A 56872-nucleotide genomic window follows, 5' to 3' on the forward strand; every position below is an offset into this window, starting at 1 on the left:
ACGGCACGATCAGCGTCGAGGTCCGCGACGCCGACACCCACCTGGAGGTCGTCGTCGGCGACGAGGGCACCCCGCAGCTGGGCCCCGAGGTGTTCCGGCGCGGGGTGAGCAGCGGGACCGGCGGCTCCGAGGGGATCGGCCTGGCCGTCGCAGCGGAGCTCGCCGAGGTGTGCGGCGGCCACCTGTCGCTCGACCCGGCCTCGGCCACCACGCGGTTCGTGCTGTGGCTCCCGCCGCGCGACCGGACCGTCACCCGGCCAGCTGTCCCCGCTTCCTGAGCAGGAAGGCGCGCTCGGCCTGGTTGTCGCACACGGCCAGCGCGGCGTCGTACTGCTCCCGCGCGGCGGCGCTGCGACCGAGCCGGCGCAGCAGCTCGGCACGGGTGGCGTGCCAGGCGTGGTAGCCGTCGAGCGGCAGCCGCTCGACGATCGCGAGCGCGACCTCGGGGCCGTCGAGCTCGGCGACGGCGACGGCCCGGTTGAGCGCGACGATCGGCGACGGGTCGATGCGGGCGAGCTGGTCGTAGAGCGCGACCACCTGGGACCAGTCGGTCGCGGCGGCGGTCGGGGCGTCAGTGTGGACGGCGTTCACCGCGGCCAGGATCTGGTAGCGCCCAGGCCGGTTGGCCGCCAGGCAGGCCCGGACCAGGTCGTGGCCCTCCGCGATCAGCGCCCGGTCCCAGCCGCCGCGGTCCTGCTCCTCCAGCGGGACCAGCTCGCCGCCCCGGACCCGGGCCGTACGACGGGCCTCGGTGAGCAGCAGCATCGCCAGCAGGCCGGTGGCCTCGAGGTCGGTGGGCAGCAGCTGGTGGAGGATCCGCGCCAGCCGGATCGCCTCGCCGGTGAGCTCCGCGCGGACCGGGTCGCCGTCGCCGGAGGAGAGGTAGCCCTCGTTGAAGATCAGCAGCAGCACCGCGAGCACGGCACCCACCCGCGAAGGCAGGTCCTCGTCCTCCGGCACCCGGTAGGGGATGTTCGCGCCCTTGATCTTGGCCTTGGCGCGGGTGATCCGCTGCGCCATCGTCGTCTCCTGGACGAGGAAGGCGCTGGCGATCTCGGCGACGGTCAGGCCGCCGAGCAGGCGCAGGGTGAGCGCGATCCGTGCCTCCGGTGCGAGCGCCGGGTGACAGCAGGTGAAGATCAGCCGGAGCCGGTCGTCCTCGATGACGCCGGTCGGCTCGTGGGGTGTGTCGTCCTCGATCATGACGGCTGCCTGGTGCTTGCCATCGCGGAGCTTCTCGCGGCGGATGCGGTCGATCGCCCGGTTGCCGGCGGTGGTGGTGAGCCACGCGCCGGGATTGGGCGGCACGCCGTCCGCCGGCCACTTCTCGAGTGCGGTGACGAGCGCTTCCCCGGCCGCGTCCTCGGCGAGGTCGATGTCGCCGAAGCGGCGGACCAGGGAGGCGATCAGCCGGCCGTACTCGTCGCGGAAGATCCGTTCGACGGCTGCGCGGGGATCTCGTGACGGTCGCTGCGCGACCTCCTCGATCTCCGCGTTCATTCGGCCTGGAAGGGACGGACCTCGACCTTGCCCTGGCAGGCCTTGGACCCGGCGGCGGCGTACCGCATGGCGGTGTCGTGGTCGGGGACGTCGATGATCCAGAAGCCGCCGATGTGCTCCTTGGTCTCGAGGTAGGGGCCGTCGGTGACGACCGGGGCGTCGCCGGTGCCGTCGACGACGGACGCGGAGGTGACGGTCTCGAGCCCACCGCCGAACACCCAGACCCCGTCGGCCTGCAGCCCCTGGTTGAACCGGTCGGTGTCGGCGAACATCTGCTGCATCTGGTCCGGGGTGATCTCCTCGTAGTCGTCCTCGTTGCCGTGCACGGACAGCAGGTACTGCGTCATGGGGATCTCCTGATCTCGGTCGGTGTGGGACGGCCCCGATGGCCGCCACCCACCCCCTCCACGAACGAGGGATGCTCGATACGACAGCCTCGCAACGATTTCTCTCTCAGGCCAGCCGCTCGGTCAGGTGGACCTCGACGGAGTCGCCGGCGCGCTTGCCCGACTCGACCCGCAGCGCGTTGGCGACCGGCAGCTTGTGGGTGCCGTCGCCGAGCGCCATGAAGGAGGTCTCGAAGGGCGTGCCGTCGACGGTGCCGCGGACCTTGACCCGGCCGCGGGTGCCGAACCGGTCGACCGACTCGGGCCAGATCACGTAGGTCCAGCCGCCCTTGGCGTCGCTCTCGCGCAGTGTCTCGGTGAAGGTGATGTCGAGCGGTCCGACGCCGCTCCGCTCTGGTGTGGTCATGGTGGTGTCGACCGTCGCGGTGGGGCCGATTCATCGGCGCGGGCCCACGCTCCGTAGCCTGCTCCCGTGGGAATCCGCGGGATGCTGGCCGACACCCGGCCGCTGCAGAACCCGCACTTCCGGCGGCTGTGGTCGGCCAACATCATCACCGTCGTCGGTGCCCAGCTCACGGTGGTGGCGGTGCCGGCCCAGATCTACGCCGACACAGGCTCGTCGGCGTACGTCGGCCTGACCGGTGTCTTCGGCCTGGTCCCGCTCGTGGTGTTCGGCCTGTGGGGCGGCGCGCTGGCCGACCACTTCGACCGGCGCACGATGCTGCTCGTCACGACCTGCGGGCTGATCGGCACCGCGGCGCTGTTCTGGCTGCAGGCGGCGCTGGGGATGAGCAATGTGTGGCTGCTGCTCGGGCTGTTCTCGGTTCAGCAGGCGTTCTTCGCGGTCAACCAGCCGACCCGATCGGCGGTGCTGCCGCGGCTGCTCGACGCCGAGGTGCTGCCGGCGGCCAACTCGCTCAACATGACCGTGATGCAGGCCGGCGCCATCGGCGGCCCCCTGATCGCGGGCATCCTGATCCCGTTCACCGGCTTCGCGTGGCTGTACGCCGGCGACGCGGTCTCGCTGCTCGCGACCCTGTGGGCGGTGGTCCGGCTGCCCGCCCTGCCGATCGAGGGGATCGCCACCGGGACACCCGGGCTGCGCTCGGTCATCGAGGGCATCGCCTACCTGCGCGGCCAGCCGGTGCTGATGATGTCCTTCGTCGTCGACATCATCGCGATGGTCTTCGGCATGCCCCGGGCGCTGTTCCCGGAGATCGCCCACGAGAGCTTCCTCGGCCCCGACGAGGGCGGTCTCGCCTTCGCGCTGCTGTTCGCCGGCATCCCCGCGGGTGCGGTGCTGGGCGGCGTCTTCTCCGGCTGGGTCTCGCGGATCTCGGCGCAGGGCCGGGCGGTCGTGTGGTGCATCGTCGTGTGGGGCCTGGCGATGGTCGGCTTCGGCCTCGCGGTGCTCGGCGCGGACGCGACCCCCGGGGCCGCCCGCGGGTGGCTCGTGGTCGCCGTCCTCATGCTCGTCGTCGGCGGCGCCGCCGACATGGCCTCGGCCGCCTTCCGCACCTCGATGCTGCAGACCGCGGCCGCCGACGAGGTCCGCGGACGGCTGCAGGGCATCTTCGTCGTGGTCGTCGCCGGCGGCCCGCGGATCGCCGACGTCGCGCACGGCGCCACCGCCGCCATGGTCGGTACGGCGACCGCGGCAGCGGGCGGCGGCGTGCTGGTGGTCGTGCTGGTGGTCGTGGCGGCGCTCGCCGTGCCGACGTTCGTGCGCTACCGGATCACGTCGGCGGGCGGGTCCGCGCCGCGTATCTGACGAATGGGCTGCGAAATCCGCCGGATCTCGACCCATTCGTCAGATGCGCGGGGAACAGCCCGACCACACGCACACCGTCCGCTACCGGATCACCTCGACGACCGCCTGAGGTCCGCCGACCACCCAGGCCCGCCAGGGTGAGCGCGGGGTGACCCGGTGGTCCGGGTCGACGCCGACGATCCGGCCGCCCGGCAGGGTCAGCGTGACGTGCCGGTCCTCCTCGTCGAGACGGGCGTGGGCGGCGAGGTCCGGTGGGAGCCGCCAGGCGCCGGCGTCCCAGTCCCAGGCCGACGAGTGGCCGTGCACCTGGCTGAACGGCAGTGTCCTCCCGGCCCAGGAGATCGCCAGCTCGCTCGCGGCGGCGGCCCACAGCGGACCGGCCAGCGGGTCGGGGTCGCGGCCCTGCATCATGGCGCCGGCGCGGAACAGCGCGGGATCGTCACCGAGCGCGCGGATCGCGGCGACCGCCTCCGCCACGCCGTCGGGCGCACCCAGCACCGACCGCCAGAACGCCGAGGTCGCGCCGGCGTGGGTGACGAGGAGCTGCTCGCCGTCGACGGACAGCCCGACCGACGGGACCATCAGACCCTCGCGCCACCACGCCTGCACGCGGTCCGAGGCTCGCGGGTCCAGCGTGGGCGACCACTGGAAGGCGGCGCGGCGGACGTACTGCGCCTCGTGGTTGCCGATCAGCTGCACCCACTGCCCGGGCTGCTGGCGCAGGTAGCCGTCGACCTGGCGCACCACCTCCTCAGACTCCGGCCCGCGGTGGACCAGGTCACCGACCTGCACGATGCTCAGGCCGGGCGGGAGCGGACCCCGCCCCTCGTCCGGTACGCCGAGCCGGGCCAGCTCGGCGCGCAGCTCGCCGAGGTGCCCGCCGATGTCGCCGATCACGGCCACCCGCGGTGACGGCGCGGTCATCGGCCCCAGCGCTCCGGGTCGTCGTACAGCGCGATGTTGTCCATCCGCCGCTGTACGGCGGCGATCTCGCGGACCGCTCGGGTGATGATGCTGCGGTCGATCGCGGAGACCGCGTGCAGGTCGACCAGGTCGCTGGGGGCCCGGCCCTGCTCGACCTGGCGCAGCTGGTGGCGCAGCCGGACCCGCTGCAGCGTCTCGAACACCTCGACCAGGGCGAGCGCCTGCGGGGCCGGGAGGGCGGTCGTGCCGGAGGCGGCGCGGAGCCGCTCGGTGGTCGGCAGCGCGGACGACCCGACGCTCAGCGCGGCCCACCGGGCGAGGTTGACGATCGGCAGCAGGGCATGGGTCTTGAGGTCGAAGTGGTCGCGGCCACGGCCGGCGACGAGGTCGCGCAGCGAGCGCATCCGGGCCCGCCGCGACAGGGACTCCTGGAGCAGCAGCCGCATCGTGCCGGGGTGCCCGCGCATCCCGGCAACTACCTGCGCCACCGCCGGGAGGCCGGGGTCGCCGTAGATCGGGCGGCCGTCGACGAGCAGCGAGGTCATCATCGCGCCGTTGTTGCGGTCCGGCGCGGCCAGCCACTGCTCCCCCGCCGCGCGCCAGGCCGCGTTGGTGCGGGAGAAGGCGTCGCGGGCCGCCGTGGCACCGTGCTGGTCGCCGGTGAGACCGGCAGCGGCGAGGGCGTCGGCGATCTCGCCGAAGACGTGCCGGTAGCGCACGATGTCGTCGGCCGTCACCGCGTCGTCGAACGCGGCGGCCGAGTCGATGTCGGAGCTGGGGACCGCCTCGCCACGGCCGTTGCTGCCCAGCGAGAGCCAGGTGAACGCGTCCGGGTCGAGGGCGGGATGGCGGGCGAAGGCGAGCTCGATCATCCGGCGCACGGTCGTGTCGAGCATCGCCGTGTGCACCCGGATCACCTTGCCGGACGCGAGCCCACCGTCGAGCAGCGTCGCCAGTACGCCGGGGATCCCCCGCGCCCGCTCCTGCAGCTCCTCGACACTCGCGGCCCGGCGCAGCTGCTCGTGCAGGGACACCCCCGCGGTCGTCGACGACACCACGAAGTCGCGCGGCTCGACCGAGCCGCGCAGCGTGCCGTCACGGTCGACGACCAGCACGTAGTCGGCCTTCCGGTCGAGCAGCAGGATCAGCGCCTCGGCGGCCGAGGACCCGCTGACCACCTGGTGCGGGGTCTCGCCGGAGACCAGCTCGCCGACCGCCGTGCCGGCGGCGACGTCACCGGCCAGCACCCGCTCGCGCAGCACCCGGTCGGTCACCATCCCCCAGCCGTGCGGCAGCCGGACGGCGGCGTACCCGTGCCGGGCGGCGGTCATCGCCCGCGCGACGTCGACCACCGGCTCGGTGGGGTCGACGACGACCGGCTCGCTGACGACGAGCTCGTCCACGACGACGTACGCCGGGGACTCCGAGGCGGGCGGCCCCGCCAACCGGTCCGGTACGACGACCGGCCGGTCCCCCGCCAGCAGCTCCGAGACCCGGGCGGCCGGGAGCCGGATCACGGTCACGGCGCCGGCGGCGACCGCCAGCGGCCCGATCGCCCGCCCGGTCAGGGTCGCGTCGAGGCCGAACACGTCGTGCGGCCCGAGCACGAAGTCGGGTTCCTCGGGCTCGCCCTCCGGGTCGACCCACAGCGCGACCTCGCCCGCCACGACGACGAAGACGTGCCGCGGGGTGGCCGTGAACGCGTCGAGCAGCACCTCCTGGTCGGCGTGCTCCTCGACCTTGGCGGCGCTGCCGAGTGCGGCCACCTCGGCGTCGGCGAGCTGGTCGAACGGCGGGGTGGCCCGCAGTGCGGCGAGCACCTCGGGCGAAGGAACCGGCACGGGTGCGGGATCAGGCCGTGCCGGGCTTCGGCGGGTCGGGGATCTCGTAGCCCGAGTCGCCGACCGACTGCTTCAGCGCGGCCTCCCAGGAGCCGTCGTCGACGTACTGCTCCAACGCCGCGTCGACCTGGTCGACCAACTCCTGGTCGCCCTTCTTGACCCCGATGCCGTAGCGCTCGTCGGTGAAGCCGTCGCCGACCACCTTGAGCTTGCCCTTGTACTTCTCCTCGCTCGCATAGCCGGCCAGGATCAGGTCGTCGGTCGTGACCGCGTCGACGCTGCCGTCCAGCAGCGCGGCGACGCACTCGGAGTAGCGCGGGTACTCCTTGAGCGTGATGTCGCCCTTGTAGTTCTCGCGCACGTAGTCCGACGACGTGGTGCCCGTGACCGAGCACAGGGTGCGCCCGTCGAGGGTCTCGGGGCCGGTGATCTCCGTGTCGTTGCGGCGGATCAGCAGGTCCTGGTGGGCGACGAAGTAAGGCCCGGCGAAGTCGACGTCCTGCTTGCGCTCGTCGGTGATCGAGTATGTCGCGACGACCAGGTCGGCCTTCCCGCTCTCGAGCAGCTGCTCGCGCTCGCCGGGGTCGGCCCGCACCCAGGTGATGTCCTTCGCGTCGACCCCGAGCGCCTTCGCGACGTAGGTCGCCGTGTCGACGTCGAACCCGCTGTAGGTCTCGCCCGACCTGAACCCCACGCCGGGCTCGTCGAACGAGATGCCGATGGTGAGCCTGCCGCCCTCCTGGGCGCCCTTCACCAGGTCGGGGGTCTTGATCTCGCCGTCGCCGCCGCAGCCGGCGAGGGTGGTGGCGAGGACCGCCAGGACGATCGCGATGCCGCTGCGCACGGGTGTCCTCCTCATCCCTCGACCCCCTCGACTCCGTCGACACTGCCGCCCATCGGGAGTGGCTCCTCGTCGGCGTACCGCGGACCGTCGTTGGTCCACACCGACTGCATCCGCCCGCCGGTGTCGGCGGCGACCTTCGGCCTGACGGCTATCCACCCGATCCACAGCACCAGCGCGATGACGGGGATGCCGATCACGACGACGAGGAAGGTCGTCTTGTGCCAGAAGTACGGCGAGCTCTGCCACCCGGAGACGGCGAGCCCGACGATCACCAGGGCCAGGAAGACCAGCCCGATGATCGACGTCCACGGCGACCATGGCGCCTGGAAGGGACTCGGTGGGACCACCCCTCTGTCGGAGAGCTGCCGCAGCCGGATCTGGCACAGGAAGATCGAGGCCCAGGTGAAGACCACGCCGATCGCGGCGGCCTCGAGCGCGATCTCGAAGGCGTCGGGGGCCAGCGCGTTGAGCAGGGCGCCGAAGACGTAGACGATCGAGGTCATCGCGATGCCCGCCCACGGCACGCCGGACTCGCTCATCTTGAGCGTGAACGCCGGCGCCTGCTTGGACATGCCGAGGCTGCGCAGCACCCGGCCGGTCGAGTAGAGGCCGGAGTTGAGGCTCGACATGGCGGCGACGATGAGGATCACCTGGATCGCCGCGCCCATCCAGTTCAGGCCGAGGCGGTCGAAGACGGTGACGAACGGGCTGATGCCGGGCTTGAACTCGGAGGTCGGCAGCATGCAGACGAGCAGCAGGATCGAGCCGCAGTAGAAGACCGCGATCCGCATGATGACCGCGTTGACGGCCTTGGGCACCTCGCGATGCGCGTCCTCCATCTCGCCCGCCGCGACGCCGACCATCTCGATCGCGGCGTACGCGAACACGACGCCGGACATCACGAGGATCGGGCCGTACCAGTAGAAGCCGTCGGAGGCCGGCCAGAACCCGCCGGGGTTGCTCCACAGGTTGGAGACGCCGGCCTCGTGGCCGCCGATGTCGAAGGTGCCGATCACCACGACCAGGCCCACGACGAGGAACACGACGATCGCGGCGACCTTGAGGATCGCGGCCCAGAACTCGAACTCGCCGAACGCGCGGGCGGAGAGCAGGTTGATCGTCAGCACGACCGCGAGCGCGACCAGCACCGTCGCCCAGGCGGGCAGGTTCGGGAACCAGTACTGCATGTAGAGCCCGACCGCCGAGAGCTCGGCGATACCGGTCAGCGCCCAGTTGAGCCAGTACATCCAACCGGTGACGTACGCCGCCGCCTCGCCGTAGAACTCGCGCATGTACGACACGAACGCGCCCGATGTCGCGCGGTGCAGCACCAGCTCGCCGAGGGCCCGCATCAGGAAGTAGGCGATGACGCCCACGAACGCGTAGCTGAACAGCAGTGCCGGACCGGTGCTGTGCAGCCGGCTGGCCGAGCCCAGGAACAGGCCGGTGCCGATGGCGCCGCCGATCGCGATCATCTGGACGTGCCGGCGGCCGAGCGTCTGCTTGTAGCCGACCTGCTCCGCGTCGAGCGCCGACTGCGCGCCACTCACCTGGGTCATCCGCGCCCCTCCTTGGTCCGGGCCTGCCCCCGAGTGGGCCGGCTCACGATCCGCGTCTGGGCATCGTGCACCCGCCGGGGGTGCCCTGACCAGTACTACTGAGGGTCGGGCGTGTTGCCGGCAAGGACCGCCAGGGCGGCGCCGGCGACGCCGAGGGCAGCGAGGACGACGAAGAGCCCCGTCACGCTGCCCGTCGCGGCGATGACGGCGGCGCCGAAGGCGGGCGAGAGCGCGGCGGCGACGCCGACGGGTGCGTTGTAGACGCCGTTGAGCGCGGCGTACCGCTCCGGTCCCCAGTGGTCGCTGACCACCGTGGCGCCGACGAGGGTGAACAGGCCGCGGGCGGCACCCGCCAGCACCGCGACCACGATCAGCAGCGGCACCGGCCCGGGCACCAGCGCCAGGGCGAGGACGAGCACCGCCAGCAGCTCCATCACCAGCGCCGCGCGCGGGTTGGTGGGGAGGCGGCGCTGGAGGGGGGCGTACAGCAGGCGGCCGACCACCTGGCCCGCGCCGCTGAGCCCGAGCGCCCACGCGGCCAGCTGGACGCTCATCCCGCGGTCGAGGAGCAGCGGCACCAGGTGGACCAGCGAGGCGAACATGACCAGCGTGGTCAGCGCGCCGGACGCGCACACCAGCACGAAGGTGCGGCTGGCCAGGACCTCGCGGTCGGTGCGGGAGCGCTCGTGGGTGCCGTGCTCGAGGGCGGCGGGCCGCCAGGGCAGGCGCAGCACCAGCGCGTGCGCGGGCCCGGTGAGGACGAGCATGATCGCGCCGAGGACGACGTACGTCGCCCGCCAGCCCCATTCGGCGTCGAGGAAGGCGACCAGCGGCGCGAAGATGGTCGAGGAGAACGCCGCGGCCAGGGTCAGTGTCGTGATCGCGCGGACGCGCTGGTCGCCGTACCACTGGGTGAGGGCGGCGAATGCCGGCGGGTAGAACGTGCCGGCACCGGCCGCGCCCGCGATCAGCCAGCCGAGCGTGAACACCGGCAGATTCGGCGCGGCGGCGATGACGACGACGCCGAGCGCGCCGAGGACGCTGCCGGCGGTCATCACGACCCGCGGGCCGCGGCGCTGGATGACCCGGCCGGCCAGGACGCCGGCCAGCGCACCGGCCAGGCTGCCCACCGAGAAGACCGTGGTGACCGCGGCCGTGGACCAGCCGGTGTCGGCGCTGATTCCTGGGGCGAGGACCGTGAAGGAGTAGTAGAGGACGCCGTACGCGACGGTGACCGTGACGCAGAGCGTGACCAGGACGCCGCGAGCGCGCGGGTCCACGGTGCTCTCGGTCATGTCCCGGCCATTCTCGGGCACGCGTGAGCGGCCGGTTCGGCAGGGTGCTGCACGATGGGAGGCGTGACGGTGACGTCCCTGCTCGAGTCCGACCTGCCCCTCGCGGCCGCGCCCATGGCCGGCGGCCCCTCCACCCCCGCCCTCGAGGCGGCCGTGACCGCGGCCGGCGGGTTCGCGTTCCTGCCGGCCGGCTACCTGTCGGCGGATGCCTTCGCCGACCGGCTGACGGCCGCGCACGCGACCGGGTCACCCTTCGGGGTCAACCTGTTCGTGCCCCAGCCGGGGGCGATCGCGCCCGACGCCTACCGCGCCTATGCCGAGGCGATCCGGGACGAGGCGGAGGCGCTGGGCGTCGACCTCCCCGCCGAGCCGCGCCACGACGACGACGCGTGGCGCGAGAAGGTCGCGCTGCTGGTGGCGCACCCGGTGCCGGTGGTGTCGCTGACCTTCGGCCTCCCATCCGCTGCCGACATCACCGCGCTGCGGGCCGCGGGCTCGCGGGTGCTGGCGACGGTGACCACCCCGGAGGAGGCACGCGCCGCCGAGGACCTCGGCGTCGACGGGCTGGTCGTGCAGGGACCGGCCGCCGGTGGGCACAGCGGCACCTTCGACCCGCGCCGCACCATCACCGACGCCGCGACCGCCGACGTGGTGCGGGCGGTGGCCGGCGTGACCCGGCTCCCGCTCGTCGCGGCCGGCGGGGTGACCGGGCCGGTCGACGTACGGGACCTGGTGGGGGCGGGCGCCGAGGCGGTCGCGGTCGGCACGCTGCTGCTCCGCGCCACCGAGGCCGGTACGACGGCCACCCACCGCGGCGCGCTCGCCGACCCCGCCTTCACCACCACGGTCCTGACCCACTCCTTCACGGGGCGACCGGCGCGGGCGCTGCGCAACGGCTTCGTGGAACGCCACCACGCGCACGCGCCGTACGGGTATCCGGAGCTGCACCACCTCACCCGCGAGCTGCGCCGGACCGCCGCCACGACCGGCGATCCGCACCGGCTGCACTTGTGGGCGGGCACGGGCTGGCGCAGTGCGGAGGAGCGGCCGGCAGGGGAGATCGTGCGGGACCTGGCCGCTGGGCTCTGAGTCCGGCCGGCCGCCCGGCATGTAACACGCTGTCCACCCGACTACCCGGTGGTTCTCAGCAGCGGGGCCGGCGTGTCGTCGGCGTGTCGCGCTGAGAACCGGCGACCAGTCGGGTGGACAGCGTGTTACTTGAGCGCAGGGGCCGAGGCGCGGATCAGCCCGCCAGCAGCCCCTTCACGTACGCCGCCTGCCCGGCGTGCTGCGCACAGTCGTCGACCACGCTGACCAGCCGGACGCCGAGCGTGACCGGCGGGTCCCAGCGGGTGTCGACGACCCGGTCGAGGTCGTCGGCGCCGACCGCGCCGACGAAGCCCAGGGTGCGCGCATGGGTGGCACGGTAGTAGTCGAGCAGCAGCCCGGCAGGCGCGAGGACCGTACCGACCTGGGCGCTGGTGTGGCCGTAGCCGATGTCGCGCGGGTCGAGCGGCAGGGCGAACCTGTCGGCGAAGCCGTCGTCGGTCCAGACCTGGCCCGTCCCGGCGACGTGGGCGACATGGTCGTCCTGCACCCGGGTCAGGTGCCAGACCAGCCACGCGATGCTGTTGGCATCGGGGCCGGGGCGCTGGGCGAGGAGCGCGTCGTCGGCGCCGTCGAGAACGGTCTCGACGACGCCGAGGACACGGGAGAAGGCATCGGTCAGCAGGTCGGCTGGGGTCATGCCACCGACGCTACGCCGAGGCCGCCGGCGGCTGAGGGACGAAGCCGCGGTCAGGGGCCGAAGGTCGAGGAGCGCCGACGAGCTCGCGCCGCGAAGCAAGCGAGGTCGTGGCACGTCACGAGACCAGGCGAGGCGCTGTCGGGACTGACGGCAGACAGTCCCGGCAGCGCGGTCAGACGTCTCGTGACGGTTGTTGCGCAACTCCTCGACGTCCGAGGTCTCGTGACCCCCTCGACATCGGTGCGTAGCACTCAGCGGATGAGCTCGTCGAGCCGGTTGTAGACGTCGGCCGAGCCCTGGAGCACGCGGCTCTCGCGGCCGTCGATCGACACCGGGACGGGTCCCTGCACGGTGATCCGGCGTACCTCGCGCAGCTGGGTGTCGAAGTCGGCGGTCGCGTAGTGCTGCGTGGCGCGGTTGTCCCAGATCGCGACGTCGCCCTCCTCCCACGTCCAGCGGATCGTGTTCTCGAGCTTGGTCACCCGGTCCTGGAGCAGGTTGAAGAGGGTCGAGGACTCCTTGGAGTTGAAGCCGACGAAGTTCTTCACGAAGTGGCCCAGCAGCAGCGCGCGCTCGCCGGTCTCCGGGTGGATCCGCACCACCGGGTGCTCGGTCTGGTAGACCGTCGAGGCGAACTCCGCGCGGCTGAACTGGGTGTTGGCCTCGCCCTCCTCGGTGTAGTGGTTGGCGTAGTCGTAGTCGTTGGTGTGCACGGCCCACAGGTCGTCGACGAGCGCCTTGAGCTGCGGCGGGAGGGTCTCGTACGCCGTCACGGTGTTCGCCCAGACCGTGCTGCCGCCGTACGCCGGGATGGTCACGCCGCGCAGGATCGAGAACGCCGGCACCCGGTCGACGAAGGTGACGTCGGTGTGCCACGAGTTCGCGGCCATGCCCTGGGTGGCCTTGAGGGCGAGCACGCGGGCGCTGCCGGTGTTGACCGTCGGGTGGGCGGTGGTGAGCGGCCCGAGCAGCTCGCCGAACGCGATCTGCCCGTCGTCGTCGAGGTGGTCCTGGCCGCGGAAGAAGACGACCTTGTGCTCGCCCAGGGCCGCGCGGATCTCGGCGACGGTCTCCGGCGCGAGGTCGCCGCCGAGGCGCACGCCGTCGATGCGGGCGCCGATCCGGCTGCCCAGCTTGCTCACCGTGATGGTCGTGGGAGCGGCGGTCTCGCGGTCGAGGCTGATGGTCATGAGGCGTCCTTCGGGTCGCTGGGGAATCACTCGGAAGTCGAACGAGGCCCAACGGTGGGGACGAATCCCGCGCCGGACAAGGCTTTCGCTCACCGTGAGCCGAACCCGCCCGGATCGCGGGACGCGGTTGCACGGCCCCCGCCGTCATGATCTACAGTTTGTCGAGTAGATTGATAGACATTGCAGATCGGCGACCCGGAGGAGGTACGGCATGACGCGCTCACCGATCATCACCGTGTCCCGGGGCCGGTTCAGCTCCACGGCGACCCAGGTGCTCGAGCAGGTCCGGGCCGCGGGCCGCGCCTCCCGCGACGAGATCGCCGCCGCCACCGGCCTGAGCATCGCCACCGTCGGCCGCACCGCCGCCGTGCTCGTCGAGCGCGGCCTGCTCCGCGAGCGTCCCGACCTCGCCCGGCCCGGCGCGACCGGCCGGCCCGGCGTGCCGGTCGAGATCGACCCCGACCACTACGTCACCATCGGCGTCCATGTCGGGCGCCGGATCGCCACCGTCGCGCTCGGCGACCTGACCGGCCGGGTGCTGACCTCGACGACGGTACGACGCCCGCTCGGCAGCGAGCCCGACCTCGAGCAGCTCAGCCGGGAGGCCGCGACCCTGCTCGGCTCCCACCCCGGCCGGGTCCCGCTCGCGGCCGGGCTGGTCGCCCCCTGGCGGGAGATCGGCCTGCTCCCCACCGGGCGCGAGGCCGAGCTGCACGAACTCACCGGCCTCCCGGTCCGCACCGGAGACCACATCTCCGCGGTGGCGGCGGCGGAGTTCCTGCACCGCCGGCAGGGGCAGCAGGGCCGCGACAACGGCGGCCTGACCCTCTACCTCTACGCCCGCGACACCTTCGGCTGGTCGGTCGCCGTCGACCGCGGCGTGCAGACCGACGTCACCCGGGCCGCGAGCCTGACCCACTTCCCCACCGGCGCGGACGTCCCCTGCGCGTGCGGTCGCAGCGGCTGCCTCGCCGCGGCGCTCGACGTACTGCCGGACGTCGGGCGGGCCCGCGTCCTCGGCGCCGCGGCCGGCTCGGTGCGCGACATGCTCTCCCCCGACCGGGTGGTCCTGGTCGGCCAGGCCTTCACCGGCGACCCCGGCCTGCTCGACGTCATCGTCACGGCCTACGAGGAGCACACCGGCCTCGACCACCGGGTCCCCGTGTCGTTCACCCGCTTCGGCAGCGACATCCAGGCGATCAGCGCCTGCACCGTCGCCCTCGGTCCCGTCCTCGACGACCCGCTCGCCTGTGTCGAACTCACCGGTGTCGAGGCGGACGGCGCGTGTCGACCCGGCGCCTGACCACCCCTGCCCGCGACCGGGTCTCGTGACGGTCGCTGCGCGACCTCCTCGACCACCGACTGAAAGGAACACCTGTGTCCAGCTCTGCCCCCGCGCACCCGCGCCGGCGACCCCGACGCCTCCGCCGCCTCGCGGCCGCACTCCTCGCCGCGACCACCCTGCTGGCGGCGACGGCGTGCTCGTCGGCAGTCGACGAGCTGAAGGCCGGCTCCGGCGAACGGCAGGAGGGCGGCACCCTGCGCGTCGGTGCCCTCAACGACATCATCCCGGCGCGGATCTTCACGAACTCCAGCGACTCCATCAACCTGCTGATCGGCAGCGTCTACGACTCGCTCATCGACTACCCGCTCGACGAGCTCGAGCCGCAGCCGTCGCTGGCGACGTCGTGGGAGCTCTCGCAGGACGGCACCCAGCTCACCCTGCAGCTGCGCGACGACGTGAAGTTCCACTCCGGTCGGCCGTTCACCAGCAAGGACGTGGAGTTCAGCATCAAGACCTGGGCGGACCCGGTCTGGACGGTGCAGCTGCAGCGCACCGCCGCAGCCATCACCGGCTTCGACACCAGCGACGAGCACGCGATCACGCTGACCTTCGCGCACCCGCTCAGCAACATCTTCGACCTGCTCGACATGCTGCCGATCATCGACAAGGACACGATCGACCAGCTCCGTGAGGGCAAGGCCTTCGTCGGCACCGGCCCGTTCGAGTTCGCGTCGTGGAGCCCCGGCGCCAAGATCAGCTTCACCCGCAACGACGACTACTGGCGCGGCAAGCCCGCACTGGACGGCATCGACGTCAGCGTCATCCCCGACCCGCAGGCCCAGGTCGCCCAGCTCCGGTCCCACCAGCTCGACCTGATCCTCGGTGCGTCGTACCGCGACTTCGAGAGCCTGGGCAAGGACGACCAGTTCCACGTCAACCAGTGGGACGGCGCCGAGAGCCAGGTGTACGTCGGCACGAACGTCACCAACCCGGCGCTGTCCGACGTGCGGGTGCGCCAGGCGATCGCCTACGCGCTCGACCGCAAGCGCGTGGTCGAGGAGGTCTTCCGCGGTGCTGGTGTCCCGATCAGCCTGCCGTGGCCGAGCTACTCGCCGGCGTACGACGAGAAGGCCAACGCCACCTACGACTACGACCTCGACAAGGCCAAGACCCTCGTCGACGAGGCGAAGGCCGACGGCGTCGCGATCCCGAAGCTGCCGCTGACCTACCCCTCGGAGAACCCGATCTACGGCGCCATCGCGCAGATCGTGCAGGCGGACCTCGCGAAGGTCGGCATCGAGGTCGAGCTCGACCCGCAGGAGCAGGCCCAGGTGATCCAGCAGCTGATCGGCGCGAAGTTCCCGGCGCTGTGGATCCTCAGCCACGCCTACGCGCACTACACGCCATCGACGCTCGCGGTCTCGGCGTACCCCTTCAACGCCGACCACAACGCCTCGCTGTACGTCGACGCCGACTACAAGGCGGCCGCCGAGAAGGTCTGGAAGCAGAAGGCCGGCGCGGTCGACCCCGCCGACTACGCCGCGCTCGACGAGCAGCTGCTCAAGGGCTCGTTCCTGCTGGAGATCGCGATCACGCTTCCGCAGGACGCGAGCAGCACCCAGGTCCACGACATCGGCGAGACCAAGCGTGGCGAGCCGCTGTTCTACGACACCTACCTGACGAAGTGACCGGAGAGTGAGCCCACGATGATCCGCTATCTCCTCAGCAGACTGGGCTCGGCCCTGTTGGTGACGGTGCTGGCCTCGATCGGCATCTTCGCCCTGATCCGGCTGGTGCCCGGCGACCCGGTCTCGGTGCTCGCCGGGCCGGACGCCACGCCCGAGTCCCGCGCGGCCATCCGCGCGGAGCTCGGGCTTGACCAGCCGTTCTGGAGCCAGTACGTCCACTGGCTCGGTGACCTGGCGCGCTTCGACCTCGGGCCGTCGTACAAGCTCGGCGGCGACGTGGGCGACCTGATCGCCGACGGCGCGCTCAACACCGTGGTGCTGACCCTGTTCGCGCTCGTGCTGGCCTCGGCAGGCGCGCTGGTGACCAGCACCGCAGCGCTCGTGTGGGACAAGCGGTGGCTCAACTCGCTGCTGTCCGCGCTCAACACGGCCGCGGTGGCGGTGCCGACCTTCGCGACGGCGCTGGTGCTGGTGCTGGTGTTCGCGGTGCGCTTCCCGGTGCTGCCGGCCGGAGGTACGCCGCCGGGCGGGTTCTTCTCCCACCCGGACATCGCCTTCCAGTACCTCCTGCTGCCCGGCCTGGCGCTCGCCCTCCCGGCGTGGGCGGCCCTGACCCGGTTCCTGACCGAGGGGCTGCGCACCCAGCTGCAGCAGCCGTACGTCACCACGGCCCGCGCGCTCGGCATCCCGCGCCGCCGCATCGTGCTCACCCAGGCGCTGCGCAACGCACTGCCGTCGTCGATCACGGTGCTGGGCATCCAGTTCGGCACCCTGCTCGGCGGCGCGATCCTGGTCGAGGCGGTCTTCGCCTGGCCCGGCCTGGGCCGGCTGATCGAGCAGGGGATCTCCTCGCGCGACTACCCCGTCGTCCAGGTCCTGCTGCTGCTCTCGGTCGTCGTGTTCGTGCTCACCCAGCTCGCCAGTGACCTGATCCACGCGTGGCTCGACCCGCGCGTGCGGCTGAACGGAGTCTCCTGATGACCGACATCGCCGTCGCCGAGCCGGTCGTCCCGGTCCCGGTCGGACCGGTCCCCGGCGACCCCGCGCCCGCCCGGCGCCCGGGACTGCTGCACGCCCTGCGCCACGGCCGTGGCCTGGTCGGGGTCGTGCTCGTCGGCGCGGTCGTGCTGCTCGGCGTGCTCGGGCCGCTGCTGGCGCCGTACGGGCCCACCGAGCAGGTGAAGGGCGCCAACCTGCTCGGCCCGACGGCCGGGCACTGGCTCGGCACCGACGAGCTGAACCGGGACATCCTGTCCCGCACGCTCCACGGCATCCGCGCCGACCTGGTCGTCGTCTTCGCGGCCGTCCCGGTCGGTGCGGTGCTCGGTGTCCTGCTCGGGCTGGTCACCAGCTGGTGGTCGGTCACCGACGTCATCGCGCAGCGGGCCTTCGACCTGCTGCTCGCCTTCCCGGCACTGATCCTCGGCATCCTGCTGACCGCCTTCCTCGGCCCCGGCCTGCTGACGGTCGGCATCGTGATCGTCGCGCTCGAGATCCCGGTGTTCGGGCGGCTGGTGCGCACCGCGGTGCGCACCGTCCGCGAGATGCCGTTCGTGGAGGCGTCGCAGGTCGTCGGCGCCGGACCCGCGTGGGTGCTGCGCAAGCACGTGCTGCCCAACTCGCTGGAGCCGCTCACCGTCCAGCTCGCCGTCTCCATGTCGGTGGCGGTGTTCGTCGAGGGCGCGATGAGCTTCCTCGGCCTGGGCGTGCGGCCGCCGCACCCCTCGCTGGGCTCGCTCATCAAGGACGGCGTCCGTCTCCTGCACGACGCCCCGTTCTTCGCCGTGGGCCCGCTGGCCGTCGTGGTCGCGCTGGTCCTCGGGCTCCTGCTCATCTCCCAGTCGCTGTCGGAGGCCCGCCGTGCTTGATCTCCACTCCACCGAGGAGGTGCTCTCGATCGAGCACCTCGCCATCTCCTTCGCCCACCCGCGGCCCGCCGTCGAGGACGTGTCGGTGGCGCTCCACCGCGGCGAGATCCTCGCCCTGGTGGGCGAGTCCGGTTCCGGCAAGTCGATGACCGCCCGCGCCGTCCTCGGACTGCTGCCGCCGGGAGCGAGGGCCACCGGCTCCATCCGGTACGACGGCGAGGAGATCCTCGGCCTGCCCGAGGCCGACCTCAACCAGATCCGCGGCGCCCGGATCGCGATGGTGTTCCAGGAGCCCCAGACGGCGCTCAACCCGGTCCGCACCATCGGCTGGCAGCTGCGCGAGGCGCTGAGGGCGCACGGCACGAGGTCGCGGAAGGCCGCTACGGAGCGGGCGATCGAGCTGCTGCGCGCGGTGGAGATCCCCGAGCCGGAGCGCCGGCTGTCGTCGTACCCGCACCAGCTCTCGGGCGGCCAGAAGCAACGCGTCGTGCTCGCGCTGGCGCTGGCCAACGAGCCGGACGTGCTGCTCGCCGACGAGCCCACGACCGCCCTCGACGTCACCGTGCAGGCCGAGATCCTGCGGTTGCTCGACCGCATCCGCGAGCGGACCGGCACCGCGATCGTGCTGATCACCCACAACATGGGCGTGGTCGCGGAGATCGCGGACCGGGTCGTCGTGCTGCAGGCCGGCCACGTCGTCGAGGAGGGTGAGACCCGGGCGCTGTTCGCCCAGCCGCGCGAGCCGTACACGAAGACGCTGCTCGCCTCCGTGCTGCGGCTGCCCGAGCGCTCGGACGTCGAGGAGGTCGCGGAGCGACCGTCACGAGACGCCCCGGCTGGGGTCGTGCCGGCCGTGGAGTTCCGCGGCGTCCACGTGCACTACGGATCCAGCCGCCGGGGGCGCGCCTTCCCCGCGATCTCGGACGTCTCGCTGTCGGTGGCACCCGGCGAGGTGGTCGGCCTGGTCGGCGAGTCCGGCTCGGGCAAGACCACCCTCGGCCGGCTGGCCGCGGGCCTGGTGCCGCTGGCCGACGGGCAGGTGCTGCTGCGCGGCGAGGACGTGCTCGCCGCCCCGCGCGCCGAGCGGCGCCACCTGCGCCGCGGGCTGGCGTTCGTGCACCAGGACCCCGAGGCCTCGCTCGACCCGCGCTACGCCGTGGGCGCGAGCATCCGCGAACCGCTGGACATCCATCGCGTCGGCACCCCGGCCGAGCGGGATGCGCGGGTGGCCGAGCTCCTCGAGGCGGTCCAGCTGCCGGTGTCGTACGCCGAGCGCCGCCCCCGCGAGCTCTCCGGCGGCCAGCGGCAGCGGATCGCCCTGGCCCGCGCCCTGGCCCTGGAGCCCGCCCTGCTGGTGGCCGACGAGCCCACCAGCGCCCTGGACGTGTCGGTGCAGGCGCGGGTGCTCGCCCTGTTCCGCGACCTGCAGGAGCAGCTCGGGTTCGCCTGCCTGTTCATCAGTCACGACCTCGCGGTCGTGCACCAGGTGGCCGACCGGGTGGCCGTGCTCCGCGCGGGGCAGCTGGTCGAGATCGGCCCGGTGGGCCGGGTGTTCGCGCAGCCGGAGGCGGACTACACGCGCCGGCTGCTCGACGCCGTCCCCGTGCCGGATCCGGCCCGTCGCGGCGGCCGCCGGGTGCGCGAGCTCGCGTCGTGAGCGGAGCCTGCTGCCACCCGGTGGTCGAGGAGGCCGCCCGCGGCCGTCTCGAGACCTCCGGGCCCGAGGCCGGGGCGCTCCCACGGGGAACCGCCCAGCACCTCGGCCAGAGGTCTCGAGACGGCCGCAGCCCGACCTCCTCGACCACCGGGGGGAAGCAGAAGCCGGTCCCCGGCGGGGCTTTCGCGATGGGCGACGCCTTCGGCGACGGCGCGTCCGGCGACGGCGAGGGCCCGGTGCACGAGGTGGCGCTGGCGCCGTACCTCGTCGACGAGACGGCAGTGACCAACGTGGCGTTCGCCCGCTTCGTGAAGGCGACCGGCTACGTGACCGAGGCCGAGCAGCTCGGTGTCTCGGCGGTCTTCCACCTCGCCGTCGAGGCGAGCCGCGGCGACGTGCTCCACCGGCTCGACACGACGCCGTGGTGGGTCGCGGTGAAGGGCGCGGACTGGCGGCATCCCGCGGGTCCGCTCTCCTCGATCGGCGACCTGCCGCACCACCCGGTCGTGCACGTGACCTGGCACGACGCGCACGCCTACTGCCGCTGGGCCGGCAAGCGGCTGCTGACCGAGGCCGAGTGGGAGTTCGCCGCACGCGGCGGGCTCGAGGGCCGGCGGTTCCCGTGGGGCGACGAGCTGCACGACGGGCGCGCCTGGCGGCTCAACGTCTGGCAGGGCGACTTCCCCGTCGCCAACGACCTCGACGACGGCTACCTCACCACCGCCCCGGTGAAGTCCTACCGGCCCAACGGGTACGGCCTCTTCCAGACCGTCGGGAACGTCTGGGAGTGGTGCGCGGACTGGTTCGATCCGACCTACTACGGCCGCTCCCCCGGTTTCGACCCGCACGGGCCGGACCACGGCACCCACCGCGTGATGCGTGGCGGCTCGTACCTGTGCCACGACTCCTACTGCAACCGCTACCGGGTCGCCGCCCGCACCGGCAACACCCCCGACTCGGCCTCCGCCAACATCGGCTTCCGGTGCGGCAACTCCCTTCCCCGTCCCTCCTGATCACCGAACGGACCCCCCCCCCGATGACCGACCGCACCCACCTGCCCTTCCACCGCGACCGCGCCCCCTTCGAGGCCCAGCTCGACGCCCGCGACCAGGTCGCGCCGCTGCCGCTGCGCGAGCGCCTCGACGCCCCCGAGGGCGCGCCGAACGTGCTGGTCGTCCTGCTCGACGACATGGGCTTCGGCGCCCCGTCCGTGTTCGGCGGGCCGTGCCGCACGCCGGTCGCCGAGGAGCTGGCCGAGGACGGCCTGCGCTACACGCGCTTCCACACCACGGCCCTGTGCTCCCCCACCCGCGCCGCCCTGATGACCGGCCGCAACCACCACGCCGTCGGCGTCGGCACGGTCATGGAGATCTCCACCGGTGCGCCCGGGTACGACGGCCAACGGCCGCGCAGCGCCGGAACCCTCGCGCAGATCCTGCGCGGCAACGGGTACTCGACGGGTGCGTTCGGCAAGTGGCACCAGACCCCGCCGTGGGAGCAGACCGCTGCCGGGCCGTTCGACCGGTGGCCGACCGGCGAGGGATTCGACCGGTTCTACGGCTTCCTCGGCGGCGAGGCCAGCCAGTTCGAGCCGACCCTCGTCGACGGCACCACCTTCGTCGACCCGCCGCGCACCGCCGCCGAGGGCTACCACTTCTCGGAGGACCTGGCCGACCGTGCGATCGCCTGGACCGGCGACGTGCGCCGGCACGCGCCGGACAAGCCGTGGTTCTGCTACCTGGCCTTCGGCGCCACCCACGCGCCCTTCCAGGTGCCGGCGCAGTGGCGCGACCGCTACCGCGGGGAGTTCGCGCACGGCTGGGACCGCCAGCGCGAGATCACCCTCGAGAAGCAGCGCGCGCTGGGCGTCGTACCGCCGGACGCGGAGCTGGCTCCCTGGACGCCCGGCGTACCGCACTGGGACGAGGTCTCCGACCTCGAGCGGGAGACGGGGCAGCACCTGATGGAGCTGTACGCCGCGTTCGCGGAGCACACCGACGCCCAGGTGGGGCGGGTGGTCGAGGCGCTCCGCGAGCGTGGCGAGCTGGACAACACGATCGTGCTCTACATCCTGGGCGACAACGGAGCCTCCGCCGAGGGCGGCGAGGCGGGCACGCTCAACGAGGGGCTGCACTTCAACGGGATCGAGGAGTCGCCCGAGCGGATCGCCCGGTTCATCGCCGAGCGGCCCGGGGAGCTCGGCGGCCCGGACACCTACGCGCACTACCCCGCGGGCTGGGCGGTGGCCATGGACACGCCGTACCAGTGGACCAAGCAGGTCGCCTCCCACTACGGCGGCACCCGCAACGGGCTGGTCGTGCACTGGCCTCGGGGGATCAAGGCACGGGGCGAGGTGCGCCACCAGTGGCACCACGTCAACGACGTGCTGCCCACGCTGCTCGAGGTGGCCGGCGTACCCGTGCCCTCGACGATCGACGGCGTCGAGCAGGCGCCCCTCGACGGCGTCTCGTTCGCCTACTCCTTCGACGCTCCCCAGGCCGCCGAACGCCACACCACCCAGTACTTCGAGATGTTCGGCAACCGCGGGATCTACCACGAGGGCTGGACCGCGGTCGCCGCGCACAAGGCGCCCTGGCACCCGCGGTTCGAGGAGACGCCGCGCTTCGAGGACGACCGCTGGGAGCTGTACGACACCACCACGGACTGGACCCAGGCGCGTGACCTCGCGGCGGTCGAGCCCGAGCGGCTCGCTGCCCTGCAGGCGCTCTTCCTCGACGAGGCCCGGCGCAACCACGTGCTCCCGATGGACGACAAGCTCGTCTTCGCCCGCTCCGCGGGCAGCCGGCCCGCACCCCCGGAGTCGATCGTGCTCGGCCCGACCTCGGGACGCCTGCGCGACGACGCCGTACCGATCGTCCGCAACGCCTCCCACCTGGTCCGCGCGGTGTTCTCGGGCGGACCCTCGACCCGGGGCGTGCTGGTCGCGCAGGGAGGGTACTTCGGCGGCTGGTCGCTCTACGTGCGCGACGGCGTGCTGACCTGGGCCTACAGCTACGCCGCGATCGACTGGACGCACGTACGCTCGTCGGTCCTGCTGGCCGAGGGGGAGCACGTGGCCGCGCTCCGGTTCGCGTACGACGGCGGCGGGCTCGGCAGGGGCGCATCGGTCACGCTGGTCCTCGACGGGTCGGTCGTCGCCGAGGGCCGGCTGGAGCGCTCGCTGCCCGGCATGTTCTCGATGGACCAGACCCTCGACGTCGGCATCGACCGCGGCACGCCGGTCACCGACGACTACGGCACCCGCGACGGGTACCGGTTCACCGGGACGATCCGCACGGTGGAGATCGTCACCGGCGACGACGCGCTCACGCCGCCGCTGGAGGACCAGGTGCAGGCGGTGCTGGTCACGCAGTAGGGGGCGGGTCGGCCACCGCTGCTGTAACACGCTGTCCACCCGACTGGTCGCCGGTTCTCCGCACGACACGACGACGACACGCCGGGTGTCCTGCTGAGAATCGTCAGGTTGTCCGCTGGACAGCGTGTTACAGCCGACCGGGCACCAGACGCGTCACTCCCGGCGCTGGAACAGCCGCACGACCACCCGCAGCGCCAGCGTCACCCCGCAGAACCCGAGCGCGAGCCCCAACAGGCCGAAGAGCGAGAGCTCCTCGGTCAGCCGGGGCCCGCCGCCGTTCAGGCCGAGGACGACGGCGAGGATGCAGGCGGTGATGCCGAAGGCGGCGGCCAGGCCGTTGTTGACCTGGTCGCGCAGCCAGGCGCGGTCGTCGGCGTCGCCGAAGGCGCGGGTCCGGACGGTGAAGGTCCCCTCGCCGAGGGCGCTGGTGAGGTGCTCGACGCGCTCGGGCAGGCGGCGGGCGATGGCGGCGACGACGCCGGCCTGGCTGACGGCCTGGGCGGCGACCCGCTTCGGCCCGGCCAGGCGACGCATCAGCGCGGGCAGCTGGGAGCGGGCCGACCGGAGCAGGCTGCTGCCGGGGTCGAGCAGGGTGATCGCGGCCTCGACCGAGGTGAGGGTACGGAAGGCCGCGGCCACGTCGCCGGGTACGCCGATGCCGTGGCGGCGCAGCACCGCGAAGATCCGGGTGAAGGTGTCCCCGCCGATCGTGGACTGCAGCTGGAGGGCGGCGATCTCGCGGCCCAGCTCGCGACGCAGGAGCGGGACGTCCAGGTGGTCGGGTACGTCGAACGCCAGGGTCAGCGCGTCGACCGCGGACACCGCGTCGTCGCTGAGGATCGCGAACAGCAGCAGGGCGAGCAGCTGCCGGGTCTCGCTGTCGAGGATGCCGACGGCGCCGAAGTCGAGCAGCCCGATCCGCCCGTCGTCGAGGACCAGGATGTTGCCCGGGTGCAGGTCGGCGTGGAAGACGCCGGCGACGAAGACGGTGTCGAGCAGCGCGCCGATCAGGGTGTCGGCGAGCTCGACCCGGCGCTCGGCGGACAGGGCGGCGACAGCCGGCTCCCCCGCCGAGAGCGGGGTGCCGTGCAGCCGGTCCATCACCAGGACGCGGCGGGTGCTGAGCGCGGTGTCGACGGCCGGGACCACGATGTCGGGGCGATCGCGCAGCGTGGCCGCGCCGGCGTCGGTGTTGCCCGCCTCGATCCGGTAGTCGAGCTCCTCGCGCAGCGACTGCGCGAGGCCGGCGGCGAGCCGCGACACCGCCATGTCGCGCGCCCACGGCCAGCGCTGCTCGGCGGTCCGGGCCAGGCGCACCAGGATGTCGGTGTCGACCTCGACCTGCCGGCGGGCCTTGCTGCGCTGCACCTTGACCACGACCTCCCGGCCGTCGTGCAGGGTCGCGGTGTGCACCTGGGCCACCGACGCCGCAGCGAGCGGCGAGGTGTCGAAGGCGGCGAACAGGATGTCCGGCCGGTCACCGAGGTCGGCCTCGATGGTGGCGGCCACGGCGGCGTACGGCTCCGGATCCGCATCGGACTGCAGGGTCGCGAGCGCGCGCGTGGTCTCGGCGGGCAGCAGGTCGTCGCGGGTGGCGAGGATCTGGCCGAGCTTGACGAAGGTGACGCCCGACTCGTTGAACACCGACGCGAGGGCGGGCCCGAAGGAGGCCGACCCGGGACCGCGGCGCAGCACCGTGCCGAGCCCGGAACCGGTGGCGGCACGGCCGATCTGGACGTAGCGACGCGTCCGCCGCAGCCACGCGCGGAACCGGCCGACAGCCTCGCGCGGCCCGGGCACCGTGCCCGACGGGACCAGCACCTCGAGCAGCATCACGACGGCGAGCGCGGCCGCGAAGACCCACAGGCAGGCGACCAGCAGGAACGCGACCGCGGTGCCCTGGGACGTGGTCAGCCTCCCGGCCTCGGTGCCGACGCCGGCCTCCACAGCGAGCTTGCCGGTGATCGGAACGCCCACCAGCAGCGCGATCCAGGCCACCAGCAAGGTGCGCAGCCAACCCACCCGGGCGCCGAGGATGCGGCGGATCACCGCCCCGAGGCCGGCAGCCAGGACGAGGGTCATCGCGGCGGTGTACGCCCAGACGAGTGCTCCCACGCGCCCCACCGTAGGCGGCGACCGACGCCGCGAAGGGGAGGCTCAGGGCCCGACCGGGGACGGGTCAGGGGGAGGTCAGGGCGATCACCGGTGCGACGAACCGCTCGACCAGCCGCCGTTCCTCGGCCACGTCGCCGCCGGGGACGGTGAGGAGCGAGACGATCACCCGCACGAGCCAGCGGGCGGCCTCCGGGTCCGGCGCCATGGTGAGCCCGAGCGCCTGGACGACCTCCGAGCCCTGGGCGAGGTCCGCTGTCCGGGCGGCGTCAGGCTCGCGGAACCAGGCCGCCAGCGCCGGTGCCGCCCGGACGTGGCGCAGCGTCGCGAGGACGCCGTCGGTCACGGTGGCGGGCGCCTCGGCGGCGACCGAGGCCCCGACCCGGACCGCCTCGCGCTGCACGAACGCCAGCTGGAGGGCGGGCCGGTCGGGGAAGTAGCGGTAGAGAGTCGCCCGCGAGCAGCCTGCGGCGACGGCGATCTCGCCCATCGCGACCGCGTCGACGCCGCGCTCGGCGAAGAGCCCGCCGGCCGCGTCGAGGATCCGCTCCACCGCCGGCGTACGACGGTCGACCCAGCTCACGAGACCACCAGCGGAACCGAGAGCGGACGGCGGACGTACGGCCCGGGCGCCCACGTGACCGCGTCCTCGTCGATCGTGAAGTCGGGGATCCGGGCGAGCAGCTCCTCCAGGGCGACGGTGATCTGCAGCCGCGCGGCGGCCGCGCCCAGGCAGTGGTGGTGGCCCTGGCCGAAGCTGAGCACCTGGCTCGGGCGGCGGCGTACGTCGAGGAGCTCGGCGTCCGGTCCGTACCTGCGCGGGTCGCGGTTGCCGGCGCCGTACAGCAGCAGCACCTTGCGTCCCGCCGGGATGTGCACCCCGCGCAGCTCGACGTCGCGGGTGGTCGTGCGGGCCAGGCCCTGGACCGGGGAGGTGAGCCGCAGGAACTCCTCGACGGCGTCCGGGACCAGCCCGGGGTCGCGGGCGAGGAGGGCGCGCTGGTCGGGGTGTGCGGCGAGCAGCTGGGCCGCGCCGCCGAGAGCGCCGGTGGAGGTGTCGTTGCCACCCGCGACCATGGTGAACACGAACGCGAGGATCTCGAGCAGGTCCGTCCGCGCCATGACCAGCTGGGAGACGGTGTCCTCGCCGGGCGCGCTGCGGCGGCGCTCGACGAGGTCGGCGAAGTACGTCATCAGCTCCGTCGTCGCGCTCGCCGCCTCGGCCGCCGCCAGCACGCCCTCGCCCGCGACGTTGGCCGCGACGATCGCGCTGCTCCAGTCGTCAAACCGTGGCTGGTCCTCGACCGGCACGCCGAGGTAGTGCCCGACGACCAGGCTCGGCAGCGGCTTGAACAGCTCGGCCACGACGTCGCCGCCGCCGGCCGCGCGCAGCGCGTCCAGCCGGTCGGCGGCGAACGCCCGCACCACGGGCTCGAGGTCGCGCACCTGGCGCGGCGTGAACCCGCGCGCCACCAGCCGGCGGAAGGTCGTGTGGACGGGCGGGTCGGTCATCACGAACGGCGGGTTGTCGACCAGCCCGATCCGCTCGAGCTCGTCGTACTCCACGGTCAGGCCGCCGGTGCTGGAGTACGTCGCCACGTCCACCGCCGCCGCCAGCACGTCGGCGTGCCGCGACAGGACGTAGTGGTCGTGCTCGGGGTGTCGCCGCGGCACCACGTGGTGGACCGGGTCGTGGTCGCGCAGCCAGGCGTAGGACGCCCAGGGGTCGCGCCACGCCGCGCCGCCGCCCGGCCGGTAGCCCTGGGACAGTTCAGCCGACATGCCACAAGCGTGAGACAAGTTGGCCGATCTGTCCAGTGCCGCCAAACCGTTCGATCGAACGGCTTGGGGGACTTCTTGCTACAACAACCCGCTCGAACCGTTCGATCGAACGATCTGGTCGCGCGGGGAGGCTCAGGCGATGATCGCCTCCGGCACCGACCCCTCGGGCGCGCGACGCTCGGCGTCGGTCAGCCAGGCCAGCTGCTCGAGCCGGTCGAGGATCGTGTGCAGCAGGTCGGCCGTGGTCGGGTCCGCGGCGTCGACGGCGTCGTGGACCTCACGGACGGTGCCGGTGACGGCGTAGATCGAGGCGACGATCGCGTCGATGGCCTCACCGGTCGCGACCTCGCCACCCGGGAAGGCGGGGAGGCTGGACTGGGCGGCGGTGCGGGCCGAGGTGCCGTCGGGGACGACGTACAGCGCACGCATCCGCTCGGCGACGGCGTCGGTGAACTCCCGGGCGGCGTCGACGATCTCGTCGAGCTGCAGGTGCAGGTCGCGGAAGTTCGGGCCGACCGCGTTCCAGTGCGCCTGCTTGCCCTGGAGGGCGAGGTCGTTGAGGTCGACGAGGACCCGCTGGAGGTGTCCGGCGAGGGCCGCGTCGGCGCGGAACGCGGGGTGGGAGACGTGCTGGGTCGAGCGGTGACGGGTCACGGTGGTGGCCACGGGTGGTGCTCCCTTCGAGTGGATGTCGGTGGACCCAGCCTGACATCTTTTCTGGAACGATTCCAGAAAAGGAAGCCTTGCCTAGGATCGCCCAGCCTTGCCTCACCGACGATGAGTTCGGCTGTCGGTGGCGGTCCCTACGGTCGAAGCACACCGACACGGGTACGACGACACGCAGGGACGGCGATGAGCGAACCGATGATCAGCGCGACCGGACTGGTCAAGCGCTACCAGGACGTCGAGGCCCTGGCCGGCCTCGACCTGGCCGTGCCGGAGGGGAAGGTGCTGGCGCTGCTCGGGCCCAACGGCGCCGGCAAGACCACCGCGGTGCGCTGCCTGACGACGCTGCTGCGACCCGACGCCGGCGAGATCCGGGTCGCCGGCGTCGACGTGCTGGCGGACCCCTCCGCGGCCAAGGCGAGGATCGGGCTGTCGGGGCAGTACGCCGCCGTCGACGAGCACCTCACCGCCGCCGAGAACCTCGTGATGATCGGCCGGCTCTACCACCTCGGCCGCGGACCGGCCCGGGCCCGGGCGGGCGAGCTGCTCGAGCGCTTCGACCTCACCGAGTTCGCGAGCCGCCCGACCAAGACCTACTCCGGCGGCCAGCGCCGGCGCCTGGACCTCGCTTGCGCCCTGGTCGCGGCGCCGCCGGTGATCGTGCTCGACGAGCCGACCACCGGGCTCGACCCGCGCAGCCGGCAGCTGATGTGGGACGTGATCCGCGAGCTCGTGGCCGACGGCGCGACGCTGCTGCTGACGACGCAGTACCTCGAGGAGGCCGACGTGCTGGCCGACGACATCGTGGTGATCGACCACGGCCGCCAGATCGCCCACGGCACGGCCGACGAGCTCAAGGCGCAGACCGGCGGCCAACGGATCGAGGTCGTTCTCACCAGCGCCGCCGACACCGAGGCCGCCGCCCGGGTGCTCGACCAGGTCGCGGTCGGCGAGGTGCAGGTCACCGGCGGCGGGCGCGAGCTCGCCGCGGCCGTCGGCGACGAGGCCGCGGGCGACCTGCTGCGTGTGCTGCAGGGCTTCGAGCGCGACGCGGTCAAGGTCCTCGACGTCGGGCTGCGCCGCCCCACCCTCGACGACGTCTTCCTCACCCTGACCGGGCATGACAGCCATGACGGCACCGAGACCACGGAGGTCGAGCAGTGAGCACCCTGACCCAGGCCGCGAGCGACGGCTGGGTGGTCGCCCAGCGCAACCTGATCAAGATCGTGCGGGTGCCCGAGATCCTGGTCTTCGTGCTGATCAGCCCGATCATGTTCGTGCTGCTCTTCGCCTACGTGTTCGGCGGCGCGATCGAGACCCCCGGCGTCAACTACCGCGAGTGGCTGATCGCCGGGATCTTCGGCCAGACCATCGTGTTCGGCGCGACCTTCACCGGTGCGGGCCTCGCCGAGGACATGCAGAAGGGCATCATCGACCGGTTCCGGTCGCTGCCGATGTCCAGCTCCGCGGTGCTGGTCGGGCGCACGTCCTCCGACGTCGTCTACAACGTGCTCTCGCTGGTGATCATGGCGCTGACCGGGCTGCTCGTCGGCTGGCGGATCCGGGAGGGCTTCGTCGACGCGATCGCCGGCTTCGCGCTGCTCCTCGTCTTCGGCTACGCGATCAGCTGGGTGATGGCGTGGGTCGGCCTGATGGTGCCCAGCGTCGAGGTCATCAACAACGCCTCGTTCATCGTGATCATGCCGCTGACCTTCGTCTCCAACGCGTTCGTGCCGACCGCGTCGTTCAACAAGGTGCTCAAGCCGGTCGTCGAGTGGAACCCGGTCTCCGCGGTCACCCAGGCCAGCCGCGACCTGTTCGGCAACACCGGCGTCGGCCCCGGCTCGGACGCCTGGTCACTGCAGCACCCGGTCGCCTACACGCTGATCTGGGTGGTGGCGATCATCGCGGTCTTCGCCCCGCTGTCCGTACGGCGCTACCGGCTCACCACGAGCCGCTAGCCCCGATGTTTCGTGTCTAGGCGCGCCCACTGGCCACACGGTCGCCGCCGGTGAGCACCGGCAGCGCCTCGACGCCGTAGACCGCCGACAGCTTGCGGAAGTCGAGCTCGGAGATGTCCGCGGCCATGGTGAGGTCCGGGAACCGCTCGGCGAGCATCCGCAGCGCGGTCCGCAGCTCCATCCGGGCCAGCTCGGCGCCGACGCACCGGTGCATGCCCCACCCGAAGGCCAGGTGCCGGGTCGGCTCGCGGGACGGGTCGAACTCGTCGAGGCCGGGGGCCAGCCGCGGGTCGCGGTTGGCGGCGAGCAGGGAGACGCCGACCGCGTCGCCCTCCTTGATCTGCACGCCACCGACGACCACGTCCTGCTTGGCGAAGCGCAGGAAGGCGAGCTGGACCACGCACAGGTGACGCAGCAGCTCCTCGACGACCTGGTTGACCTGCTCGGCGTTCTCCGAGCGCAGCATCTCGCCGGCCTTCGGGGTGGTCGCGATCAGGTAGGCGCCCAGCGCCAGCATCGATGCGGAGGTCTCGTAGCCGCCGAGGAACACGCCGTCGGCGATGCCGCCGAGGGTGACGTCGTCGAGCTCGTCGCCATGCTCCTGCAGCAGCGCGCCGATCAGGCCGTCGCCCGGGTTCGCCCGCTGCTCGCGCACGGCGTTGATCAGGAACTCGCGGGTGTGCGCGGCCGCCCCGAACGCGCCGGCGCCGCCCTCGGTGAGGTCGAAGCGGGCCACGCCGAGCTCCAGGAACCGAGCCCGGTCGTCGACCGGGAGGCCGAGCAGGTCGCAGATGACGTCGAACGGTACGGCGAACGCGAACTCCTCGACCATGTCGACCGGACGCCCGTCGCGGCCGGCCTCGGCCATCGCGTCCAGCCGCTGCTCGACGATCGCCTCGATGCCGGGCTGCAGCCGGGCGAGGCGGCGCATCGTGAACTCGGGGGTCAGGTAGCGCCGCAGCGCGGTGTGCAGCGGGGGGTCGGTCATGCCGAGGCCGCCGATCTGCTCCTCGTCGGAGCGGCCCTCCTGGGACACGAACTGCCCGAGGTCGTTGGACCACACCTCGGCGCCGCCGGCGAGCACCTCGCGCGCCTCGTCGTACCCGCTGACCATCCACACGCCCTTGCCGAACAGGTCGGCGAGCTTCTTGACCGGCTCGTCGGCCTGCGCCTTCACGAGCTCGGGCACGGGGTCGAGCCCGTCACGGCGCAGCGGGAGCGTGAACGCGTCCGGAAGGAAGCGAAGCTTGCGCAGGTCGATGCCGTTGCGCATGGTCCGGTTGAGCAGCCAGATGCCGATCCGCTGCTTGGCGGGACCCAGCACGGGGTCCAGGACAGGCCGGAGCAGCGAGTCGAAGAGGGGGATGCGCATGAGCCGTATTCCATCAGACGAGACGGCTCGACATATCCGGTGTGACCCGGATCGCGTCCCTGACCCGACCCTGAGGTCCGCCCCGTTAGCCTGTTCGGGTGCCTCGGACACCTGTGGACTGGGATGCGTGGGATGCCGTGCTGTTCGACCTCGACGGGGTGGTGACACCGACGGCCGAGGTCCACATGCACGCGTGGGCGGCGATGTTCACCTCGTTCCTCACCGCGCGGTCCGCGGCTGACCACGTCGCGTACCCGCCGTACACCGAGCAGGACTACTTCACCTACGTCGACGGGAAGCCCCGCTACGACGGGGTCCGCTCCTTCGTCGCCTCCCGCGGGATCACCCTGCCGGAGGGCACGCCGGACGACCCGCCGACGGCGGAGACCGTGTGCGGGCTGGGCAACCGGAAGAACGAGTCGTTCAACCAGATCCTCGGCTCGGAGGGCGTCGCGGCCTACCCCGGCTCGGTGGCGCTGATCGTGGAGCTGCACGAGGCCGGCAAGCCGATGGCGGTGGTGTCGTCGTCGCGCAACGCGCCCGCAGTGGTCGCCGCGGCCGGGCTGACCGACTACTTCGCGTTGATCATGCACGGCGGTCTGGCCGCCGAGCTCGGCCTGCGCGGCAAGCCCGCGCCGGACACCTTCACCCACGCCGCCACCGCGCTGGGCGCGACGAACGCCCGGTCGGTCGTGCTGGAGGACGCGATCAACGGCGTCGCCGCCGGGCACGCGGGTGAGTTCGGCCTCGTCATCGGGGTCGACCGCGGCGCGGGGGTCGACGCGCTGACGGCGGCGGGCGCCCACCTCGTCGTACCCGACCTCGCCGACCTGGTCCAGGCCGACACCGCGGAGGAGCAGTCATGAACGCACCGGAGGGCCCGTCCCACAAGGCACCGCCCGCCGGCGACCCGCTCGACCGCAGCCGGTTCCCCGTCGACGAGTGGCGGCTGGTCGAGACCCGGTTCGACGGCAGTGACCTCGGCACCACCGAGTCGCTGTTCACCGTCGGCAACGGCTACCTCGGCCTGCGCGGCAACTACTCCGAGAGCCGCGACGCGCACCTCGACGGCACCTTCATCAACGGCTTCCACGAGACCTGGCCGATCTCCCACGCCGAGGAGGCCTACGGCTTCGCGCGGATCGGGCAGACCATCGTCAACGTGCCGGACCCCAAGGTGATCCGGCTCTACGTCGACGACGAGCCGCTGCAGATCTCGGTCGCCGACCTGATCGAGTACGAGCGGGCGCTGGACTTCCGCACCGGCGTGCTCACCCGCGACCTGCTCTGGCGCACGCCCGGTGGCAAGCGGGTGCGGGTGCGCAGCACCCGGATGGTGCCGCTCGAGCAGCGTCACCTCGCGGTGCTCACCTTCGAGGTCACCCTGCTCGACCAGCGCGCGTCCCTGGCGATCTCCTCCCAGCTGGTCAACCGGCAGGACGAGCAGCGCGAGGCCGGTCCGCTCGACCAGAGCGGCGGTGGTACGGCGGACCCGCGCCGCGCCGAGGCGTTCGACCGCCGGGTGCTGGAGCCGCGGATCAAGGCGGCGAGCCAGGTCACCGGCCGGCTCTCGCTCGGCTACCGGGCGGCGCAGAGCGGGATGACGCTCGGCGTGGTCGCTGACCACCTGCTGGAGACGGCGTCGCCGTACTCCCTGGAGGTGCACGCCGAGGACGACCTCGCCAAGGCGATCTACCGGGTCGCGGCCGAGCCCGACGTACCCGTGAAGCTGACCAAGCTGGTGTCCTTCCACACCGCGGAGACGGTGCCGCCGCGCGAGCTGATCGACCGCTGCGAGCGCACCCTGGCCCGCACCCGCGAGGAGGGCGTGGCCCACCAGTACGCCGCGCAGGAGGCCTGGCTCAAGGCCTTCTGGGCGCGCGCGGACGTCGAGGTCCCCGGCCAGCCGGCCCTGCAGCAGGCGATCCGGTGGAACCTCTTCTCGATCCTGCAGGCCTCGGCGCGCGCGGAGGGCCAGGGCATCGCCGCCAAGGGGGTGAGCGGCTCCGGGTACGGCGGCCACTACTTCTGGGACACCGAGATCTACGTGATGCCGTTCCTCACCTACACGATGCCGTGGGCGGCGCGGAACGCGCTGCGCTTCCGCTACAACCTGCTCGACAGCGCCCGCGCGCGGGCCCGCGAGCTGTCCCAGAAGGGCGCACTCTTCCCGTGGCGCACGATCAGCGGCCAGGAGGCGTCCGCCTACTACGCGGCCGGCACCGCGCAGTACCACATCGACGCGGATATCGCCTACGCCCTGAGCCAGTACGTCGGCGCCACCGGTGACGAGGAGTTCCTCGCCCGGGAGGCGGTCGACATCTTCATCGAGACCGCCCGGATGTGGGCCGACCTCGGGTTCTGGCGCGACGAGTCGCGGCGCACCTTCCACATCCACGGCGTCACCGGGCCCGACGAGTACACGACCGTCGTCAACGACAACCTGTACACGAACGTGCTCGCGCGATTCAACCTGCGCCGTGCCGCGCGCGCGGTGTGGGAGCTGCAGCGCGACGCCCCGGAGGCGTACGACGACCTGGTGCGTCGTACCGGACTGACCGCGGACGAGCCGGACGAGTGGGCCGAGTGCGCCGACGGGATGTCGATCCCGTTCGACTCCTTCCTCGGCATCCACCCGCAGGACGCCCACTTCCTCGAGCGCGAGATGTGGGACCTGGAGAACACCCCGCTCGACAAGCGGCCCCTGCTGCTGCACTACCACCCACTGGTGATCTACCGGTTCCAGGTGCTCAAGCAGGCCGACGTCGTGCTCGCGCTCTACCTGCAGGGCGAGGAGTTCACCGCAGACCAGAAGCAGGCCGACTTCGAGTACTACGACCCGATCACCACCGGTGACTCCACCCTGTCCGCGGTGGTGCAGTCGATCGTCGCCGCCGAGGTCGGCTACTCGGACCTCGCGGTGCGCTACTTCCACGCCGCGCTCTTCGTCGACCTCGCCGACCGCCACAACAACACCGCGGACGGCGTCCACGTCGCCTCGACCGGTGGCGTCTGGAGCGCCCTGGTCAGTGGCTTCGGCGGCTTCCGCGACCGCGGCTCCGGGGCCGGCGACCAGCAGTGGCAGCTCGACCCGCGGCTGCCTGCGTCGTGGTCGTCGCTGGTCTTCCGGGTCACCCTGCACGGCACCCGGGTCCGGGTCACGGTCCGGCCGGCCGAGCTGGAGCTGTGCGTCGAGCACGGGACCGGGCCGGTCACCTTCGCGGTGCGGGGACAGCTGGTGAAGGTCGGGCCGGGTGATCCCGTGGTCGTCCCGCTCGAGGACCAGGGTCCGCGCCTGGACGGCGAGCCGCCGTACCCCGCCGGGATCCAGCGCGCCGACGGGACGGTGATCTCGGCGATCGTGCCGAGCGGGGACTGAGAGGCTGCATGAGTCCCCGGTCGGCCGGGGACTCATGCAGCCGGTGGCCTCCACCCGACCCGGTTGGCGAGCCCGACGGCGGCGAGCTGGGAGGACACCTCCAGCTTGGCGAGGATCCGCTTCACCTGCGTCCGTACGGTGCTCTCGGACACGACGAACGCGGCCGCGATGTCGTGGACGGTCTCGCCGCGCATCAGGTGCCCGAGCACCACGGCCTCGCGCGGGGTGAGCCGCTCGAACCGCACCCGGATCTCCCGGTGCTCCTTGCCGTTCTCGCGGGCGAGGGCGATCAGCTCGGCGCGCTCGGTCTCGTCCATCACCGGCCCGCCGCGCGCCAGGGAGGTGATCACGGCGAGCACGGCGTCGAGGGAGCCCGCCTTCGACAGCACCCGACGCGCGCCCGCGGCGAGGCACTCGCCCCACCGCACCCGGTCGGTGGTCGCCGTGAGGACGAGGACCGGGACCCCGGCGCGGGCGAGCGGGGCGATGAGCAGGCGGCCGTCGCCGAGGGGCCCGAGGTCGAGGTCGAGCAGCACGATCCGCGGCCGGAGCTCGCGGACCCGGGCGAGGAGTGCGGCCGGCGAGGCGAAGTCGTCGGGCGTGAGGACCCGCACGTCGTGGTCCTCGCGGGTCAGCGCGAAGTCGAGGGACTGCGCGAACAGCGCGTGGTCCTCGACGATCACGACCCGTAGCCGGCTGGGCACGTGATCAGCCGGCCTGCGGTACGGCGCCCGCCCGGGGCAGCTCGACGGTGAAGGTGGCGCCCTCGCCGGGCTCGGAGTCGACCCGGACCACGCCGCCGTGCAGGGTCACGACGCGGTGCACGATCGCCAGGCCGAGGCCGGCACCGGGGCGGCGGCGTACGGCGTGCCGGCGGGATCGGAAGAACTCCTCGAAGACCCGCTCACGGTCGGCGGCGTCGATCCCGATGCCGACGTCGCTGACCGTCAGCACCACGCCCGCCGGCCCGGCGACGACGCGGACCAGGACCCGGCCGCCCGGCTCGGAGTACTTGACCGCGTTGGACACCAGGTTGGCCACCATCCGGTCGAGGTCCTCGGGATCGCCCTGCAGCGTGGGCTCGTCGACCACCTCGACGACCACCGTCACGTCCCGCCGGCGGGCCTCGGCGGCGTGCAGCGCGACCGCCTCGCGGGCCACTCGGCCGAGGTCGGTGGTGAGCGAGCGCAGCGGTACGTCGGTCCGCCCGAGCTTGGCGAGCGCGGCCATGTCGTCGACGACCGACCGCAGCCGCTCCACGCCTCCGTGCACGACGTCCAGCCCGGCGGTCACGGAGTCGCCGAGGCCCGACTCGCCGCGCAGCGAGTCGATGGTGTGCGCGATCGCGGCCGCCGTACCGCGCAGCTCGTGGGAGAGCACGTCGATGATGCTGCGGCGGTACTCGGCGACCGCGTGCTCGTGCTCGACGCGCAGCTCGAGGTCGTCGCGCTCCAGCGCGGTGACGAGCGCCCGCTCGGCGAGGCGGACGTACATCTGCAGCGTCGCCCGCTGCTCTGCGCCGGGCCGGCGACCGTCATCGGGCAGGTCGACCCACAGCACGCCCCGCAGCTGTCCGGCGTGGTCGTGGAGCAGCCCGCAGAGCAGGTCGCGGGAGTCCCACGCGTCCGGGTCGTCGAGAGGTGCGACGTCGGGCACCCACAGGTGCTCGTCGAGGTGGCCGCCGGAGCGGTCGGCCGGGACGAAGTGCAGCGCGCCCCACACGTCGGCGTTGGCGAGCTCGCGCTCGAGGAGCTCGACGGGGGTGCGCTGGTCGAGCAGCTGGGCGGCGGCGGTGTCGTCGCCGACCACGGCCACCGTGTGCAGCAGGCCGTCGAGGGCCAGGCTGACGGCAGCCACGCGGAACCCCGCGAACTCGATCACGCCCTCGGCGAGGAGCTGCAGGGTGCGGGTCAGCGATGCGTCGACCTCCACACCGACAACGATGCCCGAAGTCGGGCGCGTTCAGACCCCGGTCGGCGCAGGCCGGCCGGTCAGGCGCTGAACAGCGTCGGCGCGATCCAGTCCGCGACCCACGAGACCGGGGCCCGGCCCGGGCCCACCTCGGCAAGCTCGCGGGCGGCGAGCTCGAGCAGGAGCAGCCGGGCGACGCACCGGGCCTCGCCGACCACCCGGCCGTGCCATCGGGCCAGGATCCGCGGCGCCTCCTCGACCAGAGCGGTGCCGGCGCCGTACCAGCGCAGCTCGCCGCGCAGCTCGTCGAGGCGGAAGTGCAGCGCGTCGAAGCCGATGGGCCGGTTCAGGCCATAGCGGTCCCACTCCCGCACCAGCACCGTTCCGTGCGGGCCGGCCGCGACGGTGCGGCGCGACCAGCTGCCGTGCCAGGCGCCGCGGGGCAGCGCGTCGAGGTCGTGGCGGTTGCCGAGCTGGTCGAGCGCCGCGAGCAGCTGGTCCCCGAACGCCGAGGCCGGCAGGTCCTGGAGCCGGGTCCGCAGGCCACCGGCGTAGGAGTGGTCGAGGTCCGCGATCGTGGCGAGCTCGACCACCACCCGCTCCGCGTCGTAGCGCGCCGGACGGGTCGGCACCCGGCCGGGGTACGGCGACGCGCACCACTCCTGGACCAGCAGCGGGCGCCCGGACCAGGTGGTCAGGGCGAGCAGGCGGGGCGCGACCAGGCGGCTGTTGCGGTGGTGCGCCTCCAGCGTCGCCAGCGCGCCGGCACCGTCGAGCAGCCGCCGGGACCCGGTGTCGTCGTCGGCCCACCGCACGACGGCGACCCGGCGCGCCTGCTCGTCGTACACGTGGCACTGGGTCTCCCCCGGCGGGCCCGGCTGCGGCAGCAACCGGACGGGGCTCTCGAGCGCGGCACCGACGAGGTCGGTGAGGTCGTCGAGGGCTTGCGGGCTCAGCTGGTTCATGCGCGGTCCCTCCTGTGGTCCGGCGCGCCCCCCAGACGCGCCGGATGTCCAGCGTCGGGGACGACGCGACGCAGGTGGAGGGTTGTCGGACGACGTCCCCAGAATTCGGTAGAGCCCGACTCGCCCGGTCCCCATCACGTCTCATATCACGAGATCCCTGTCTCATTCCATGGACACTGGTGCTTGACTGGTCCGGTGACCTCCACCGCCGCCCCGTCCCCGACGCAGGCGCGGACGGTCTCCGCCGCCCGGCGCTGGGCGATGCTGGCCGCCGGCACCGGGGCCCAGGCCGCGACGGCCGCGATGGTGACCGCACCGAGCTTCCTCATCCCCGAGCTGCACCGCCCCGTCGCGGAGGGCGGCTACGGGATGAGCCTGGCCGAGGCCGGGCTGGTCGCGTCGGCGTCGATGACCGGGATGATGTTCACCCTCGTGCTCTGGGGCCTCGTGGTCGACCGCCGCGGCGAGCGGTTCGCGCTGCTGGCCGGCCTGCTGGTCACGGCGGCCGGCGGCGGCGCCGCGGCCGCGCTGGCCTCACCGTGGCCGATGGCCGCCGCGCTCGGCTTCGCCGGCATCGGTGCGGCGGCGACCAACTCCGCCTCGGGCCGCGTCGTCGTCGGCTGGTTCCCGCCCGAGCGGCGGGGGATCGCGATGGGGATCCGGCAGACCGGGCAGCCGCTCGGCGTCGGGATCGCCGCCGGCACGGTCGCCGTCATCGCCCACCACCACGGCATCGGCCCCGCCCTGTGGGTACCGACCGCGGCCGCCGTCCTCGTCGCGGTCCTCGTCGCGCTCGTCGTCCTCGACCCGCCCCGGCCTGCCGCGGCCGCGGGCGTCGCCGTCGCGAACCCCTACCGGGAGGACCGCTACCTCGCCCGGATCCACGCCGCCTCGGTGCTGCTCGTCGTCCCGCAGTTCCTGGTCTGGACCTTCGGCCTGACCTGGCTGGTCGACGACCTCGGCTGGTCGCCCGGCATCGCCGGCCTGGTCGTCGCCGGCACCCAGGTCGCCGGCGCCGCTGCCCGGATCGGCGCAGGCTGGGCCTCCGACCTGGTCGGCAGCCGGATGCGGCCGATGCGCGCGGTCGCCTTCCTCGCCGCCGCCACCATGGCGCTGCTCGGCCTTGCCGCCGCGGGAGCCGACGGGTCCGGGCCGGTGACGGCGCTGGCGGTCGGGCTGCTCGTCGTCGCGTCCGCCGTCACCGTGGCCGACAACGGGCTCGCCTTCACCGCCGTCGCCGAGCGGGCCGGGCCGTTCTGGTCCGGCCGCGCCCTCGGCCTGCAGAACACCGCCCAGCACCTCGCCGCCGTCGCCGTGCCGCCCGTCGCGGGGCTGACCATCACCGCCTGGGGCTACGGCGCGTCGTACGCCCTCGCGGCGGCGCTCCCCCTGCTCGCGGTGGCCGTCGTACCGATCGCCGGCGAGCGCCGGGTCAGCTGAGAGCGCCAGGTCAGCTGAGGTCGTAGTCGACGACCACCGGGGCGTGGTCGCTCATCCGGACTCCGAGGTGGTCCCGGTCGACGACCGCGGACACGGCCGCGCGGGCGAGCCGCGGGGTCGCGAGGTGGTAGTCGATGCGCCACCCCCGGTCCTCGTCGTAGGCCCGGCCGAGCCAGCTCCACCAGGAGTACGGCCCGGCCGTGTCCGGGTGCAGGTGCCGCACCACGTCCACGAGCGTGCGCGGTGAGAGCTGCGCGGCCAGCCAGGCCCGCTCCTCGGGCAGGAAGCCCTCCGTCTGGTTGCTGCGCTTGTAGGCGGCGACGTCGAGCTTCTGGTGCGCCACGTTGAGGTCCCCGGTGAGCAGGAACTCCCGGCCCTGCGCCGCCGCGGCCTTGCGGGCAGTCGCGAGGTGGCGGGCGAAGCCGGCCATGAACGCCATCTTGCGGTCGTACTTCGCCCCGCCGTCGGGCGCCTCCCGCATCCGCTTGGGGTCTTGCAGGTGCGCGGGCAGGCCGCCCTTGGGGAGGTAGAGGCTCGCCACGGTGAGGGGTACGTCGGCCAGGTCGACCTCGACGTAGCGCCCCTCCGTCGCGTGCTTGCGCAGCGCGCGGTGCAGCGGCCGCTCGGGGTCCGGCACCGACCAGCTGCGGACCGCGGCGGCCGGCTCCCGGGTCAGTACGGCGACGCCGTTGCGCCCGGCGACCTCCCCCGCGTCATACGCCACCTGGTAGTCGCCGAACGCGCCCTCGGGCAGCGCGGCGACCGGGCAGCGCACCTCCTGCAGCGTGACGACATCGCACCCGCGGGTGGCCAGCCAGTCGCCGAAGCCGCGTCGGTGGGCAGCACGGATGCCGTTGATGTTGGCGGTGGCGATGCGAAGCACCGGGCGATGCTAGTGGTCCGTCGCGGGCGAATCGTCGGGCGGCCCCACACCGAAGACGTCCATCACCAGCGCGAGCGTGGAGTAGTAGCCGACCAGCACGACGAGCTCGAGGAGGTCGGCCTCGCCCAGGGCCGCCGCAGCCGCCGCGAACTCGGCATCGGACAGTGCCCGCTCGCGCACCAGCCGGCCGGGGACCTCGCCGCACCAGCGCTCCCGCTCCCCGACGCCGGCGAAGGTGCCGCCGGCGATCGCCGCGAGCTCGTCCGGCTCCATCCCGATCGTCGCGGCCACCCGCTCGTGCGCCCAGGCCTCGAACGCCGAGCCGGTGGCGGCGGCCACGGCGAGGATCGCGATCTCGCGCTCGCGGTCGCTGAGGTGGCCCCGGTAGCGGATCGCGGCCCCGAGGTCCTGCAACGCCGAGCCGACACCGGGCTGCAGCAGCATCGGACCGAACGGGCCGTGCAGCGAGCCGTCCGGTGCCGCCAGCGGGAACGGCTGGTCGCCCGAGGCCCGTGGCCCGGAGGTGATGGTGTCGTAGAGGTGCCGGGCCGCTGCGTCGAGGTCCTCGGGACGGGGGGAGCGGAACCGGTCGCCGGTCACCGTCGAGCCCGCCACCGGGCCAGGAGGTCGGCCTCCCGCTCGGTGGTGATCCCCGTGATCCGCGCCGCGGGATCGGCGTCCAGCCAGGCCCGGGTGTCGCGGGTCGTGGCGCCGACCGCCCGCGGCTGCAGGCCCGCCGCCAGGGCGGCAGCGGCGTCGTGGGCCAGCATGCCGTCGTACGCCGGGCGCGGGAGCCAGAGCGGGATGCTGTCGGGCCCGGACCAGGCCTCGACGCCCTCGGCCTCGAGGAAGTCCTGGGCGACCCAGACCAGGTCGGCGTCGGGCAGGGCGGCGGCGAGGAGGTCCGCGATCGGCTGCGCGGGGCCGACGGCGTCGTACGTCCCGCCGGTGCGGTCCTCGGCCAGGGTGACGACCCAGGCGGCGAGGTCACGGACGTCGATCACCTGCACGAGGTCCTGCGGGTCGCCGGGCGCGAGCACCTCGCCGGTCGCGGTGGAGCGGCGCGCCCAGTACGCGAACCGGCCGCTCGGGTCGCCTGGCCCGACGATCAGGCCCGGGCGCACGACGGCCGCACCGGGTGACGCGTCGAGGACGAGGCGCTCGCAGGCGACCTTCATCCCGCCGTAGTTCTCGACGCTGGCCATCGGGTCCAGGTCGTCGGCGATCGCGTCCCGGAGCCTCCCCTGGCCGGGGCCCGCGGGGTCGGCGTCGTCGGCGTAGACCGAGATGGTGGAGACGAACACCCAGTGCGCGTCCTCAGGTGCGGCGGCCAGGGCACGCCGCACGTGGGAGGGGGTGCGCGCCACGTCGACCACGGCGTCGTACGGATCACCGTCGGTGAGCTCGGCCGGCGCCTGCTCGTCGCGGTCCCAGCGCACCGTCGTCACACCCGGTGGCACCGTGCCGGACCGCCCCCGGTTGGCGCACACCACGTCGTGCCCGCGGCGCACCGCCTCGGACGCGACCGCGCGGGACAGGAACTGGGTGCCGCCGAGAACCAGGAGCCTCATCCGCACAGCATGCCCTGCCGGTGGCTGGCCCTCAGATGAACTGGGTCGGGTCGAACTCGTCGATCGGGATGATCCGGACCCGCGGCAGGCGCTCGTTGAAGGCGTTGACGTCGTACTCGAGGTCGAAGAAGTCCAGGCCCCGTGTGGTGAGCTGGGCGAACGCGCTGTTGCGGAACTCGGTGAACCCGACCAGCCCGACCCGCCGCCCGTCGAGGACGTCCTCGATCTGCTCCACGAAGTCGCCGTCGTTGCTGACCAGGACGACATCGGCCTCGCGGCTCTTCAGCTCCGCCAGCGTGCGCTGGATGGCGATGTCGACGACCTTCTGGTTGGCGCCGCCCGACAGCGGGATCGGCCGGTAGCCGATCGCCAGCAGCGCCTGCACGAACGACATCGGCAGCTCGCTGTTGGCCGCCAGGAAGAACAGCCCGTTCGTCGGCTGCCCCCACTGCCGCTCGACGAACTGCAGGAGCCGCTCCCACCGCGGCCGCTCCTCGGGCCGGGGCCGGCGGCCCAGGATCGACGTACCGAGGGTGGCGTCGATGTTCTCCCCGTCCACCAGGACGTGGGTGGTCCGCGCGGTCTCCATGACAGGAGGCTAGCCGGGCGGCCGGGAGGCGGCGGGTCAGCCTCGCTTGACGGTGCGGAAGGCGGTCCAGTCGCCCTTGCGCTTGTAGAACCCGGCGACCGCCTTGAACCGGTAGCGGTCGGCGGGGCTGGCCAGGCACGCCTGCGGTACGACGATGCGGACCCGGTCGACGTCGAAGCGCCACTTCGCGCGGATCCCGGAGCACTCGACCGGGGTGCCGCCGAACTCCTGGTCGGTCGGCTGCCACAGCTGGGTGACCGGAGCGGTGCCGGGGCGGTGGCCGGTGTAGGCGATGAAGCCGTCGTCGGTGGCCGGGTCGGTCCCGATGAAGACCTTCGTCTGCGCCTTGCGGGTCTCGGTCAGGTCGCGGAAGGTCAGCCTGAGCACCACCCGGTCCGCGCGGTTGTCGATCCTGACCCGCACGATGTCCATCTGCGCGGGCAGCGCGGGCTCGGCGCCGTCCTCGATCACCTTCACGGCCGCACGGGCCGGGGCGGGCACCGCGAGGACGGCGGCGAGGGTCGCGACGACGAGGGTCAGCAGCAGCTTGCGCATGGGTCGACCCTACGTCGGCGGCACGCGTGGAAGGCTGCGTGGAAGGCTGGCCGCGTGAGGAGACTGGCCGCGATGGCGGCGGTGCTGGCGCTGGCCGGCTGCGGCGGTACGCCGGACGCCCGTCCGGCACCGACGACCTCGGCGCCGTCCACGACCACGGCACCACCGGCGACCACCCCCACGCCGACCCCCGTCCCCACGCCCGAGCCCACCTCCACCCCCGAGCTCGCCGAGGGCATCGACGCCTCCCACCACCAGGGCCCGATCGACTGGGAGCAGGTGGCCGGGGCGGGCATCCGGTTCGCCTACCTCAAGGCCAGCGAGGGCACCGGGTTCACGGACCCGCGGTTCGCGGCGCACCGGGCGGCCGCCGAACGCGCTGGCGTCTCGGTCGCGGGCTACCACTACTTCCAGCTGTGCAGCAACGGCACAGCCCAGGCCGAGCACTTCCTGCGCGTCCTCGGCCCCCACCCCGCACCCGGCCAGCCGCCGGCGCTCGACCTCGAGCTCGCCGGCAGCTGCACCGACCCACCGTCGCGCGCGGCCCTCCTCGCCGAGGTCCGGGAGTTCCTCCAGCGAGTCGACGAGACCCTCGCCACGACCACGCTGGTCTATCTCTACCCCGACTTCGAGGACCGTTTCGGGTTCGCGAAGGACCTGGCCGACCACCCCCAGTGGGTACGTCGCCTCGGCGAGCGCCCACCGGCCCGCGACTGGGCCGTGTGGCAGTACGACGACCGCGGCTCCGTGCCTGGCATCAGGGGCGGCGTGGACCGCAACCGGGGAACATTTCCGATCGAGGGACGTTGAGGAATGACATGTCCACCATCGACCTGACCGCCGGCAACTTCGAGCAGACGGTCCTCGACAACGAGATCGTCTTCGTCGACTTCTGGGCGTCGTGGTGCGGCCCGTGCCGCAACTTCGCCCCGATCTACGAGGCGGCCGCCGAGGAGCACGGCGACCTGGTCTTCGGCTCGGTGAACACCGAGGAGGAGCAGCAGCTCGCCAGTGCCGCCCGGGTCACCTCCATCCCGACCCTGATGGCGTTCAAGAAGGGTGCGCTGGTCTTCTCCCAGGCCGGTGCGCTGCCCGCACCCGCCCTGGCCCAGGTCATCGCCGCCGTCCGCGACTTCGACGTCGACGCCGCGAAGGCCGAGCAGTGAGCGAGCTCGTCTTCGGGCTCGACACCTTCGGCGACGTCACCGTCGACGCGGCGACAGGAGAACGCCTGGGCCACCCCCAGGTGATCCGCAACATCGTGGAGCAGGCCGTGCTGGCCGACCGGGTCGGCGTCGACGTGTTCGGCATCGGGGAGCACCACCGCGCGGACTTCGCGGTGACCAGCCCGGAGATGGTGCTGGCGACGATCGCGGCCCGCACCGAGAGGATCGGGCTCGGTACAGCGGTCACGGTGCTCAGCTCCGACGACCCGGTCCGCCTCTACGAGCGCTTCGCGACCCTCGACGCCCTGTCCGGCGGCCGCGCCGAGATCACCATGGGCCGCGGCTCGTTCACCGAGTCGTTTCCGCTCTTCGGGTTCGACATGGCGCACTACGACCAGCTCTTCAGCGAGAAGATCGACCTGTGGGCCGCGCTCCAGGGCGAGCAGGCGGTCACCTGGGACCGCGGCGAGCTGCGGCCGCCGCTGCGCGACGCGCGGGTCTTCCCGACCACCGAGCGCGGCTCGATCCCGACCTGGATCGGCGTCGGCGGCTCGCCGGAGTCCGTCGTACGCGCCGCCAACTACGGCTTCCCGCTCGCGATCGCGATCATCGGCGGCGAGCCCGCGCGGTTCGCACCGTTCACCGACCTCTACCGCCGCGCGCTCCAGGAGTTCGACCGACCGGCGCTGCCGATCGCGGTCCACTCCCCCGGCTTCGTCGCGGACACCGACGACGAGGCGCGCGAGGCGCTCTACCCGCACTTCACGGAGAGCCGCAACCGGATCGGCGCCGAGCGCGGCTGGGGCCCCGCCACCCGCGCCCAGTACGACGCCGAGGTCGACCACGGCGCGCTCTTCGTCGGCTCACCGGAGACGGTCGCGCGCAAGATCGCGGCGGCCGTTCGCGACCTCGGGATCCAGCGCTTCGACCTGAAGTACAGCAACGGCGCGATGCCGCACGAGCAGCTGATGCGCAGCATCGAGCTCTACGGCACCGGGGTCGTCCCGCGGGTCCGCGAGCTGCTCGCCGAGGCCCCGGTCACGGCCTGAGCTGAGCCTGAACCCACCGGTGGGTTCAGGCTGACGAACAGCTCGACGAGCACGTCGACCAGGCGGTCCCGCTCGACCTCGATGTCGCCCTGCAGGGCGGCGCTGAGGGTGTGCGCGACGCCGCCGATGAGGAACTGGGCCCGCAGCCGCACCTCGACCGGCAGCCCGTCAGCGGGCCCGGCCGGGTCGCCGGAGGACGCGGTCGCGGCGAGCATGCCGGCGAAGCGGCGCGACTCCTCGAGGACGCGCGGGCCGAGCACGGGTGAGGTGATCGACTCCAGCAGCGCGATCCGGCCCTTGCGCGGGTCCTCGAGGAACAGGTCGACCATCTCGGCCAGCACCGCCCGGGTGCGGGCGGCGGGGTCGTCGGGCGCGCCGGCCAGGGCGCCGAGCGAGCGGGCGGCGGCCTCGCCGGCGATCTGCTCGAAGACGGCGAGCTGGAGCGCCTCGATGCTCGAGAAGCTCTCGTAGAAGTACCGCGCGGCCAGCCCGGACTCCTCGGCCACGCCGCGCACGGTCGCGCCGACGACCCCCCGGGTGCCCATCAGCTCCAGGCCGGCGGCCAGCAACCGCGTGCGGCGCTCGGCGACCCGCTCCTCGGCCGCGCGGCCGCCGTACCGTCGCGCGCTCTCCGTCACCGGCACATCGTGACACGGGCGTAGATCGATACCGCCGGCGGCGGACTGTGACGCGGGCACAAATCCGGCGCGCCGGTCTGTCCCTGGGCACGAGCGGGGGCGCCGGCGCCCGCCGCAGACTCGGTGAGGTCGAGAAACCCACCCGAGGAGCCCGCGATGCGCGACCTGTTGACCCTGGTGCCGATCTTCGCCTTCATGCTGATCCCGCTGTGGATCCCGCTCGCCGCGATGGCGTTCGGTGCGCTGCACGACGTCGTGGCCGCCCCGGGCCGGCTCGCCCGGCGTACCGTCGCCCAGCCGGCGCACCGGGCTGCGATCAGCCCTGTCGGTCCTCGGGTCCCCGCGGCAGGAACTGCTCGGTGAAGGCCGGCCAGGCCTCGTCGATCAGCTCCTCCATGTCGAGGTGGGTCGCCTTCCGCACGTAGTCCTTGGCCAGCTCGGTGTCCAGCACCTTGAGCAGGAACCGCCGCAGCTCGGCGTCCAGGCCCGCGACCTTGCGCAGCATCGCCCCGCGCCGGGTGTCGGTCTTGAGCTCGAGCCCGATCTGGTCCTCGGTCGGGGTCTTCAGCTCGAGCCGCAGCCTCAGCGGTGCCTCGGTGTGGACCACCAGGACCAGCGGTACGACGACCTCGGCGTTGAACGTCAGCCGGTCCATCGGCAGGCCCAGCTCGAACACCACGCTGATCGGCAGGTCGATCGCATAGGTCAGCAGCTCGCCCGGCACCAGCTCGCCCGTCGTGGGCCGGTAGGTCCCGACGAAGCTCACGCTCGCGAACGCTCGGCCCGGCCCGGCGCCGATCGGGCCGAGCGCGATCTGGTCGCCCAACACCTCGTCGATGGTGCGCAGGATCCGCTCCTTGTGGAGCACCCGGCGGATCCACGCGACGCCGAACTCCTCGTAGCTCGTCTGCGTGGCGGCCTCGTCGACCACGGCTCCCTCCAGCACGGTTCCCCCCAAGTTTCGTCCCGGATCCCCCACCAGGACTGACGATTCTCGTACACCTCAACGACCGTCCCCGCGACGGGTCCCGGGTGTCGGCACGATCGGTCATGATGGGCCCATGCCGAAGCCTGCCGGGTCGCATCCCGCCGACAGCCACGACGTCATCCGGGTGCAGGGCGCCCACGTCAACAACCTCCGGGGCGTCGACGTCGACATCCCCAAGCGCCGCCTGAGCGTGTTCACCGGCGTGTCCGGATCGGGCAAGAGCTCGCTGGTCTTCGGCACCATCGCCGCCGAGTCCCGACGGCTGATCGACGAGACCTACTCGACCTTCGTGCAAGGGTTCATGCCCAACCTGCCCCGTCCCGAGGTCGACGTGCTCGAGGGCCTCACGACGGCGATCATCGTCGACCAGGAGCGGATGGGGGCCAACCCCCGCTCGACGCTGGGCACGGTGACCGACGCCCACGCGATGCTGCGCTCGCTGTTCTCCCGGATCGGCGAGCCGTCCATCGGCGGCCCGACCGCGTTCTCCTTCAACATCCCGACGACGACCGTCGGCGGCGCCTCCGTGACGGAGTCGGGCAAGAAGAACGTCATCAAGCAGCAGGTCTACCTCGGCGGCATGTGCCCGCAGTGCGAGGGGCGCGGCACCGTCTCCGATCTCGACCTCACCCAGATCGTCGACGAGAGCAAGTCGCTCGTCGAGGGCGCGATCCTGGTTCCGGGCTACACGGCCGACGGCTGGATGGTGGCGCCCTACAAGGTGGTCGTGCCGCCGGACGTGCCGATCGGCAAGCTGACCAAGGCGCAACGCGAGGACCTGCTGTACGCCGAGCCGCGCAAGGTGAAGGTCGAGAAGATCAACATCACCTACGAGGGGCTGATCCCGAAGATCCGCAAGTCGATGTTCGCCAAGGACGTCGACTCGCTGCAGCCCCACATCCGGGCGTTCGTCGAACGGGCCGCGGCCTTCGGCACCTGTCCGTCCTGTGAGGGCACCCGGCTCAACACGTCCGCGCGGTCGGTCACGATCAAGGGTCGCAACATCGCCGAGGTGACCGCGCTGCAGGTCACCGACCTCGCCGAATGGCTGCGCACCATCGACGACCCGGGCGTGGCCCCCCTCATCGGCACGCTGCTCCACCTGCTCGACGCCTTCATCGAGATCGGGCTCGGCTACCTCTCGCTGGACCGGCCGTCCGGCACGCTCTCGGGCGGCGAGGCCCAACGCACCAAGATGGTGCGCCACCTCGGCTCGGCGCTGACCGACGTCACCTACGTCTTCGACGAGCCGACCATCGGTCTCCACCCGCACGACGTCGAGCGGATGAACAAGCTCCTGCTGGAGCTGCGCGACAAGGGCAACACCGTGCTCGTCGTCGAGCACAAGCCGGAGACGATCGCGATCGCCGACCACGTGGTCGACCTCGGTCCCGGCGCCGGCACGGCCGGCGGCACCATCTGCTTCGAGGGCGACGTCGCCGGGCTGCAGGCCTCCGACACGCTCACGGGGCGCCATCTGGCCTATCGCGCGGAGCTCAAGGACACCGTCCGCGAGGCCACCGGCGCGATCGAGGTCCGCGGCGCCTCCAGCCACAACCTGCGCGACGTCGACGTCGACGTACCCCTCGGCGTGCTGTGCGTCGTCACCGGTGTCGCCGGGTCCGGCAAGAGCTCGCTCATCCACGGCTCGATCGCCGGGCGCGAGGGGGTCGTGGTCATCGACCAGGGCGCGATCAAGGGCTCGCGGCGCAGCAACCCGGCGACCTACACCGGTCTGCTCGAGCCGATCCGCAAGGCCTTCGCCAAGGCCAACGGCGTGAAGCCGGCCCTCTTCAGCGCCAACTCGGAGGGTGCCTGCCCGACCTGCAAGGGCTCCGGCGTCATCGTCACCGAGCTCGGCTTCATGGACACGGTCTCCACGCCGTGCGAGGACTGCGGCGGCAAGCGGTTCCAGGCCGCGGTGCTCGACTACCGGCTGGGCGGGCTCAACATCGCCGAGGTGCTCGCCCTCCCGGTCGAGAAGGCGCTGGAGCTCTTCTCCGCGCCGGAGACGAAGGTGCCCGCGGCTGCCGACATCCTGGGCCGCCTCGAGGACGTCGGACTCGGCTACCTCACCCTCGGCCAGCCGCTCAACACGCTCTCCGGTGGCGAGCGGCAGCGGGTCAAGCTCGCGCTGCACCTGAAGGAGAAGGGCGGCGTCTACGTCCTCGACGAGCCGACCACGGGTCTCCACCTCGCCGACGTCGCCAACCTGCTCGGCCTGCTCGACCGCCTGGTCGACGCGGGCAAGTCGGTCATCGTGATCGAGCACCACCAGGCCGTGATGGCGCACGCCGACTGGATCATCGACCTCGGCCCCGGCGCCGGCCACGACGGCGGCACGGTCGTCTTCGAGGGCACGCCCGCCGAGCTCGTCGCCAAGAGGTCGACGCTGACCGGCGAGCACCTGGCGGCGTACGTCGGGGAGTGAGTTTCACCGGCCGGCCGGTGAAACTGGTGCTTGGACGAGGAAGCATCGTCGTCCAAGCGCCAGTTTCGTCGTCCAGGCTCGTACGACGTCTGCGGGCTCGATCACTCCCAGGCGGTCACCGCGTCCGGGTCCCCGGCCACCCCGAGGTTGCGGGCAGCCGCCGAGATCCGCTGCGCGAGGTCGAGGTCGGCCGTGGTGAGGGTGCCCGTGTCGTGGGTGGTCAGGTGCACCGCGAGTGACGGGTAGCCCAGCTTGAGGTCCGGATGGTGGTTGGCCGCCTCCGCCAGCTCACCGATCGCGTTCACCAGCTCCAGGCCGGTGGCGAAGCCGCCCGTGCGGAACACGGCGTACGCGTCGACGCCGAGGACCCGCCAGTCCGCGACGCCCTCGGCCTGGCTGAACTCATCCGCGCTGATCTGTTCGTAGCCCATCCTCCGACCGTACGCCGGACGCGGCCGGCTCGCCTCGGCCCGCCCCGTTGCCGCCCGCCCGCATTGAAGTAACACGCCGTCCACCCGACTGGTCGCCGGTTCTCAGCACGACACGCCTGCGATACGCCGACGCGCGTGCGGACAACTGCCGGGTAGTCGAGTGGACGGCGTGTTACTGCGACGACTCGCCGGTGCCGAAGAGAAGGACCCGCGCCATCTGCGGGATCAGGCTGCCCTCGCGAGCACGAACAGCTTGCCTCGCCAGCCGGCCCGGAGCCCCTCCAGCATGGCGATCGACGCTGCCCGTGCGGGCTCTCGGCCGCGACCCCGCGGTAGACCGACGGCGCGCCGAACAGGGTCAGCAGCAGGACCACGGTGGCGAGGGGTTGAGCAGCCCGGCGGCGAGGAAGGCGATGCCCGGCTGGTAGCCGAGGGAGGAGAGTCGTCGACGCCGGTCAGGCACGTGACCCGCCACCACGGACGCGGACGCCCGCTCGCTCGCTGAGGCATTCACGCCCAAGCCGATCCGCGCCGCCGCCACTCAGCGAGACCCCTAACACGTTCCTGACAGCCGTTAGGCCCTGTCAGGCTGCCGTTAGGAACGCGTCAGGACCCGCGCCACCCGGCCCGGCCGAGCGAAGACTCCGAGTCATGACACCCGTCCACCTCCTCCACCGAGCCGGGCAGACGGCCGAGCCGCGGCTCCTCGAGGAGCCTGCCGTCCGGTTCGGCCTCGGCGGCTTCGCGCTGTTCGTCACCGCCGGCGTGATCACGGCCCTCGACCTGCCCGCACCCCTCGGCACCGCCGTCGTCCTCCTCGTCACCGCCGCTGCGGCGCTGCCGCTGACCCGCGCCCTCGCCTGCGGGACGGGCATCGCCGGCTGGGCGTTCGCCGAGGGCTTCGCCCTTCACGCGTACGGCGAGCTCGGGCTCGCGCCCGCCGACCTCGCTCTGCTCGCGGGGTTCGTGCTGCTCGCCCTCGCGGCGGCCCGGAGGACCTCATGAGCGCTGAGAACGTCGCCGCGCTGGTCATCAGCGCCCTCCTCCTCGGCTACCTCGTGCTGGCCCTGATCCTCCCGGAGCGCTTCTAGATGAACGACACCCTGGCCGGCCTGCTCCAGGTCGGCGCGCTGATCGCTGCCCTCGCCCTGTGCTACCGCCCGCTGGGCACCTACATCGCCCACGTCTTCACCACCGATCGGGACCTGCGCGTCGAGCGTGGGATCTACCGCCTCGTCGGGATCGACCCGCGGGGCGACCAGGCCTGGCGCACCTACGCCGTCTCCCTGCTCGCGTTCTCCGTCGCGGGCCTGGTGCTGCTCTACGCGCTCCAGCGGCTGCAGGACCACCTGCCCTGGTCGCTCGGCTTCCCCGACGTCGCGCCGGACCTGGCGTTCAACACCGCCGCGTCGTTCGTGACGAACACCAACTGGCAGGCCTACTCCGGTGAGACCACGATGGGCCACCTGGTCCAGATGGGCGGCCTGGCCGTCCAGAACTTCCTCTCCGCCGCCGTCGGCCTCGCGGTCGCGGTGGCGCTGGTCCGCGGCTTCACCCGCTCCCGCACCGGCCGGCTCGGCAGCTTCTGGGTCGACCTGACCCGCGCCACGGTCCGGGTGCTGCTGCCGCTGGCCGTCGTGGCGGCGGTCGCGCTGATCCTGCTCGGCGTCGTGCAGAACCTGTCCGGCGGCGTCGAAGCCACCACGCTCACGGGCGGGCACCAAACGATCCCGGGCGGCCCGGTCGCGTCCCAGGAGGCGATCAAGGAGCTCGGCACCAACGGCGGCGGGTTCTTCAACGCCAACGCCGCGCACCCGTTCGAGAACCCCAACCCGGTCAGCAACCTGTTCGAGGTGTTCCTGCTGCTCCTCATCCCCGTCTGCCTGACCCGCACCTTCGGCGTGATGGTCGGCGACGTCCGCCAGGGGTACGCCGTGCTCGCGGCGATGGCCGTGATCTGGGTGGTCATGCTCGCCGCCGTCTGGGCCATCGAGGCGGCCCACCCGACCGCGGCGTACGACGTCGCGGGGTCGGCGATGGAAGGCAAGGAGACACGGATCGGCGTACCGGGCTCGGCGCTGTTCGCGGTCTCCACCACCGGCACCAGCACCGGCGCGGTGAACTCCTTCCACTCCTCGTTCTCGCCGGTCGGCGGCGGCCTGCTGATGCTGAACATGGGCCTCGGCGAGGTGGCACCCGGCGGCGTGGGGACCGGTCTGTACGGGATGCTCGTGCTGGCGATCCTCACCGTGTTCATCGCCGGCCTGATGGTCGGTCGCACCCCCGAGCTGCTCGGCAAGAAGCTGACCGCCCGCGAGATCAAGCTGGTGGCGCTCAACATCCTCACCATGCCGCTGCTCGTCCTCGGCCTGACCGCCCTGGCCCTGTCGCTGCCGGGACCCCGCGAGTCGATCCTCAACACCGGACCGCACGGGCTCAGCGAGGTCCTCTACGCCTACCTGTCCGGCGCCAACAACAACGGCTCCGCGTTCGCCGGCCTGTCCGCGAACACGCCGTTCTACAACATCACCATCGGTCTGGCGATGCTGCTCGGCCGGTTCGTGCCGATCGTGCTGGTCCTCGCGCTGGCCGGTTCGCTGGCCCGGCAGGTCCCGGTCCCGCGGACCGCGGGGACGCTGCTGACCCGCGGCCCGCTGTTCGTCGCAATGCTCGCGGTCGTCACGGTCATCGTGGCCGGGCTGACCTTCTTCCCCGCCCTCGCCCTCGGCCCGCTCGCGGAGGGCCTGTGAGCATCCCACACACCTCCAACGCACCGGAGACCTCCATGCTGCACACCCTCCTGAAGTCCCTGCCCGACGCCCTGCGCAAGCTCGACCCGCGGGTCATGGTCCGTACGCCGGTCATGTTCGTCGTCGAGGTCGGCGCGGTCCTCTGCACCGTGCTCACGATCCGCGACGGCTCCGGCTTCGGCTGGGCGATCACCGCCTGGCTGTGGCTGACCGTCGTGTTCGCCAACCTCGCCGAGGCGGTCGCGGAGGGTCGAGGCCGCGCCCAGGCGGCCACCCTGCGCCGGGCGAAGACCGAGACCCTGGCCCGTCGCCTGGAGGCGGACGGCGACCTGCTGCCGGTCCCCGCGACCGAGCTGCGGATCGGCGACCGGGTGGTCGTCGAGGCCGGCGAGGTCATCCCCGGCGACGGTGATGTCGTCGAGGGCATCGCCAGCGTCGACGAGTCGGCGATCACCGGCGAGTCCGCGCCGGTGATCCGCGAGTCGGGCGGCGACCGCTGCTCGGTGACGGGCGGCACGAAGGTGCTGTCCGACCGGATCGTCGTACGGATCACGACCAACCCGGGCGAGTCCTTCATCGACCGGATGATCGCGCTCGTCGAGGGTGCGAGCAGGCAGAAGACGCCCAACGAGATCGCGCTCAACATCCTGCTGTCCAGCCTGACGATCATCTTCCTCGCGGCCACGGTGAGCCTGAAGCCGCTGGCGGTCTACTCCGGCGCCGACCAGTCGATCCTGGTGCTCGTCGCGCTGCTCGTCTGCCTGATCCCGACCACGATCGGCGCGCTCCTGAGCGCGATCGGCATCGCCGGCATGGACCGGCTCGTGCAGCACAACGTGCTCGCCATGTCCGGGCGCGCGGTCGAGGCCGCCGGCGACGTCAACACGCTGCTGCTCGACAAGACCGGCACCATCACGCTCGGCAACCGCGAGGCCGCGGAGCTGATCCCCGCCGACGGCGCGGGGGTCGCAATGCTCGCCGACGCCGCCCAGCTGGCCTCGCTGGCCGACGAGACGCCGGAGGGCCGCTCGGTCGTCGTGCTCGCCAAGCGCGAGTACGGCCTGCGCGAGCGCTCGGCCGGCGAGCTCACCGACGCCCACTTCGTGCCCTTCACCGCACAGACCCGGATGTCCGGCGTCGACCTGCCCAGCCGGGAGATACGCAAGGGCGCGGCGTCCGCGGTCGCCGCCTGGGTGCGGGAGCTCGGCGGCAGCCCCTCCCCCGAGGTCGGTACGACGGTCGACGCGATCTCGTCCGCCGGCGGCACGCCCCTCGTCGTGGCCGAGCGCGTGGCCGACGACCCGCCGCGGGTCCTCGGCGTCATCCACCTCAAGGACGTGGTCAAGGAGGGGATGCGCGAGCGCTTCGAGGAGATGCGCCGGATGGGCATCCGCACCGTGATGATCACCGGCGACAACCCGCTCACCGCCAAGGCGATCGCCGAGGAGGCCGGGGTCGACGACTTCCTCGCCGAGGCGACGCCCGAGGACAAGATGGCGCTGATCAAGCGGGAGCAGGAGGGCGGCCGGTTGGTCGCGATGACCGGCGACGGCACCAACGATGCGCCCGCCCTGGCCCAGGCCGACGTCGGCGTCGCGATGAACACCGGCACCTCCAGCGCCAAGGAGGCCGGCAACATGGTCGACCTCGACTCCAACCCCACGAAGCTCATCGAGATCGTGGAGATCGGCAAGCAGCTGCTGATCACCCGCGGCGCGTTGACGACCTTCTCGATCGCCAACGACGTGGCGAAGTACTTCGCGATCATCCCCGCCATGTTCGCCGGCGTGTACGGCGGCCTCGACGCGCTCAACGTCATGCGGCTGTCCTCGCCGGAGTCCGCGATCCTCTCCGCGGTCGTGTTCAACGCGCTGGTCATCGTCGCGCTGATCCCGCTGGCCCTGCGCGGGGTGAGGTACACGCCCTCCAGCGCGTCCGCGATGTTGCGCCGCAACCTGACCGTCTACGGCCTCGGCGGGCTGATCACCCCCTTCCTCGGCATCAAGCTCATCGACCTGCTGGTATCCGGCCTCCCCGGCATCGGCTGAACAAGGAAGCGACGCATGTCTGTCACCTCCACCCTGCGCGGCGGCCTCACGCAGCTCGCCGCCGCTGCCCGCGTCCTCGGCGTGCTCACCGTCCTCCTCGGCCTCGCCTACCCGCTCGCGCTGACCGGGTTCGCCAGGGCCGTCGTACCCCAGCGGTCCGACGGATCACTGGTCGAGCGGGACGGCGAGGTGGTCGGCTCGGCCCTGATCGGCCAGTCGTTCGCCGGGGAAGCGGCGTACTTCCAGTCCCGTCCCTCCGCCGCGGGCGAGGGCTACGACCCGCTCTCCAGCGGGGCGTCCAACCTGTCGCCGCAGAACCCCGAGCTGCTCGCCGCGGTGCGGCAGCGGATCGCCGACGTCGCTGCCTTCGACGGTGTCGACCCCGCCGACGTGGCGCCGGACGCCGTGCTGGCCAGCGGTTCCGGGCTTGACCCGCACATCTCGCCGGAGTACGCCGCCCAGCAGGTCGCCCGCGTCGCCCGCACCCGCGACCTCCCGGCCGCCACGGTCCGGCGGCTGGTGGAGGACAGCACCACCGGCCGCACCCTCGGCTTCCTCGGCGAGCCGCGGGTCAACGTGCTCGAGCTCAACCTCGCGCTCGACGGGCTGGAAGACTGAGGACATGAAGCGAGGTCGGCTGCGGGTCTACCTCGGCGCCGCTCCCGGCGTCGGGAAGACCTACGCCATGCTCGGCGAGGGCCGGCGCCGGCTGGACCGCGGCACCGACGTGGTCGTCGGATACGTCGAGACGCACGGCCGCAGCCACACCGCGACCATGCTCGACGGGCTCGAGGTGGTGCCGCGCAGGACCGCGCGCTACCGCGGCACCGACCTGGAGGAGATGGACCTCGACGCCGTGCTGCGGCGCCGGCCGAAGGTCGTGCTCGTCGACGAGCTGGCGCACACCAACGTGCCCGGCTCGCGCAACGCGAAGCGCTGGCAGGACGTGCAGGAGGTCCTCGACGCCGGCATCGACGTCATCTCCACCGTCAACGTGCAGCACCTCGAGTCGGTCAACGACGTGGTCGAGAAGATCACCGGGGTCCGGCAGCAGGAGACGGTGCCGGACGCGGTGGTCCGCGCCGCGGACCAGGTCGAGCTGGTCGACATGTCCGCCGAGGCACTGCGCCGCCGGCTCGCGCACGGCAACGTCTACGCGCCCGACAAGATCGACGCCGCGCTCTCCAACTACTTCCGCGAGGGCAACCTCACCGCGCTGCGCGAGCTGGCGCTGCTCTGGGTCGCCGACAAGGTCGACGACGCGCTGCTGGGCTACCGCCGCCGGCACGACATCACCGGCACCTGGGAGGCCCGCGAGCGGGTCGTGGTCGGACTGACCGGCGGTCCCGAGGGCGAGCAGCTCGTACGACGGGCCGCGCGGATCGCCGCCCGCTCGGGCACCGGCGACCTGCTGGCCCTCCACGTCAGCCGCTCCGACGGGCTCACCGGCGCCGACCCCACGCACCTCACCCACCAGCACCAGCTGGTCGAGTCGCTCGGCGGCACCTATCACCAGCTGCTCGGCGACGACGTCCCCGAGACCCTGCTCGCCTTCGCCCGCGCGGAGAACGCGACCCAGCTGGTCCTCGGGGACAGCAGGCGCTCGCGGTGGGCGGCGTACGTCCTGCCGCCGGGGATCGGCGCCCGCACCATCCGCGCGTCCGGCGACATCGACGTGCACATCGTGTCCCACACGCATGCCGGGCAGGGCCGCCGGCTCCCGGTGGGCCGGGGCGCGCTGAGCCTGCGCCGGCGGATGCGCGGCTACGCGCTCGCGGTGCTGCTGCCCGCGCTGCTCACCCTCGCCCTGCTGCCGGTCGACCACGCGCTCAACCTGGTCAGCGACGTGCTGCTGTTCCTGCTGCTCGTGGTCTCCGTCGCGCTCGTCGGCGGCGTCGGTCCGGCCGTGGTGGCGGCGCTGTTCGGGTCCTTCCTGCTCAACTACTTCTTCACCGAACCCGTGCACACGCTGACGATCGCGAGCACCAACAACGCGCTGGCGCTGGGCGTCTACCTGCTGGTGGCGGTGATGGTGAGCTCCGTGGTCGACCTGGCCGCCCGGCGCACCCGACAGGCGGCGCGCGCCGTCGCCGAGTCCCACGTCCTCGCCAGCCTGGCCGCCACCCCGCTCACCGGCAGCCACGACCTGGCCGTACTGCTCGAAAGGTTCCGGGAGAGCCTGTCGCTGGAGTCGGTCGCCTTCCTCGAGAAGGAGGACCGGGCCTGGCGTCTGCTGAGTGCGGCGGGGCCGGACCCGGCGACGAACCCGGAGGCGGCGGACACCGTCGTACCCGCGGGCCCGGACACCTCGCTCGCTTTGCGCGGTCGCGGCCTGGCGCCCGAGGACGCCCGTGTCGCCGCGGCGTTCGCGGCGCGGACCAGCCAGGCTGTGCACCAGATCCGGCTGGCCGAGGAGGCCGCCCGGGCGGGAACGCTGGCCGAGGCCAACAACGTGCGTACGGCGCTGCTGGCCGCCGTCGGCCACGACCTGCGCACCCCGTTGGCGGCCGCGAAGGCCGTCGTGTCGGGGCTGCGCGCCGAGGACGTCACGCTGACCGCCGAGGACCGCCGCGAGCTGCTCCGCACCGCCGACGACGCGCTCGACACCCTCGCCGGGCTGGTCGACAGCCTGCTCGACCTGAGTCGGCTGCAGGCCGGTGCGCTGCCGGTGCACCTGTCGCCCACCCTGGTCGAGGACGTGATCGCCGGCGCCCTCGACGACGTCAGCATCACCGGCCCGGTACGCCTCGACGTCGCCGAGGTCCTGCCGCCCGCGCTGGTCGATGCCGCCCTGCTGGAGCGGGTGGTGGTCAACCTGCTGACCAACGCCCACCGCTACGCCCCCGAAGGCGCCCCGCCACTGCTGACCGGCAGCGCCGTGCTCGACCGCGTCGAGATCCGGGTCGTCGACACCGGACCGGGCATCCCGGCGGCCGAGTACGAGCGGGTGTTCCTGCCGTTCCAGCGGCTCGGCGACCACGACAACAGCACCGGCGTCGGCCTCGGCCTGGCCCTGTCCCGCGGCCTGGTCGAGGCCATGGGCGGCACACTGGAGCCCGAGGAGACGCCCGGTGGCGGGCTGACCATGGTGATCTCGCTGCCCGTCGCGGCCGGCGAGCCCGCCGGAGGAGACCTCGGCATCAGGGAGCGGGTGGGATGACGCGGATCATGGTCGTCGACGACGAGCCGCAGATCGTGCGGGCACTGTCGATCAACCTCCGGGCGCGCGGCTACGAGGTCACCACCGCCGGCGACGGCACCGAGGCCGTCGCGGTCGCCGACCTCGCCCCGCC

Annotated in this window: 53 protein-coding genes (2 of these 53 only partly in view); 27 read left to right on the top strand and 26 right to left on the bottom strand. The window is 72.8% G+C overall.

All coding sequences use genetic code 11. The annotated features are described in order from the left end of the window. Window positions 1–278 carry the end of a HAMP domain-containing sensor histidine kinase gene (locus QI633_RS25875; protein ID WP_282427570.1) on the top strand. It extends 997 nt beyond the left edge of the window, so the window shows 278 of its 1275 coding nt (coding positions 998–1275); the start codon falls outside the window, past its left edge; its stop codon occupies window positions 276–278. On the opposite strand, the gene QI633_RS25880 is transcribed toward QI633_RS25875, so the two are convergent. From QI633_RS25880 to QI633_RS25890, 3 genes are all read right to left on the bottom strand, one after another. Beyond that, window positions 250–1500 carry an RNA polymerase sigma factor gene (locus QI633_RS25880; RefSeq protein WP_282427571.1) on the bottom strand — a complete coding sequence of 417 codons (1251 nt, stop codon included), beginning with the start codon at window positions 1498–1500 and terminating at the stop codon, window positions 250–252. The two genes, QI633_RS25875 and QI633_RS25880, sit on opposite strands and share 29 nt — an antisense overlap. Continuing rightward, window positions 1497–1847 carry a YciI family protein gene (locus QI633_RS25885; protein WP_282427572.1) on the bottom strand — a complete coding sequence of 117 codons (351 nt, stop codon included), beginning with the start codon at window positions 1845–1847 and terminating at the stop codon, window positions 1497–1499. Before QI633_RS25885 ends, QI633_RS25880 begins: the two co-directional genes overlap by 4 nt. 106 nt (window positions 1848–1953) lie before the next feature. Next, complete coding sequence (locus QI633_RS25890) at window positions 1954–2253, bottom strand: DUF1905 domain-containing protein (RefSeq protein WP_282427573.1); 300 nt, start codon at window positions 2251–2253, stop codon at window positions 1954–1956. A gap of 66 nt (window positions 2254–2319) precedes the next feature. On the opposite strand from QI633_RS25890, the gene QI633_RS25895 reads away from it, so the two are divergent. Next, window positions 2320–3618 (top strand): MFS transporter, encoded by a 1299-nt coding sequence (locus QI633_RS25895; RefSeq protein WP_282427574.1) that lies wholly within the window; start codon window positions 2320–2322, stop codon window positions 3616–3618. An 81-nt stretch (window positions 3619–3699) separates the two neighbouring features. Here the strand turns inward: QI633_RS25895 and QI633_RS25900 are convergent, their stop codons facing one another. The 5 genes from QI633_RS25900 to QI633_RS25920 form a co-directional block, all read right to left on the bottom strand. Beyond that, window positions 3700–4542, bottom strand: a complete 843-nt coding sequence (locus tag QI633_RS25900; protein ID WP_282427575.1) for a metallophosphoesterase — start codon at window positions 4540–4542, stop codon at window positions 3700–3702. Next, complete coding sequence (locus QI633_RS25905) at window positions 4539–6383, bottom strand: putative nucleotidyltransferase substrate binding domain-containing protein (protein ID WP_282427576.1); 1845 nt, start codon at window positions 6381–6383, stop codon at window positions 4539–4541. The genes QI633_RS25900 and QI633_RS25905 overlap by 4 nt, the downstream gene beginning before the upstream one ends. 10 nt (window positions 6384–6393) lie before the next feature. Continuing rightward, complete coding sequence (locus tag QI633_RS25910) at window positions 6394–7227, bottom strand: glutamate ABC transporter substrate-binding protein (protein ID WP_282427577.1); 834 nt, start codon at window positions 7225–7227, stop codon at window positions 6394–6396. Between the two features lie 11 nt (window positions 7228–7238). Next, window positions 7239–8786, bottom strand: a complete 1548-nt coding sequence (locus QI633_RS25915) for an amino acid permease (RefSeq protein ID WP_282427578.1) — start codon at window positions 8784–8786, stop codon at window positions 7239–7241. A 95-nt stretch (window positions 8787–8881) separates the two neighbouring features. Continuing rightward, the gene (locus QI633_RS25920; protein ID WP_282427579.1) at window positions 8882–10081 is read right to left on the bottom strand and encodes an MFS transporter; all 1200 of its coding nucleotides are present in this window, start codon (window positions 10079–10081) and stop codon (window positions 8882–8884) included. 63 nt (window positions 10082–10144) lie between these two features. On the opposite strand from QI633_RS25920, the gene QI633_RS25925 reads away from it, so the two are divergent. After that, a complete protein-coding gene (locus tag QI633_RS25925) occupies window positions 10145–11170 on the top strand; it encodes a nitronate monooxygenase (protein WP_282427580.1) in 1026 nt (341 codons plus the stop codon). 154 nt (window positions 11171–11324) lie between these two features. Here QI633_RS25925 and QI633_RS25930 read toward each other — a convergent pair whose 3' ends face one another. Together QI633_RS25930 and QI633_RS25935 are read right to left on the bottom strand one after the other, a co-directional pair. Next, on the bottom strand, window positions 11325–11828 hold the full coding sequence (locus QI633_RS25930; protein ID WP_141796716.1) for a DUF664 domain-containing protein: 504 nt from the start codon (window positions 11826–11828) through the stop codon (window positions 11325–11327). A gap of 251 nt (window positions 11829–12079) precedes the next feature. Then, window positions 12080–13018, bottom strand: coding sequence for a TauD/TfdA family dioxygenase (locus QI633_RS25935; protein WP_141796715.1), 939 nt, complete (start codon window positions 13016–13018; stop codon window positions 12080–12082). 211 nt (window positions 13019–13229) lie between these two features. Between QI633_RS25935 and QI633_RS25940 the strand changes: the two genes are divergently transcribed. The 7 genes from QI633_RS25940 (at window position 13230) to QI633_RS25970 (ending at window position 22892) form a co-directional block, all read left to right on the top strand. Then, complete coding sequence (locus QI633_RS25940) at window positions 13230–14321, top strand: ROK family transcriptional regulator (RefSeq protein ID WP_282427581.1); 1092 nt, start codon at window positions 13230–13232, stop codon at window positions 14319–14321. A gap of 74 nt (window positions 14322–14395) precedes the next feature. Continuing rightward, window positions 14396–15991: an ABC transporter substrate-binding protein gene (locus QI633_RS25945; RefSeq protein ID WP_282427582.1), complete on the top strand. Its 1596-nt coding sequence runs from the start codon at window positions 14396–14398 to the stop codon at window positions 15989–15991. A gap of 18 nt (window positions 15992–16009) precedes the next feature. After that, window positions 16010–16969, top strand: coding sequence for an ABC transporter permease (locus tag QI633_RS25950; protein ID WP_282427583.1), 960 nt, complete (start codon window positions 16010–16012; stop codon window positions 16967–16969). Next, a complete protein-coding gene (locus QI633_RS25955) occupies window positions 16969–17859 on the top strand; it encodes an ABC transporter permease (RefSeq protein WP_282427584.1) in 891 nt (296 codons plus the stop codon). Before QI633_RS25950 ends, QI633_RS25955 begins: the two co-directional genes overlap by 1 nt. Next, window positions 17852–19516: an ABC transporter ATP-binding protein gene (locus QI633_RS25960; protein WP_260805703.1), complete on the top strand. Its 1665-nt coding sequence runs from the start codon at window positions 17852–17854 to the stop codon at window positions 19514–19516. Before QI633_RS25955 ends, QI633_RS25960 begins: the two co-directional genes overlap by 8 nt. Continuing rightward, on the top strand, window positions 19513–20529 hold the full coding sequence (locus tag QI633_RS25965) for a formylglycine-generating enzyme family protein (protein ID WP_282427585.1): 1017 nt from the start codon (window positions 19513–19515) through the stop codon (window positions 20527–20529). Before QI633_RS25960 ends, QI633_RS25965 begins: the two co-directional genes overlap by 4 nt. A 23-nt stretch (window positions 20530–20552) precedes the next feature. Next, window positions 20553–22892, top strand: coding sequence for an arylsulfatase (locus tag QI633_RS25970; protein ID WP_282427586.1), 2340 nt, complete (start codon window positions 20553–20555; stop codon window positions 22890–22892). Window positions 22893–23045: 153 nt separating this feature from the next. On the opposite strand, the gene QI633_RS25975 is transcribed toward QI633_RS25970, so the two are convergent. The 4 genes from QI633_RS25975 to QI633_RS25990 form a co-directional block, all read right to left on the bottom strand. After that, a complete protein-coding gene (locus tag QI633_RS25975; RefSeq protein WP_282427587.1) occupies window positions 23046–25007 on the bottom strand; it encodes an AarF/UbiB family protein in 1962 nt (653 codons plus the stop codon). Between the two features lie 64 nt (window positions 25008–25071). Continuing rightward, window positions 25072–25587 (bottom strand): TetR/AcrR family transcriptional regulator, encoded by a 516-nt coding sequence (locus tag QI633_RS25980; RefSeq protein WP_282427588.1) that lies wholly within the window; start codon window positions 25585–25587, stop codon window positions 25072–25074. Then, complete coding sequence (locus QI633_RS25985; RefSeq protein WP_282427589.1) at window positions 25584–26786, bottom strand: cytochrome P450; 1203 nt, start codon at window positions 26784–26786, stop codon at window positions 25584–25586. Before QI633_RS25985 ends, QI633_RS25980 begins: the two co-directional genes overlap by 4 nt. 132 nt (window positions 26787–26918) lie before the next feature. Further along, entirely contained in the window at window positions 26919–27452 is a 534-nt protein-coding gene (locus QI633_RS25990) for a DNA starvation/stationary phase protection protein (RefSeq protein WP_282427590.1), read from the bottom strand. 186 nt (window positions 27453–27638) lie between these two features. Between QI633_RS25990 and QI633_RS25995 the strand changes: the two genes are divergently transcribed. Further along, a complete protein-coding gene (locus QI633_RS25995; protein ID WP_222117703.1) occupies window positions 27639–28616 on the top strand; it encodes an ATP-binding cassette domain-containing protein in 978 nt (325 codons plus the stop codon). Next, complete coding sequence (locus QI633_RS26000; RefSeq protein WP_282427591.1) at window positions 28613–29413, top strand: ABC transporter permease; 801 nt, start codon at window positions 28613–28615, stop codon at window positions 29411–29413. The genes QI633_RS25995 and QI633_RS26000 overlap by 4 nt, the downstream gene beginning before the upstream one ends. 16 nt (window positions 29414–29429) lie before the next feature. On the opposite strand, the gene QI633_RS26005 is transcribed toward QI633_RS26000, so the two are convergent. After that, complete coding sequence (locus QI633_RS26005) at window positions 29430–30785, bottom strand: cytochrome P450 (RefSeq protein ID WP_282427592.1); 1356 nt, start codon at window positions 30783–30785, stop codon at window positions 29430–29432. A gap of 98 nt (window positions 30786–30883) precedes the next feature. Between QI633_RS26005 and QI633_RS26010 the strand changes: the two genes are divergently transcribed. After that, window positions 30884–31651 (top strand): HAD family hydrolase, encoded by a 768-nt coding sequence (locus tag QI633_RS26010; protein WP_282427593.1) that lies wholly within the window; start codon window positions 30884–30886, stop codon window positions 31649–31651. After that, a complete protein-coding gene (locus tag QI633_RS26015) occupies window positions 31648–34164 on the top strand; it encodes a glycosyl hydrolase family 65 protein (protein ID WP_282427594.1) in 2517 nt (838 codons plus the stop codon). Before QI633_RS26010 ends, QI633_RS26015 begins: the two co-directional genes overlap by 4 nt. Window positions 34165–34196: 32 nt before the next feature. Here the strand turns inward: QI633_RS26015 and QI633_RS26020 are convergent, their stop codons facing one another. Genes QI633_RS26020 through QI633_RS26030 form a run of 3 tightly spaced genes read right to left on the bottom strand, consistent with a single transcriptional unit; the run spans window position 34197 to window position 37040 of the window. Continuing rightward, entirely contained in the window at window positions 34197–34847 is a 651-nt protein-coding gene (locus QI633_RS26020) for a response regulator transcription factor (RefSeq protein ID WP_282427595.1), read from the bottom strand. 25 nt (window positions 34848–34872) lie between these two features. After that, window positions 34873–36096, bottom strand: coding sequence for a HAMP domain-containing sensor histidine kinase (locus QI633_RS26025; RefSeq protein WP_282427596.1), 1224 nt, complete (start codon window positions 36094–36096; stop codon window positions 34873–34875). Between the two features lie 59 nt (window positions 36097–36155). Beyond that, a complete protein-coding gene (locus QI633_RS26030; RefSeq protein WP_282427597.1) occupies window positions 36156–37040 on the bottom strand; it encodes a hypothetical protein in 885 nt (294 codons plus the stop codon). A 195-nt stretch (window positions 37041–37235) separates the two neighbouring features. Between QI633_RS26030 and QI633_RS26035 the strand changes: the two genes are divergently transcribed. Next, window positions 37236–38480: an MFS transporter gene (locus QI633_RS26035; protein WP_282427598.1), complete on the top strand. Its 1245-nt coding sequence runs from the start codon at window positions 37236–37238 to the stop codon at window positions 38478–38480. 10 nt (window positions 38481–38490) lie between these two features. On the opposite strand, the gene QI633_RS26040 is transcribed toward QI633_RS26035, so the two are convergent. From QI633_RS26040 to QI633_RS26060, 5 genes are read right to left on the bottom strand one after another with little or no spacing between them, the layout of a single operon-like run. After that, the gene (locus QI633_RS26040; RefSeq protein WP_282427599.1) at window positions 38491–39363 is read right to left on the bottom strand and encodes an exodeoxyribonuclease III; all 873 of its coding nucleotides are present in this window, start codon (window positions 39361–39363) and stop codon (window positions 38491–38493) included. 9 nt (window positions 39364–39372) lie between these two features. Further along, window positions 39373–39978, bottom strand: coding sequence for a carboxymuconolactone decarboxylase family protein (locus tag QI633_RS26045; protein ID WP_282427600.1), 606 nt, complete (start codon window positions 39976–39978; stop codon window positions 39373–39375). After that, the gene (locus tag QI633_RS26050) at window positions 39960–40934 is read right to left on the bottom strand and encodes an NAD-dependent epimerase/dehydratase family protein (protein ID WP_282427601.1); all 975 of its coding nucleotides are present in this window, start codon (window positions 40932–40934) and stop codon (window positions 39960–39962) included. The genes QI633_RS26045 and QI633_RS26050 overlap by 19 nt, the downstream gene beginning before the upstream one ends. Window positions 40935–40965: 31 nt before the next feature. Next, window positions 40966–41523 carry an NYN domain-containing protein gene (locus QI633_RS26055; RefSeq protein ID WP_141796699.1) on the bottom strand — a complete coding sequence of 186 codons (558 nt, stop codon included), beginning with the start codon at window positions 41521–41523 and terminating at the stop codon, window positions 40966–40968. A gap of 36 nt (window positions 41524–41559) precedes the next feature. Next, window positions 41560–42078: a hypothetical protein gene (locus QI633_RS26060; protein ID WP_282427602.1), complete on the bottom strand. Its 519-nt coding sequence runs from the start codon at window positions 42076–42078 to the stop codon at window positions 41560–41562. 54 nt (window positions 42079–42132) lie between these two features. Between QI633_RS26060 and QI633_RS26065 the strand changes: the two genes are divergently transcribed. The 3 genes from QI633_RS26065 to QI633_RS26075 are packed head-to-tail and all read left to right on the top strand — an operon-like array spanning window position 42133 to window position 44293. Beyond that, entirely contained in the window at window positions 42133–42888 is a 756-nt protein-coding gene (locus QI633_RS26065) for a GH25 family lysozyme (protein WP_282427603.1), read from the top strand. A gap of 8 nt (window positions 42889–42896) precedes the next feature. After that, window positions 42897–43244 (top strand): thioredoxin, encoded by a 348-nt coding sequence (gene trxA, locus QI633_RS26070; protein WP_141796696.1) that lies wholly within the window; start codon window positions 42897–42899, stop codon window positions 43242–43244. Beyond that, a complete protein-coding gene (locus QI633_RS26075; protein WP_282427604.1) occupies window positions 43241–44293 on the top strand; it encodes an LLM class flavin-dependent oxidoreductase in 1053 nt (350 codons plus the stop codon). Before trxA ends, QI633_RS26075 begins: the two co-directional genes overlap by 4 nt. Here the strand turns inward: QI633_RS26075 and QI633_RS26080 are convergent. After that, on the bottom strand, window positions 44230–44931 hold the full coding sequence (locus QI633_RS26080; RefSeq protein ID WP_282427605.1) for a TetR/AcrR family transcriptional regulator: 702 nt from the start codon (window positions 44929–44931) through the stop codon (window positions 44230–44232). The genes QI633_RS26075 and QI633_RS26080 overlap by 64 nt on opposite strands. Window positions 44932–45087: 156 nt before the next feature. On the opposite strand from QI633_RS26080, the gene QI633_RS26085 reads away from it, so the two are divergent. After that, entirely contained in the window at window positions 45088–45294 is a 207-nt protein-coding gene (locus QI633_RS26085) for a hypothetical protein (protein WP_141796694.1), read from the top strand. Here QI633_RS26085 and QI633_RS26090 read toward each other — a convergent pair. Further along, window positions 45248–45877, bottom strand: a complete 630-nt coding sequence (locus QI633_RS26090; RefSeq protein WP_282427606.1) for a hypothetical protein — start codon at window positions 45875–45877, stop codon at window positions 45248–45250. The two genes, QI633_RS26085 and QI633_RS26090, sit on opposite strands and share 47 nt — an antisense overlap. A gap of 115 nt (window positions 45878–45992) precedes the next feature. Here QI633_RS26090 and QI633_RS26095 point away from each other — a divergent pair, with 115 nt between their 5' ends. Then, a complete protein-coding gene (locus tag QI633_RS26095) occupies window positions 45993–48350 on the top strand; it encodes an excinuclease ABC subunit UvrA (protein ID WP_282427607.1) in 2358 nt (785 codons plus the stop codon). A gap of 101 nt (window positions 48351–48451) precedes the next feature. On the opposite strand, the gene QI633_RS26100 is transcribed toward QI633_RS26095, so the two are convergent. After that, the gene (locus QI633_RS26100) at window positions 48452–48781 is read right to left on the bottom strand and encodes a 4a-hydroxytetrahydrobiopterin dehydratase (protein ID WP_282427608.1); all 330 of its coding nucleotides are present in this window, start codon (window positions 48779–48781) and stop codon (window positions 48452–48454) included. Between the two features lie 651 nt (window positions 48782–49432). On the opposite strand from QI633_RS26100, the gene QI633_RS26105 reads away from it, so the two are divergent. The 7 genes in view from QI633_RS26105 to QI633_RS26135 are tightly spaced (at most 35 nt apart) and all read left to right on the top strand, a layout consistent with a single transcriptional unit that may run on beyond the window. Beyond that, window positions 49433–49786 (top strand): hypothetical protein, encoded by a 354-nt coding sequence (locus QI633_RS26105; RefSeq protein ID WP_282427609.1) that lies wholly within the window; start codon window positions 49433–49435, stop codon window positions 49784–49786. Beyond that, window positions 49783–49872: a K(+)-transporting ATPase subunit F gene (gene kdpF / locus QI633_RS26110; protein ID WP_141796689.1), complete on the top strand. Its 90-nt coding sequence runs from the start codon at window positions 49783–49785 to the stop codon at window positions 49870–49872. Before QI633_RS26105 ends, kdpF begins: the two co-directional genes overlap by 4 nt. Further along, on the top strand, window positions 49873–51531 hold the full coding sequence (gene kdpA, locus QI633_RS26115; RefSeq protein ID WP_282427610.1) for a potassium-transporting ATPase subunit KdpA: 1659 nt from the start codon (window positions 49873–49875) through the stop codon (window positions 51529–51531). Between the two features lie 35 nt (window positions 51532–51566). Continuing rightward, the gene (gene kdpB, locus QI633_RS26120) at window positions 51567–53579 is read left to right on the top strand and encodes a potassium-transporting ATPase subunit KdpB (RefSeq protein ID WP_282427611.1); all 2013 of its coding nucleotides are present in this window, start codon (window positions 51567–51569) and stop codon (window positions 53577–53579) included. Between the two features lie 15 nt (window positions 53580–53594). Beyond that, window positions 53595–54197, top strand: a complete 603-nt coding sequence (gene kdpC / locus QI633_RS26125) for a potassium-transporting ATPase subunit KdpC (protein WP_282427612.1) — start codon at window positions 53595–53597, stop codon at window positions 54195–54197. A gap of 4 nt (window positions 54198–54201) precedes the next feature. Continuing rightward, window positions 54202–56739, top strand: coding sequence for a DUF4118 domain-containing protein (locus QI633_RS26130; RefSeq protein ID WP_282427613.1), 2538 nt, complete (start codon window positions 54202–54204; stop codon window positions 56737–56739). Next, window positions 56736–56872, top strand: the 5' portion of a protein-coding gene (locus QI633_RS26135; protein ID WP_141796684.1) for a response regulator. It continues 547 nt past the right edge of the window; the window shows 137 of its 684 coding nt (coding positions 1–137); the start codon lies at window positions 56736–56738; its stop codon lies beyond the right edge, outside the window. The genes QI633_RS26130 and QI633_RS26135 overlap by 4 nt, the downstream gene beginning before the upstream one ends.

The sequence above is a fragment of the Nocardioides sp. QY071 genome (genome assembly GCF_029961765.1).
Taxonomy (GTDB): Bacteria; Actinomycetota; Actinomycetes; order Propionibacteriales; family Nocardioidaceae; genus Nocardioides.

What these genes read in the sequence shown, in the direction of transcription:
- QI633_RS25900 (WP_282427575.1), bottom strand. Translation starts at nt 4,542, where the DNA reads ATGACCGCGCCGTCACCGCGGGTGGCCGTGATCGGCGACATCGGCGGG.
- QI633_RS26005 (WP_282427592.1), bottom strand. Translation starts at nt 30,785, where the DNA reads ATGCGCATCCCCCTCTTCGACTCGCTGCTCCGGCCTGTCCTGGACCCC.
- QI633_RS26130 (WP_282427613.1), top strand. Translation starts at nt 54,202, where the DNA reads ATGAAGCGAGGTCGGCTGCGGGTCTACCTCGGCGCCGCTCCCGGCGTC.
- QI633_RS25985 (WP_282427589.1), bottom strand. Translation starts at nt 26,786, where the DNA reads ATGTCGGCTGAACTGTCCCAGGGCTACCGGCCGGGCGGCGGCGCGGCG.
- QI633_RS25880 (WP_282427571.1), bottom strand. Translation starts at nt 1,500, where the DNA reads ATGAACGCGGAGATCGAGGAGGTCGCGCAGCGACCGTCACGAGATCCC.
- QI633_RS26105 (WP_282427609.1), top strand. Translation starts at nt 49,433, where the DNA reads ATGACACCCGTCCACCTCCTCCACCGAGCCGGGCAGACGGCCGAGCCG.
- QI633_RS26015 (WP_282427594.1), top strand. Translation starts at nt 31,648, where the DNA reads ATGAACGCACCGGAGGGCCCGTCCCACAAGGCACCGCCCGCCGGCGAC.
- QI633_RS26055 (WP_141796699.1), bottom strand. Translation starts at nt 41,523, where the DNA reads ATGGAGACCGCGCGGACCACCCACGTCCTGGTGGACGGGGAGAACATC.
- QI633_RS26095 (WP_282427607.1), top strand. Translation starts at nt 45,993, where the DNA reads ATGCCGAAGCCTGCCGGGTCGCATCCCGCCGACAGCCACGACGTCATC.
- kdpC (WP_282427612.1), top strand. Translation starts at nt 53,595, where the DNA reads ATGTCTGTCACCTCCACCCTGCGCGGCGGCCTCACGCAGCTCGCCGCC.
- QI633_RS25970 (WP_282427586.1), top strand. Translation starts at nt 20,553, where the DNA reads ATGACCGACCGCACCCACCTGCCCTTCCACCGCGACCGCGCCCCCTTC.
- kdpB (WP_282427611.1), top strand. Translation starts at nt 51,567, where the DNA reads ATGCTGCACACCCTCCTGAAGTCCCTGCCCGACGCCCTGCGCAAGCTC.
- QI633_RS25935 (WP_141796715.1), bottom strand. Translation starts at nt 13,018, where the DNA reads ATGACCATCAGCCTCGACCGCGAGACCGCCGCTCCCACGACCATCACG.
- QI633_RS25950 (WP_282427583.1), top strand. Translation starts at nt 16,010, where the DNA reads ATGATCCGCTATCTCCTCAGCAGACTGGGCTCGGCCCTGTTGGTGACG.
- QI633_RS25885 (WP_282427572.1), bottom strand. Translation starts at nt 1,847, where the DNA reads ATGACGCAGTACCTGCTGTCCGTGCACGGCAACGAGGACGACTACGAG.
- QI633_RS25940 (WP_282427581.1), top strand. Translation starts at nt 13,230, where the DNA reads ATGACGCGCTCACCGATCATCACCGTGTCCCGGGGCCGGTTCAGCTCC.
- kdpF (WP_141796689.1), top strand. Translation starts at nt 49,783, where the DNA reads ATGAGCGCTGAGAACGTCGCCGCGCTGGTCATCAGCGCCCTCCTCCTC.
- QI633_RS25955 (WP_282427584.1), top strand. Translation starts at nt 16,969, where the DNA reads ATGACCGACATCGCCGTCGCCGAGCCGGTCGTCCCGGTCCCGGTCGGA.
- QI633_RS26060 (WP_282427602.1), bottom strand. Translation starts at nt 42,078, where the DNA reads ATGCGCAAGCTGCTGCTGACCCTCGTCGTCGCGACCCTCGCCGCCGTC.
- trxA (WP_141796696.1), top strand. Translation starts at nt 42,897, where the DNA reads ATGTCCACCATCGACCTGACCGCCGGCAACTTCGAGCAGACGGTCCTC.
- QI633_RS26085 (WP_141796694.1), top strand. Translation starts at nt 45,088, where the DNA reads ATGCGCGACCTGTTGACCCTGGTGCCGATCTTCGCCTTCATGCTGATC.
- QI633_RS25930 (WP_141796716.1), bottom strand. Translation starts at nt 11,828, where the DNA reads ATGACCCCAGCCGACCTGCTGACCGATGCCTTCTCCCGTGTCCTCGGC.
- QI633_RS26100 (WP_282427608.1), bottom strand. Translation starts at nt 48,781, where the DNA reads ATGGGCTACGAACAGATCAGCGCGGATGAGTTCAGCCAGGCCGAGGGC.
- QI633_RS26030 (WP_282427597.1), bottom strand. Translation starts at nt 37,040, where the DNA reads ATGAACCAGCTGAGCCCGCAAGCCCTCGACGACCTCACCGACCTCGTC.
- QI633_RS25915 (WP_282427578.1), bottom strand. Translation starts at nt 8,786, where the DNA reads ATGACCCAGGTGAGTGGCGCGCAGTCGGCGCTCGACGCGGAGCAGGTC.
- QI633_RS25890 (WP_282427573.1), bottom strand. Translation starts at nt 2,253, where the DNA reads ATGACCACACCAGAGCGGAGCGGCGTCGGACCGCTCGACATCACCTTC.
- QI633_RS25995 (WP_222117703.1), top strand. Translation starts at nt 27,639, where the DNA reads ATGAGCGAACCGATGATCAGCGCGACCGGACTGGTCAAGCGCTACCAG.
- QI633_RS26050 (WP_282427601.1), bottom strand. Translation starts at nt 40,934, where the DNA reads ATGAGGCTCCTGGTTCTCGGCGGCACCCAGTTCCTGTCCCGCGCGGTC.
- QI633_RS25920 (WP_282427579.1), bottom strand. Translation starts at nt 10,081, where the DNA reads ATGACCGAGAGCACCGTGGACCCGCGCGCTCGCGGCGTCCTGGTCACG.
- kdpA (WP_282427610.1), top strand. Translation starts at nt 49,873, where the DNA reads ATGAACGACACCCTGGCCGGCCTGCTCCAGGTCGGCGCGCTGATCGCT.